Source organism: bacterium (assembly GCA_021372535.1).
Lineage (GTDB): Bacteria > Latescibacterota > Latescibacteria > Latescibacterales > Latescibacteraceae > JAFGMP01.
Genome location: JAJFUH010000165.1, coordinates 1 through 47239 on the forward strand (window position 1 = coordinate 1; position 47239 = coordinate 47239).

At 51.5% G+C, this 47239-nt stretch carries 30 protein-coding genes; 16 read left to right on the top strand and 14 right to left on the bottom strand.

What is annotated here, in order from left to right:
- The first annotated feature begins 257 nt into the window (after nucleotides 1-257).
- On the top strand, nucleotides 258-1121 hold the full coding sequence (locus LLG96_14535; GenBank protein MCE5251427.1) for a cupin domain-containing protein: 864 nt from the start codon (nucleotides 258-260) through the stop codon (nucleotides 1119-1121).
- 113 nt (nucleotides 1122-1234) lie between these two features.
- Here the strand turns inward: LLG96_14535 and LLG96_14540 are convergent, their stop codons facing one another.
- Nucleotides 1235-1888 carry a YdcF family protein gene (locus LLG96_14540; GenBank protein ID MCE5251428.1) on the bottom strand — a complete coding sequence of 218 codons (654 nt, stop codon included), beginning with the start codon at nucleotides 1886-1888 and terminating at the stop codon, nucleotides 1235-1237.
- A 373-nt stretch (nucleotides 1889-2261) separates the two neighbouring features.
- Between LLG96_14540 and LLG96_14545 the strand changes: the two genes are divergently transcribed.
- From LLG96_14545 to LLG96_14585, 9 genes are all read left to right on the top strand, one after another.
- Nucleotides 2262-4157 carry a heparinase II/III family protein gene (locus LLG96_14545; GenBank protein ID MCE5251429.1) on the top strand — a complete coding sequence of 632 codons (1896 nt, stop codon included), beginning with the start codon at nucleotides 2262-2264 and terminating at the stop codon, nucleotides 4155-4157.
- Between the two features lie 368 nt (nucleotides 4158-4525).
- Nucleotides 4526-5896: a Gfo/Idh/MocA family oxidoreductase gene (locus LLG96_14550; protein MCE5251430.1), complete on the top strand. Its 1371-nt coding sequence runs from the start codon at nucleotides 4526-4528 to the stop codon at nucleotides 5894-5896.
- A 119-nt stretch (nucleotides 5897-6015) separates the two neighbouring features.
- Nucleotides 6016-7041 carry a sugar phosphate isomerase/epimerase gene (locus tag LLG96_14555; protein MCE5251431.1) on the top strand — a complete coding sequence of 342 codons (1026 nt, stop codon included), beginning with the start codon at nucleotides 6016-6018 and terminating at the stop codon, nucleotides 7039-7041.
- Nucleotides 7042-7446: 405 nt separating this feature from the next.
- Nucleotides 7447-8418 carry an NAD-dependent epimerase/dehydratase family protein gene (locus LLG96_14560; protein MCE5251432.1) on the top strand — a complete coding sequence of 324 codons (972 nt, stop codon included), beginning with the start codon at nucleotides 7447-7449 and terminating at the stop codon, nucleotides 8416-8418.
- Between the two features lie 90 nt (nucleotides 8419-8508).
- Nucleotides 8509-9477 carry a glycosyltransferase gene (locus LLG96_14565; protein ID MCE5251433.1) on the top strand — a complete coding sequence of 323 codons (969 nt, stop codon included), beginning with the start codon at nucleotides 8509-8511 and terminating at the stop codon, nucleotides 9475-9477.
- A gap of 380 nt (nucleotides 9478-9857) precedes the next feature.
- A complete protein-coding gene (locus LLG96_14570) occupies nucleotides 9858-10829 on the top strand; it encodes a glycosyltransferase (protein ID MCE5251434.1) in 972 nt (323 codons plus the stop codon).
- A 68-nt stretch (nucleotides 10830-10897) separates the two neighbouring features.
- Nucleotides 10898-12286 (top strand): AGE family epimerase/isomerase, encoded by a 1389-nt coding sequence (locus LLG96_14575; GenBank protein MCE5251435.1) that lies wholly within the window; start codon nucleotides 10898-10900, stop codon nucleotides 12284-12286.
- Between the two features lie 502 nt (nucleotides 12287-12788).
- Nucleotides 12789-15107, top strand: a complete 2319-nt coding sequence (locus tag LLG96_14580) for a TonB-dependent receptor (protein ID MCE5251436.1) — start codon at nucleotides 12789-12791, stop codon at nucleotides 15105-15107.
- A gap of 12 nt (nucleotides 15108-15119) precedes the next feature.
- The gene (locus LLG96_14585) at nucleotides 15120-15956 is read left to right on the top strand and encodes a DUF4249 domain-containing protein (protein MCE5251437.1); all 837 of its coding nucleotides are present in this window, start codon (nucleotides 15120-15122) and stop codon (nucleotides 15954-15956) included.
- Nucleotides 15957-16113: 157 nt separating this feature from the next.
- Here LLG96_14585 and LLG96_14590 read toward each other — a convergent pair whose 3' ends face one another.
- From LLG96_14590 to LLG96_14610, 5 genes are all read right to left on the bottom strand, one after another.
- Nucleotides 16114-17427: a Gfo/Idh/MocA family oxidoreductase gene (locus LLG96_14590; GenBank protein ID MCE5251438.1), complete on the bottom strand. Its 1314-nt coding sequence runs from the start codon at nucleotides 17425-17427 to the stop codon at nucleotides 16114-16116.
- A gap of 185 nt (nucleotides 17428-17612) precedes the next feature.
- Complete coding sequence (locus LLG96_14595) at nucleotides 17613-18806, bottom strand: Gfo/Idh/MocA family oxidoreductase (GenBank protein ID MCE5251439.1); 1194 nt, start codon at nucleotides 18804-18806, stop codon at nucleotides 17613-17615.
- 296 nt (nucleotides 18807-19102) lie between these two features.
- Complete coding sequence (locus tag LLG96_14600) at nucleotides 19103-21328, bottom strand: hypothetical protein (protein MCE5251440.1); 2226 nt, start codon at nucleotides 21326-21328, stop codon at nucleotides 19103-19105.
- Between the two features lie 30 nt (nucleotides 21329-21358).
- On the bottom strand, nucleotides 21359-22315 hold the full coding sequence (locus LLG96_14605) for a nitrilase family protein (protein ID MCE5251441.1): 957 nt from the start codon (nucleotides 22313-22315) through the stop codon (nucleotides 21359-21361).
- 146 nt (nucleotides 22316-22461) lie between these two features.
- Nucleotides 22462-24321 (bottom strand): FAD-dependent oxidoreductase, encoded by a 1860-nt coding sequence (locus tag LLG96_14610; GenBank protein MCE5251442.1) that lies wholly within the window; start codon nucleotides 24319-24321, stop codon nucleotides 22462-22464.
- Nucleotides 24322-24878: 557 nt separating this feature from the next.
- On the opposite strand from LLG96_14610, the gene LLG96_14615 reads away from it, so the two are divergent.
- From LLG96_14615 to LLG96_14635, 5 genes are all read left to right on the top strand, one after another.
- Nucleotides 24879-26108: a VCBS repeat-containing protein gene (locus LLG96_14615; GenBank protein MCE5251443.1), complete on the top strand. Its 1230-nt coding sequence runs from the start codon at nucleotides 24879-24881 to the stop codon at nucleotides 26106-26108.
- 181 nt (nucleotides 26109-26289) lie between these two features.
- Nucleotides 26290-28386: a M28 family peptidase gene (locus LLG96_14620; GenBank protein MCE5251444.1), complete on the top strand. Its 2097-nt coding sequence runs from the start codon at nucleotides 26290-26292 to the stop codon at nucleotides 28384-28386.
- A 648-nt stretch (nucleotides 28387-29034) separates the two neighbouring features.
- A complete protein-coding gene (locus LLG96_14625; GenBank protein MCE5251445.1) occupies nucleotides 29035-30306 on the top strand; it encodes a T9SS type A sorting domain-containing protein in 1272 nt (423 codons plus the stop codon).
- Nucleotides 30307-30340: 34 nt separating this feature from the next.
- On the top strand, nucleotides 30341-32239 hold the full coding sequence (locus LLG96_14630) for a hypothetical protein (GenBank protein ID MCE5251446.1): 1899 nt from the start codon (nucleotides 30341-30343) through the stop codon (nucleotides 32237-32239).
- Between the two features lie 136 nt (nucleotides 32240-32375).
- Nucleotides 32376-34439: a T9SS type A sorting domain-containing protein gene (locus tag LLG96_14635; protein ID MCE5251447.1), complete on the top strand. Its 2064-nt coding sequence runs from the start codon at nucleotides 32376-32378 to the stop codon at nucleotides 34437-34439.
- A 376-nt stretch (nucleotides 34440-34815) separates the two neighbouring features.
- Here the strand turns inward: LLG96_14635 and LLG96_14640 are convergent, their stop codons facing one another.
- Nucleotides 34816-37404 carry a HEAT repeat domain-containing protein gene (locus LLG96_14640; GenBank protein ID MCE5251448.1) on the bottom strand — a complete coding sequence of 863 codons (2589 nt, stop codon included), beginning with the start codon at nucleotides 37402-37404 and terminating at the stop codon, nucleotides 34816-34818.
- A 266-nt stretch (nucleotides 37405-37670) separates the two neighbouring features.
- Here LLG96_14640 and LLG96_14645 point away from each other — a divergent pair, with 266 nt between their 5' ends.
- Nucleotides 37671-38987 (top strand): hypothetical protein, encoded by a 1317-nt coding sequence (locus LLG96_14645; protein ID MCE5251449.1) that lies wholly within the window; start codon nucleotides 37671-37673, stop codon nucleotides 38985-38987.
- A gap of 287 nt (nucleotides 38988-39274) precedes the next feature.
- On the opposite strand, the gene LLG96_14650 is transcribed toward LLG96_14645, so the two are convergent.
- The 7 genes from LLG96_14650 to LLG96_14680 form a co-directional block, all read right to left on the bottom strand.
- Nucleotides 39275-40681, bottom strand: coding sequence for an Nramp family divalent metal transporter (locus tag LLG96_14650; protein MCE5251450.1), 1407 nt, complete (start codon nucleotides 40679-40681; stop codon nucleotides 39275-39277).
- A 59-nt stretch (nucleotides 40682-40740) separates the two neighbouring features.
- Nucleotides 40741-42420 (bottom strand): amidase, encoded by a 1680-nt coding sequence (locus LLG96_14655; GenBank protein ID MCE5251451.1) that lies wholly within the window; start codon nucleotides 42418-42420, stop codon nucleotides 40741-40743.
- A 129-nt stretch (nucleotides 42421-42549) separates the two neighbouring features.
- Nucleotides 42550-42696, bottom strand: coding sequence for a hypothetical protein (locus tag LLG96_14660; protein MCE5251452.1), 147 nt, complete (start codon nucleotides 42694-42696; stop codon nucleotides 42550-42552).
- 27 nt (nucleotides 42697-42723) lie between these two features.
- The gene (mgrA, locus tag LLG96_14665) at nucleotides 42724-43719 is read right to left on the bottom strand and encodes an L-glyceraldehyde 3-phosphate reductase (protein MCE5251453.1); all 996 of its coding nucleotides are present in this window, start codon (nucleotides 43717-43719) and stop codon (nucleotides 42724-42726) included.
- A gap of 134 nt (nucleotides 43720-43853) precedes the next feature.
- Nucleotides 43854-44999 (bottom strand): Gfo/Idh/MocA family oxidoreductase, encoded by a 1146-nt coding sequence (locus tag LLG96_14670; GenBank protein MCE5251454.1) that lies wholly within the window; start codon nucleotides 44997-44999, stop codon nucleotides 43854-43856.
- Between the two features lie 491 nt (nucleotides 45000-45490).
- Nucleotides 45491-46174, bottom strand: coding sequence for a site-2 protease family protein (locus LLG96_14675; GenBank protein MCE5251455.1), 684 nt, complete (start codon nucleotides 46172-46174; stop codon nucleotides 45491-45493).
- 252 nt (nucleotides 46175-46426) lie between these two features.
- Nucleotides 46427-47239: hypothetical protein (locus LLG96_14680; GenBank protein ID MCE5251456.1), on the bottom strand; the 813-nt coding region annotated here is incomplete at its 5' end.

The window sequence follows — 47239 nt, forward strand, 5'->3', positions numbered from 1 at the left end:
TATTGCTCCGGCGAATAAAGAATGATACCGGAAGTAAAAAAACATGGATTCCCGCTTTCGCGGGAATGACGGCTTGGTGCGCAGTTACACAGATTGTATCGAATCACCTTTATAGGGCTCAATTTCCGAAATATATTTCACCGTTTAATCGCCGGAGCAATAATTAAAGGGCAGCTTGATTTTTCAGTACTGTATGTCTATGTTTAAGAGCCGGTAAAACTCCGGATGACAACAATCTTTCATGAGGAGTCACCACCATGGTTTATAAAACGCTCACGGCAGCTCTGATTTTTCTATTCACAGTTTCGGCGGCCGCATTCTGTCAGGAGCTCGACGGGAGTCCCTATGATCCCGCGAAGGACCCCGATATCGATCTGTTTATGGCAAGCTGGAAGGATTCCAATCCGAGGCATTCGCACGGCTCGCTCATCGAGCGCGATATCCTCACAAAGGGCAACCAGCTCAATCCTCCCCGTAAAGGCGCTGTTCTCGAATACATCAACCGTTTCGTCCACGCAACCCTTTACGCTCATACGACGACTGCGCCGACCATGCTGAAAGGCGAGCAGGAAGCATTTTATATCATTTCGGGGAAAGGTACCATCACCGGAGGCGGGAAAACCTACGATCTCTATGAAGGCATCTGTTTCCTCGTGCCGGAAAACCTCAAATTCATCATGACAAACACCGGCGACGAGCCGCTCACCATGTATCTTATCTGCGAACCAGTGCAGCCCGGCTTCACTCCCCGCAAAGATATCTTTGTGAAGAGCGAGGCGGAAACACCCTTCAACAGCGGTGTCGGTCACTGGAGCTACCAGGAAAAGGACCTTCTGGTGCACGCCAACGGATTTTCGACTCTCCATGCGGTCATCACGCTTACCCTCGATCCCATGACCATAGGCCATCCTCATGTCCATGTGAAGGGATGCGAAGAGGTCTGGACAACGGTTTACGGCGATAATATCGCATGGCTCGGGAAACAGATCCGTTTCCAGCCACCCGGAACGGCGTATATGATACCCCCGGACGGCAAGACCAACCATTCCAATATCAACCAGTCGAAGACAGACCAGGTGAAAATGCTCTACTTTTCGGTCAGGGATGATATACAGAAATAAGCTGGTCAAACCGGAACGGGACGGATACAAGCAAACAACATGCAGTTTTTCCTTCACTCACTGGGCCGTCTGTCCTTGCCTCTGAACCGGTTTCGAGGCTGTAAAACCATCCCCTACCATGTTCGTATCACAAAGAGCGCTTTACGGTAGTATGGTTCGGGCAGAACCGCGAAGGCGGTATATGCCAGCCATTCATGGTGTATCCAGCCCCTGAGGTACCGGTAATTCTTCAATGTCAGTGAACAGTCTGGCGACCAGGGCGAATAGAAAAGGTCGAGCGTTCCGTCACCGGTAAAGCGTGACAGCCGGTAAAGATGCAGCGGCGAGCTGACCAGTACAATCCTTTTCCATCCATGCGATACGATCATGGCATATGCCTCGTTCCAGTTCGAGAACGAATCATACGATACTGTGTCGTACAGAACACATTCCCCGGGCACACCGTTTTCAGTGAAGTAGTTTCTCATCATCTGCGCGCCCGATATCCCCCGTTTTTTCACGAGGTTCCCGCCTCCGACGCAGATAATGGCGCGGATGGATTCTTTTCTGTACAGTTCCAGCGCATGTTCCGCCCGTCTGAGCGTTTCCGGTCCCATATGGTACTCATGGTCGTTATCGCCGAAAAAAACGACCGCCGCATCCGATTCCCTGACTTCCCTGTTCATGAAAAAGCGATTGACTTTCCGGCAAAACAGTGCGCAGGCGGCATAATCCATACCCGACAAGACAAGCACGAGCAGCCAGAACACGGTCAAAATTCTTTTCATCGTCTTTCAAATACCTCTCGTGAATCCGGAACGAGATGTCCCGTTCATACATACAAAAATCTACCGGTAACCCTAAAATCATGGATAACGCCTGCACAGGCAAACAGAAAATTCTTGCCAAAAGAGATGGAAGTACGCAATATTCATTCGCGCACAGGATTTTCAATAGTTATGAATTTCTACAATGTAACCGAAATCCCTCGACGCTTGCGTCGGAGTATGAATTTAAAGGTACGTACTTCCCGAATACACGACACAATCAGGGATATGCCCCGACTGTATGAATGAATACGGCAAAGACATTATCGCAGTCAGCCGGTAATCAAGGCCGTTCGGTTTGTTCATTCAACACACTTTCGAAACGGGAGCCGCCATGAACCGTATGATGCTGCTGATACTTCCCGCATTCCTGCTCCTTGCTCCGGTTGTCCAGGGGCAGACTGCCGCAGGTGATGACGAAACCGCCCGCCGTCTCCGCGAATTTGCTGCCATGCTCGAAGAAAAGCCTCATGGTTTCGGTCACCCCATTGGCGATCGCGCCGCGTGGGAACGGGTCGCGGCAATACCAGCGTTCGGCACGGTAGTCTCCGAGGCCGAAAAAAACGCAAGCCTCCCCGTCCCGGAGCTTCCTGACAGCCTTTTTCTGGAGTTCTCGCGGAACGGGAACCGTACCAATTATCAGGCGCCTCAAAGTTTGCGCCGGTCGAGGCTCACCCTTTTCACCATCGCCGAGTGCATCGATAACCGGGGAAGGTTCCTGCCCGTTCTCGAGCGATACATCCGGGCGGTCTGCTCTGAAAGGACATGGGTACTTCCGGCTCACGACCGCGATCTCGACAATTTTTACGGCAGGAAGGTGGAAATCGACCTTGGACAGGCAACAACCTCCCTGACTCTGGCTACCGTCCTCTCTATTCTCGGTGACCGCCTCAGCCCCGATGTCCGCCGTCTCATGGGAGCGGAAGTCCGGCGCAGAGTGTTCGTCCCGTTTCTCACCATGGTGCAGACTGGTAAAGACCTCACGTGGTGGATGACCACGACGAACAACTGGAACAGCGTCTGCCTCTGCGGCACAGCGGGCGCCGCGCTGGCCATGATCGAATCCCGTGAGGAGCGGGCATGGTTCCTTCTGGGTGTGGAGCGGTACATCCCCAATTACCTCTCGGGTTTCACGGACGACGGTTACTGCTCGGAGGGTCTCGGCTACTGGAATTACGGATTTGGCCACTATATCATGCTCTCCGGGGTGATCAAACAGGCGACCGGCGGCTCATGGGACCTCCTCGAAAACGATAAGGTACGCCGTATCGCTCAATTCCCCGCAAATCTCGAAATCACCACAGGAGTCTATCCGGCGTTCGCGGACTGCGCGATCGATGCATTCCCCAACCCCCGGTTCATGCGTTTTCTCAACCGCCGGTACGGTTTTAGCGATAACAAGTGGGAAAGTGTTGCACGTTCCGCGGGTGGAACGTTGTACGAGCTCGCGCTTTTCGAGGTATCGGATCCATTGTCCGATAAATCGTCGGTTTCGTCCGCAGCGCAGCCGCGCGAGAGGCGGCACTGGTTCGAACAGGCCGGTGTGCTGATCGGACGGCCTCCCGTGGAGACCGGCAGCCTCGCGGTTGCCCTCAAAGGCGGACACAACAACGAACACCACAACCACAACGATGTGGGATCGTATGTGGTGGTACTCGATGGAAAGACGCTCCTGCTCGATCCCGGCTCCGAGATATATACATCGCGGACATTCAGTCCCAATCGGTATGAAAGCACCGTACTCAATTCCTTCGGTCACCCGGTTCCGCGTATCGGCGGTATGCTCCAGAAAACCGGTGAGGATGCCCGCGCCCGTGTGGTCTCGAAGCGTTTCACCGATGATGAGGACACCCTTGTATTCGATCTTTCCTCTGCCTATGAGGTTCCCGGGCTCGAAACCCTCGAGCGGACATTCGTCTACTCGCGGGAACTCCGGGGATACCTCACGGTCACCGACCGGATGGAATGTTCCACGCCGCAGGCGTTCGAGACCGCTCTCGTCACTTTCGACGAATGGCATCAGCAGCCGGACGGTTCCCTGCTTGTCCGGAACGGCGATACTGCGGTGACTGTCTCCATCGATACCGGCGGCCGGAAATATACCGTTCAAGCCGGGCAGCTGCGGGAAGACCTGCCATCGAAGCGGTTCCCGACGAGAATCGGAATTGTTCTTTCGGAACCAGTGTCTGCGTCAACAGTGACGCTGACGATACGACCGGCAGTGAAGTAAATGATTATCCCCAATAATTCCTTTAGGGTATGAAAAATTAAAAAAAACCGCGCTTTTCAAAACGTCACGTCTTTTTACGTCATTTCCGCTCCGTTGCGAAAGAGCGACAGTATGAAGAGCGAAACAAAGACGAGCGAGCGTGGCGTGGTGAGTTATGACACCGTCACCGCTCCGGGGGAAGGTAACTGCCGGAGCTGCAACAAATTCCTTTATCTCCTTTTCAGGGAAAAGGGATTGAGGATAGCGGGTTTATGCATAAACCGGAATAATTTTTCAAAAATCCTGCATGATAATGAGAAGTACCATATATTTTCATATATTACAGAGAAAACAAAACCAGTCATATATAATAACCGGGAGAAAAAACCATGAGTAAAACATCGCTGAAAGTGGCACAGGTCGGATTCGGGATGTTCGGGGCGCACGAGGTTGGCCGGAGCGTGGAGAGTATAGTCAGGTACGGTGTTTCTCCGTTTCTGGGAAGAATCGGCTATGCGAAGCATGCGCGGGAGCTCGCCGATGTAACATTCACCATGACGGCTTTGGGAACCCGGAGCAGGCAGTCGGCAGATCGGGCATCGGATCAGTTCGAGAAATCCACGGGTTCCCGGCCAAAAAGTTACTACGGCGAAAAATGCTGGATACCGATCATCGAGGAAGAGCATCCCGACATACTCGTGGTGGCAACGCCCGACAACCTTCACTATGAGCCTGCACGATTCGCGCTCGCTCACGGCGTCCACGTTATTGTGGAAAAACCCCTCTCTCTCCGTGTCTCCGAGGTGATGGAGCTTGTAGCGACCGCCGAAACGAACGGCCTGCTCCTCGGCAGCGACAACCATAAGGAATACGATCCCGACCACATATTCATAGCCCGCAGGCTGCTTCCCCTGATCGGTCCCATCAATTACGGCCGGGCGTATCTCGAAGAACCCCTCGAGGTTTCGACATCCACTTTCAAATGGATCGCCGAGGAGGGCAAACATCAGCCTGTGCGCGAAACGCCCTTCGGATATGTCGGTATTCACTGGGTCTCGCTGTTCCAGAACATGTACGGGCGCACCGGGGAAGGCGACTACACGTTCCGTCCCGTTCACGTATCGGGGCACGGACAGAAAAACCTTCTCCTGCCGTCGTACGGCATAGATGTTCTCGACTCCACCGTGATCGATGTCACTTATGACAGCGGCGCCAGGGTTACCTATGAGAACAACTGGATCACCCCTCCCGAGTTCTGCGGTGTCACGGTCAATCAGGGGCATGAAATAGTCGGCGCAAACGGAAAGGTCGAAAGCGACCAGCAGAACCGGGGGCTCGTGTACTGGGTCGGCAAGCACGGCCCTCAGGGTCCACCGGACGCACTGTCTCAGCGAACATCGAACACGCACTTTTTCCGCGAGGTCTATTCGCTCCATGACGGCGCAATCGACAGCTATTGCGGCTACGGAATGGATGCCATCACCGCCTTTTTCACTGCCGTTGCGCGGGTAATGATGAAGGGAGAAAAACACGAGGCGGTAAAGGGCACATTCATCGACGGCTCTTCCCAGATACTGCCCTGCGCGGTCATAGAAGCGGGGAACGCTTCGATCTGGAAAAACCGTGAACTCCTCGAAGGCTCCCTGCCGCCGACCGCTGGCTGCGTCATTTCTCATGAAAAGGGTATCAGGCTCGACTATACCGGGGAACGCGGGGAACCGATATCGGAACCTCTCTATACGGGTAAACTCAGCCGGTGAATCGATCGGAATTCATGAACATTTCCCGGCATTGAACAGAACACGGATTTCTTAAAATGCGGCATGTCAATCACCACTGCAGATAGAGTTGTCATTCACGTATTACAGGAGGTACTACCATGGTTTCCGGAATGACACGGAGAAAAGCCATCGGCGCAGGAGCAGCGGCGGCAGGCGTTATACTTTCACCGACGGGTATTCGCCCGTCGCATGCATGGCCACCGGGCCCGGATGAAAATCTCAAGCGCAATCTGACACCCGGCAAGACCCCGGTTCGTCTGGCCTGTTCCGATCTGAGGATTCACTACCCTCAGAACCAGAGCATGACCGAAATGGTGAAACATATCCGCGAGAGCGGCTATACCTCGGCTTCAACCGCCACAAACAAGGATGCGAGAAATCCCCTGCTCGACGCGACCGATGCAGAAATTACAGAGCTCAGAGCGGCCTGCAAAAAATACGATGTGACCATTTTCGATGTGATGACCTGGTCGAATCAGCTTCATCCCGACCCGGAAATCCGTAAAAAAGCCATCAGATATGTCACCGAAAGCATCGAGGTCGCCGAACGTATCGGGTGCCTCATGGTCACATCGGTTACCGGAAGTTGCCATCCTGATAGCTTCATCGGTATTCACCCCGGTAACTGGACCGCGGAAACGTGGAAACTCACAGTGAAAACATACAGTCAGATTCTCCGCGACACGGCAGGTATGAAGGCGTCCCTCGGCATGGAAGCAGTTGTGACAACGAATCTCGACGGGGTCAAGGCTCATCTCAGGCTCATCGAGGATGTGGGCGATCCGCGGTGCGCGGTATGCCTCGATCCGACCAACATGGTGTCCCTTGCAAATTACTATCATACCACCGAACTCCTCGACGAGTGTTTCGACAAGCTCGGCGAGAAGATTCTCGGCTGTCATGCGAAGGACCCCTATATTCTCCCTGACAAGATGCTCGTGTATGTGACCGAGGTCGCCCCCGGAAAAGGCGTCATGGATTACGAGACCTATCTGGTCCGCCTGAGCCGGATGGCATGGCCGCGCACACTGTTTCTCGAACACCTGCCATCGGAGGAATATCCCGGCGTAAAAGCCTTTATCGAGGGCACTGCGTCAAAGGTCGGCGTGAAGATATACGGCTGAAAAAACCTGCTCGTCAGCCGTAAAGAAGACGGTTCGGGGCTTGCCGTCATGTGATATATCGAAACTGCAGAACATGTGCATAAAAAACACATCGGGAATATTATGGCCTCCGGAGAAAAGAAAATGCTTGGAAATTACCGGTGAGCGACTATATTTTTCATTACGTTCAACGGAATGATAAGGTCAATGATAATAATAACGTTGAATGTCTGCATGATGACAGTATTCAATGCGTAATTACCTGTTCAATGAGAAGCTCGCGGGAAACACCGTTTTCGGGAAAACAAGCTGTCAATGGTCGGTACGAAGTGCCGATTTACATGCCCTTGACAGCGAACAGACAATACATTTTGTTATCGGGGGCGTGAAAAAGATGCTTTTTCACTGCCCACTAAGGGGAATTACATGAAACAGGCGCTTGTCTGCGGAGCGGGCGGTTTTATCGGAAGTCACCTTGTGAAACGGTTAAAACGTGAAGGATTCCGGGTTCGGGGTATCGACCTCAAATACCCGGAATTCGGCGAAACGGAAGCGGACGATTTTATCATTGGCGATCTCCGTGATCCGCATGTGTGCGAAAATGCTGTCGATTGCCGGTTTGATGAGGTTTACCAGCTTGCCGCGGACATGGGCGGAGCCGGATATGTTTTCACCGGCGAGAACGATGCCGATATCATGCACAATTCGGCTCTTATCAATCTGAATATACTCGATATATGCTCGAAAAGAGATGTCGGAAGGATATTCTATTCTTCATCGGCGTGTATTTATCCAAAGTTCAATCAGGTAGACCCCCTCAACCCCAACTGCGCGGAAGATTCCGCCTACCCGGCCTATCCGGACAGCGAATACGGCTGGGAAAAACTGTTCAGCGAACACATTTATCTTTCATTTCACCGCAATTACGGCATGGATGTCCGTATTTCCCGCTTCCATAACGTTTTCGGTCCCGAGGGAACATGGACCGGGGGCCGTGAAAAAGCCCCGGCCGCCCTGTGCAGGAAAATTGCCATGGCGCCGGACGGCGGTGAGATCGAAATCTGGGGTGACGGCGAACAGACACGGTCATTCCTGTATATCGACGAATGTCTCGATGGTGTTTCACTGCTCATGAACTCCGGCTGGACAGGGCCGGTCAATATCGGTTCGGAGGAGATGGTTTCCATCAACCGGCTCGCCGACATGATCATGGACATCGCCGGAAAAAAGCTGACCAAAAAACATATTACAGGACCTCTCGGAGTCCGCGGCAGGAAGTCGGATAACAGGCTCATATACGAAAAACTCGGGTGGAAACCGACCCGGCCTTTACGAATGGGCCTCGAAAAAACGTACGAATGGATAGAGCAGCAAGTGAATAAGGCGCAGAAGGGATAAATTCCCGTTCCGGTAAAATTCTGCCTTAACCTCTGTTTTTACTCCCTACCCGTTTCACGCAAAAACTGAACATGTATTTCGGGAGATTGTATGTCGGACAGTGAATCCGGAGCCATTTTCAACCTGCCGCTCGTGTCTGTCGTCATCCCCTGTCTCAACAGGGCACATTACCTGGTGCCTACCATAGAAAGCGTCCTCCGTCAGGATTATCCCCGCATAGAGTGCATCGTTGTGGACGGCGGCTCGAAGGACGGCACAACCGGTATTCTCGAAGGCTACGGCGACCGTATCCGGTGGATTTCCGAGCCCGATGGCGGTCATGCCGATGCCATCAACAAGGGCTGGCGCATGAGCACGGGCGACATTCTTGCGTGGCTCAATGCGGATGATCTCTACGTACTGCCCGGCGCTGTGGGCGGAGCTGCCGAATTCATGCGTGCCAACCCCGGTGTCGATGTGGTATATGGCGATTACATGACCATCGGCGACGATGGTAACGTCATTTCCGATATTATCAAACCCCCTCGGTGGGACCTGGTTTACGCCGTCAAACACTGCGTTCCGATGATTACCCAGCCCGCTTCGTTCATCCGGCGTTCGATTCTCGAAAAGGTTGGATGGCTCGATCCGGAATTCCGCAACGGGAAAGATCATGAACTCTGGCTGAGAATCGGCCGTGCCGGAACAATACGGTATGCTCCCCTGCTCTTCGCACAGGTTCGCAGGTGTAAAGGCCTCAGCCAGCAATCCGACATGGGCGAGGCCAAGATTGCGATTACGGAGAAGTTCTTCAGTCAGCCCGATCTGCCATATCCCTTCAACTCGCCGCGATTCAGGCGCCGGGCTGTGAGCAATACGTATCTTATCAGCGGTGTTTATACATGGGTCAGCACACGAAGCCTCCGATTATCGATGCGTCATGTCAAAAAGGCAATTGCCGCTGATCCGTTCAATACCTTTTATATTATTGCCGTGTTCAAGCTCTGGGTGCTGTTTTACATGCTCCCGGTCCGGTGGCAGGAAAAAATCCGTAAAATCCGCGGACTGCTGAAAAATTAACCGTCGAACGCTGATCCGGTCTATTCATAATTTAAATAGAACGTGGATTTTCGCTGATCGGACGGATTTTCGCTGATTTGTTTTTTTATTATATCTTTTGAGGTATTGACATATAATAGTTACTAAAGATAGTATAAATAATAGATTATATATATTTGTGCCCTTGTGTCTTCGTGGTTATTGCTCCGGCGGATAAATAATGATACCAATAGCAGGAATAGATGCCGAAACAAGTTCGGCATGACGTCATCCGATATCACTGTTTAATCGCCGAAGCAATAATATTTTCACATATAATCCGGGCTGACTGGTGCTCATGGTACCGTGACAGGATATTTTGCCGTGTTCAGAGAGCCGTCAGTTCGTACAAGGCCCAAACAATGACACGTGACCCGAATCCCCTCGTTTCGGTCGTGATTCCCTGCCTGAACAGGGCGCATTACCTCGTTCCCACCATCGAGAGCGTGCTCGGTCAGGACTATCCACACATCGAATGTATTGTCGTGGACGGCGGCTCGACGGACAACACGGCTGAAATCCTCGGCGGCTACGGCGACAGCATCCGATGGATTTCCGAGCCGGACGAGGGACATGCCGATGCCATCAACAAGGGCTGGCGCATGAGCACCGGCGATATTCTTGCATGGCTCAATGCCGATGATGTGTATGTTGTTCCCGATGCGGTCGGTAAAGCGGTAGAGTTTCTCGGAGAGAATCCCGAAGTCGATGTTGTGTACGGCGATTATACGGCGATCTCGGAGGAGGGGCGGGCTGTATCCGGAATCATCAAGCCCCGGCGGTGGGATTTCGTTTATGCCGTGAAAAAGTGCGATCATATCATCTGCCAGCCCTCATCGTTCATGAGACGGTCGATTCTGGAAAAGGTCGGATGGCTCGATCAGGAGTTCCGCAACGGAAAAGATCATGAGCTGTGGCTGAGGATTGGTCTTGCCGACGGCGTGATACGGTATGCGCCCCTGCACCTCGCCTTCTGCCGTCTGAGCCCGGGCCTGACCCGTCAGATCGACATGGGTGAAGCGAAAGTCGCGGTAAACAGGAAATTCTTCAGCCTGCCGGACCTGCCTTATCCTTTTACATCGCCCCGTTTCCGTAAAAGAGCGATGAGCAACGCCTGCCTTGTCGGGGCGCGATACATACTTGCCGGAACGGGACGGATCAGGCCATCGCTCCCTTTAATATCACAGGCCTTTGAAACCGACCCGCTGAACGCTCTTTGGGGTGCGGGAATTCATATGCTCTATTATCTTTATCTCCTGCTGCCGGACAGCATCCAGGGAATACTGAGGACAATACGGACGTCAGTCAGAAACAGAAGGCGCTCGAACGGGTGATTATTTCCGATTCATGTGGTTATTGGCACATAACACTATTATTTCCCTCTTTCATGCAAAGGTGAAGTATGGACAGACGAGCATTTCTGAGTGTATCCGCCGGAACGGGCGCGGCGGCGGCCGGGCTTTCCTGCGGTAAGGAGCCGGTGCATGTTGTGCCCGCTGCCGATGTCATCGGGGACATTGACGGTATGAGTCTTGAGGACCTCCGGAGCCAGTTCAGGTCCGAGCTCTTCGATGTTTTTCTCCCCGCAATGGATAAAATGGTTATCGACCACGAGTTGGGCGGTTTCATGTGCAATGCCACACCGGACGGCACCCACACGAACGTCAACAAACGGACATGGTACGAGGGCCGCGGCATCTGGGTGTACTCGTTCCTCTATAACCATGTCGATAAAAAACCGGAGTATCTCGAAGTCGCCCGCAAGGCTGTCGAGTTCATTCTCAAGACCAGACCGCCGGACGATTCCCTCTGGAATTCATGGTTCACCCGCGAGGGAAAGCCTGTCGGAGGACCCGATACCGTGATCTACAGCGATCTGTTCGTTGCCACGGGGCTTCAGGAATACTCTCAGGCTTCGGGCGATGAACGGTACTGGGACATTGCCAAGGAACTGCTCCTGAAAATGATGCATATCTATGATTCGAGACCCGGGTTCGGCGCAATTCCGCCGGGACAGGATGTTCCGGGCGGCTCACAGGGCGGGTATGACCCAAATTCGTTCGGCTCCGCCGGGACGAATGTGAACAAGCCGGGTGTTCCCCGGACGAGAATCCTCGGTCACTGGATGCTTGTGCTCAGGCTCACCACCCAGATGCTCCGGAAACGTGCGGACGCCGAAGTGAAAGCCATCGCCGACCGTTGCCAGGATGCAATCATGAATTATCACTTTAATCCCGACTACCGGCTGTTCAACGAGTACCTGAACTATGATCTCACCCGTATCGACAACGATCACGGGCAGGTGGTTCTCGGGCATGGACAGGAAGGAATGTGGATGGTCATGGAACGGGCGCTCGACAACAAGGACCGTCAGCTCTTCGACACCTGTGCCGAGCGGCTGAAACGTCAGATAGAGGTGTTCTGGGACGATGTGTACGGCGGCGAGCTGCTCGAACTCCTCCATGTCGACAAAAACATCTGGAATACGACCAAGGCGCTGTGGCTCCATGACGAGGTCCTTATCGGCACCATGATGGTCATCGAACATACCGGAGCCGAATGGGCTAAACGGTGGTTTACGCAGACGAACCGGTATATCGGGGAAAAGCTCGATCAGCGGCAGTACGGTTTTCCGCTCTGGATGTGCTACACCGACCGTAAAGCGACATTCAACCCCAAGTACGACCGTATCGAGAATTTCCACCATCCGCGTCATCTCATGCTCAACCTGCTTGCCCTCGACCGCATGATCGAACGGGGCGGGAAAGTGTCGCATCATTTTGATGCGTGAAGAGGAAAAAAACTTACGGGAATACGAGGACACACATAATCCCGTGTAAAAAAATTTTCAATAGCAACGAGGATTAAAGGAGATTACTCGGATTTATTTTTATTGAACTATCCCGCCCCAAGGGTTGTGCCTCGCCGATTATTCCGCACCGCTTCTCCTCCCTCTCTACAGGGTAGAGAGGGAGGCTGGAAGGGTGAGTTTGGGCCGGGTGATACACGCCTTTGAATTCATACTCCGACGCAAGCTTAACGAAATCTCCATCCGATAACTCCACATGAAAGCATTAAAACACAGGGCAAAAACACCGCCATATTGTACGCTAATATAATATTTATATAAATATTGTTTATTTTATAACAAAATTCTTGACATATTGGAAAATCTCGTTATATTTGTTTCTATGTGAACATTCTTCAGGCATCCGATTCCTGAAAAGATATTTTTACATGGCACTTTATAACCATTCGTATCATTATTATATCACATGGGAGATTCGCTAAAGATGAAGATGTATCTGCTGCTCACGGCTTTGCTTTTTTTCCCCGGAATTACCCGCGCCCAGTCGACATTCACTGTCAGCGGGCATATTCGTGATGCCGCCACGGGAGAGGAGCTTGTCGCCGCCAGTTTTTATGCCGTAGAGGTTAAAAAAGGGGGAATCGCAAACGATTACGGATTCTATTCCCTGACAATTCCATCGGGAACCTATACCATGCGGTACAGTTATGTTGGATACAAAACAAAGGAAGTCAAGCTCACGGTCAAAAAAAATATCAAGCTCGATGTCGAGCTTTCGGAAGAAACCATTGTCATGGAAGGTATTGTCGTCAAGGGAGAGACTGAAGAATCCACTGTCACCTCGACCGAGATGGGAACGACGCAGATGAATCCCAAGGAAGCGGAAACGATGCCGATTCTGTTCGGCGAGCAGGACATCGTGAAAACCTTCCAGCTTATGCCCGGAGTCCACGAGGCGAGCGAGGGCAACAGCGGATTCTTCGTACGCGGCGGAGATGCCGACCAGAACCTCGTGCTCCTCGATGAGGCGCCCGTGTACAATCCTTCTCATCTTATGGGATTCTTCTCGGTCTTCAATTCCGATGCGCTCAAGGACGTAAAAATGATCAAGGGAGCCCTGCCTGCGGAATACGGCGGCAGGTTGTCCTCGGTGCTCGACATTAAAATGAAAGAGGGCAATTCAAAGAATATATCCGCATCGGGGGGCATTGGTCTTATTGCTTCGCGCCTGACGCTCGAAGGACCGCTCGCAGGCGGAAAAGGGTCTTTCATTCTGTCGGGGAGAAGAACCTACGCCGATCTGCTGTGGAAACTATCTTCCAAGGAAAATTTACGGAGAACACAGCTCTATTTCTACGACCTGAATATGAAGGCGAATTACCTGCTCGGGGACAACGACCACCTCTTTGTTTCCGGGTATTTCGGAAGAGATGTGCTTTCGGAGCGTGACCAATTCGGTTTTAACTGGGGTAATATTACCGGGACCGTCCGGTGGAATCACCTGTTCAACGACCGGCTGTTTCTGAACTCCTCCCTCATTCTCAGCACATTCGATTACCAGATCAGCGCCCAAAGCAGCGGCTCCATGATCGATATCACATCAGCCATCAAGGATATCAATCTCAAGGAGGATTTCGAATACTACATCAGATCCGGACATACCATGAAATTCGGATTCAATGTAATCCGTCACCGGTTTCTGCCCGGGGAATTTTCCGCGAGCAGCACCAGCGAGTACAACAACCTGAAACTCGAAGAAAAACATGCATACGAAACGGCGGCATATGCATCCCATGAATACGATGTGAATGATCGCCTCAAGGTGAATTATGGCCTGCGGTGTTCAATGTTCACCGTATTGGGTCCCGGAACGGTATTTACCTATGATGAATACGGTGATGTTTTCGATTCGAGGAAATACAGCCGAGGAAAGGTGATCAAGAATTACTGGGGACCCGAACCCCGTCTTGCCGCAAATTACATGATCGATCAGTCGCAGTCCGTGAAACTGTCGTATTCAAGGAACATGCAGTATATACACCTTCTGTCGAATTTTACTTCCAGCACGCCGCTCGATATCTGGCACCCGAGTACGAGCATCATCAAACCCGGCACAGCCGATCAGGTATCGGCGGGTTGGTTTCGGAATCTTGCCGGAAACAAATACGAAATGTCTGTGGAAGCTTATTATAAGGATATGAAGAAACTCGTCGATTATAAAACCGGCGCCGAGATTATCCTGAACGAACACGTCGAAGCCGAGCTCGTATTCGGCAAGGGACGGGCATATGGCACCGAATATTTCCTGAAAAAGAAAACCGGTAAGTTTACCGGCTGGCTCGGATATACACTTGCAAGAACCGAACGTAAATTCCCGGCAATCGACAACGGGAAACCGTTCCCCGCACGTCATGACAGGACTCACGATGTTGCCGGTGTCGGTACTTATGTGCTCAACGACAAATGGACGATTTCCGCATCATGGGTGTTCCATACCGGGGACGCCGTAACCTTCCCGAGCGGGAAATATATAATCGAGGATAATACGGTGAGCCTCTACACGGAGCGAAACGGTTACCGTATGCCCACTTACCAACGTCTCGATCTCGGACTCACATACACGAAGAAAAAAACGAAGCGGTATGAATCGAGCTGGAATTTCTCGCTGTACAATGCCTATGGCCGTAAAAATGCGTTTTTTATATATTTCCGTGACAATGAAAAACACCCCGAATATACCGAAGCGGTCAAGGTGACGCTGTTCACCTTTTTCCCGTCAGTTACCTATAATTTCAAATATTGAGGATATATGTTCATGAAAAACAGAACGATAATCCCGATGTGCATGACCGGACTGCCGAAAGGCATTATGATTGTTCCGGTTCTCTTCCTGGTCCTATTTGCATGTTCCTGTTCCGAGGATGTCATTAAAGTCAAACTGAAAAACACCAAACCGCGTATCGTCATAGAAGGAACGGTAACCGACCGTGATCCGGCCATGGTGAGAATATCCAAAACGGTCGATTTCTTCAAACCGACCACTCTGCCGGCCGTATCGGGTGCTCTCGTCACCATATCCGACAGTGAGAGTAACGTATATACGCTGAAAGAAATCGTTTCCGGCATCTATATTGCTGAAAAACTCCGCGGAATCGAGGGACAAACCTACACGATGAACGTATTTGCCGAGGGTGTCGAGTACACGGCGGTTTCGACCATGCAGCATGCCGTGGTGATCGATTCTCTGTCGCAGGATTACGATGAAGAAGACGAGCTCGAAATCCACTGTTATCTGACCGATCCCGAAGGTATCGATAATTTCTATCGCATACGGCTTTTCCGGAACGGCACAGCTCCGGGCGGTATAACTCCGGACAGCAATTACTGGTTCTCCGACAAGGTGACGGACGGTAAAAAAATCGACTATTATTTCTTCGATACCGAGGATTTCGAGATTGATGATGTAATAACGGTCGAGCTGCTCACCATTGACGAAGGAATATACGATTTTTTCATGACGCTCGACAGTGCCCTGGGCGACAACAGCTCGTTCGGTACACTGCCCGGCAATCCCATTTCGAACATCAGCAACGGTGCGCTGGGCTATTTCGGGGCATTCACCATCCGCTCGGCGGAGCTTACGGTCAAATAACGATTCGATTCACCGCAGAAATCACCACCATTTCTCCCCCGTATATATAAAATGAGCCCGAATCGGAAATATGAATAATTCGGGCTCACTATTTAAATATGGTATAATGCTCTGATTAAATGGAAAATTATCCGGCCCCGGTATGTGTCATAATCATTTATGCTTTTACCCCGAAAGTCGGCTTTTTCGTCTTCCACCTGCCCCCCGTGAAATCGGGACACTTGACCGGTTTGCTGCCGCTTGCGATGGACTGCTCGGACAGCGGGACGATACAGCTCATGATAACCGAATCGTACACATCGATTGGCGTCTGCGTTTTATTCCGCACAGCGGTGAGGAACAGGAGAAGCTCGAGATAGTCGGTGCCGCCGTGCCCTTTTTCGAGCCCCGCCGTCCATTCCTTGTCCGAATACCAGAAATGGTTGTACCGCTCCATGTAGGGCGGAAACGGCTCCCACTGATGGTATTCCGGGCTTTTGTCGGTTATATAGAGGGAATTTCGCTGCTCGTTGTAGATGCCGAGCGTTCCCTGGAGCATCCAGCGGTTGTCGTATGGGCGGGGGAGCTGCATGTCGTAGTTGATGACTATCGATTTCCCCTTGATCGTCCGGACAACCGAAGTGACGATATCGCCCTGCTTGTATTTTCGTTTCGCGTTGGGATGATCGGCCCCGAATTTCCGTATGAAATAAGCGTTGATTCCCTTGGAATCCGATGCGGTCGAGGTTATGTAATCAAAATAGTCGCCGCAGTTGATATCGAGCCAGCTTATGACAGGGCCGAGGCTGTGAGTCGGATACTGGTCGCAGTTACGGTTGATGAGGAATTCCCCACCCCAGCGGATATTCCCCTGGGGATCGAAAAACCAGTGGTCTATGCAGTCGTGGGAGTGTGCGCAGTGACAGTGGACAATCTCGCCGAACAGCCCCTGCCGCACCATGTTGAGCACCGAAAGGTTGTCGCTCCTGAAGCTCCAGTTCTCGAGCATCATGCAGGGGACGCCGGTCTGTTCATGCGTTTTCACGAGATCCCAGCTCTGGTCGAGAGTGATCGCGCAGGGCACTTCGACGCCGACATACTTGCCGTGCTTCATGCCGTAAACCGCCATCGGGGTATGGAGCTGCCATGGTGTCGCGATTATAACCGCATCGATGTCGTCACGTTCCATGAGTTTTTCATAGATGTGATCGTTCTGAGAGTACCCCTCGGGTTTCGGACGGCCGGTTTTTGTCACGATATCCTGAGCCATTGTCAGATTCTCGACATTGATGTCACAGAGGGCCGGAAACTCGACTCCCTCCATGTCCGCCATGACACCGAGCAGCGACCGTCCGCGATTGCCGGTGCCGACCACGCCGACTCGCACGTTCTTCCCTTGGGCAAAGGTCTTCTTTGAAGATGCCAGCGCCATTCCTACCGTCGAAGCAGTTCCCGCCTTGATGAATTTCCTGCGATTGAGATGAGCAGCCATAATACATACCCCGGAATAATTGTTCTTACCACAGAGAACACTGAATTCTCCGATTTTATGCTGGTATTATATTATTATCAGGCGTAGATAACTAATATATAATCAAAATATCATATTTCCACTGGTATTGACAACAGTAAAAAACGTGGTTTTCACAGGAAATAATATATCTGGGTAAGTGATTGTTATTCTTTTATGTTCTGTACGATTGCACCGGTCTTTTTATTCTTGAGGATCAGCTTCGTACGGCCATCGGGCATTGTCTCTTCCTTGATGAGGAAAAACTGACTGTCATACTCGACCGCGGCTTTAGTATCCGCGGCTTTCTCCGGGCCGCGCCAGATTTCTAGCCCGACCGGCTCCCATTTTTTCGACTGCACCGAGCGGTAACAGGCATCCATGATCGCATTGACAATATACCCGTCGTAGAAGGTCTCCCCGGGCGTGGTGTCGTTATCGAGCGCATCGAGCATATCGGCGAACATATCGACATAACCGAGCTCGTGCACCTCGTCTCCGACCGGGAAGAGCCAGCCGGTTTCGCTCTCTGCTTTCTCGGCCACATACCCGCCTTTACCGACCGATGTGTACATCTCGAAACCCGTGCGGAGAAAATGGTCGAGCCAGATGGTTCCCTCAGTCCCGGAGACTTCGTCGCGGAGATCCATCCCGCCGCGGAATGTCCAGCTTACCTCGAACTGACCGATTGCGCCGTTTTCGTACTTCACGAGCCCTATGGCATGATCCTCCGCTTCGATAGGATGCACTTGTGTGGCAGCCCAGCACATGACCTCGACCGGCCTGATGTCTTTCCCGATAAAATTCCTGCCGATCTCGATACAGTGGCAGCCCATGTCGATGATTGCCCCACCACCGGCCTGCCCGATATCCAAAAACCAGGCGCTGTGCGGGCCGGGATGCGTCTCGCGCGACCGTGTCCACAACACTTTTCCGAGAGCGCCTTTCCGTACGGAATCTATCGATTTGAGTGTTTTGGGAGTGTAGACGAGGTCTTCGAGATAGCCATGGAACACGCCCGCCTGCTCGACCGCATCGAGCATCTCACGGGCTTCCTCAGCATTGCAGGCAAGCGGTTTGGTGCAGAGAACCGCTTTCCCGGCTTCGGCGGCCATGAGCGCGGCCTCCCTGTGGAGGTTGTTGGGCAAGCCGATAACAACGACATCCGTCTCGGGATCGTGAATCGCTTCTCCCATATCGGTTGTCCACCGGGGAATGCCCCAGTCTTCCGCAAACTTCCGCGCCCGTTCGGGAGAGCGTGAATAAACCGTATGAACCCTGTCACTGCGCCGTTTTCCGTGAAGTGTCATGGTGTAGAACATTCCGATAAGACCGGTGCCGAGCATCGTTATGGAGCGCATCGTTTCATCTCCTTTTCGGGCTTTTTATTTCTTAACCCGGAATACTCATGAAAATATTCAGCCACGAAGACACAAAATGATATAACATATTATTTATACTATCTTTAAAAATTACCAGCCGTTAACATACGAAAAACACAAAATACAAATCCGTCAAAATCCGCGTTCTATTCAATTTTTATGAATAGATCGGGTCAAACGAAATCTCATGTTTTACCTGTGGCCAGATGATAACAATGGCACAGGGAAACCATCGAACAGCATATACGATGGAAAAACCGTAACCGGTACACTGATTATTTCTCCTTCGGGATCGTTATCAGAACGTCACCGGGGATCATGATCGTCCGCAAACGGTCGAAATTTCTGCCGATTTTGCTTGAACCGGACAGTTCCCAGAGCGAGGTCTTCAACCGCCGGAGGGCCAAAACGGAGGTTATCCAGCCCTGCGTCCAGCCTGTCTCCGTGCTCCAGACTCCCCAGCCCGCATCGGAATTGCTCCCCCAGTGCTCCCACCGCTCGAAATCGAACGCCCTGAACCATGCGCCGTCGAGCTCAGGATGAGCTTCGCTCCTCACCTGTATGCGGCAGAGAAAATCCGCCAGCCGGTTCTCCGTTTCACGGTATAGGGTATCCCCGGTTGCCTCGGCCGCCTCGTGCAGCCCGAGGAAGGCAAAATTTGTCGTGTACAGCATATCCGCCAGCGGATCGCCGTTCTGCTGTATCAGGGAGGCCTCGCCCTTGCCGTAATCGGCATTCGATGCGGGAGGACCGTACTGTCCTTTCCCGGAGCCGATTTCTTCGCGTATGGCCCCGCACGGCGCCTGGTACTTCAGGAGTTCCCCTGTCATAATTTTGAGCCATTGACGGTGCTCCGGCGTATCATCCACGCGCACGAGCCATGCGAGCGGCAGGATCATCCGCGCCCGCTCCTGCTGGATGCCGTTCGTCCATACCCACGAATCGGGATAGGCTTTCATGGTCATGGCAATGGCCGTTTTCGCCCGGTTCAGGAAAAGTTCATATCCCGTGTGGCGGTATGCCCAGAGATAGCAGGCCCAGAGGTATGCCTGATAATGGGGAGAGTAACTTATGGTCTGATCGGCGAAATAGCTTTGCCAGCCGTTTTTGACAAGTTCGTCTTCATCGATCCGGTTTTTACGGAAACCCAGTGTTCCCGTAGTTCGCAGATTCGCCATCAGGCATCTCGTGACAGCTTCGTCCCAGCGGTCGGTTTTGAGCACCGCCGAAGCGGCGATAATTCCGAGCAGCGACCGTGCGTTGTCGTCACCGTAATAGACGCCGTAACCGTCAAGGTCCCGCCAGTAGTTTTCGACATCGTTCCAGCCGAACAGCCCGTACGAAGGATTCCCGGAGTCGGCGCGGCTGCCCTGAGACATGATTGATTTCAGGCACAGCCAGTCACAGATATGTTCCGCCGTTCCGCGGTAACGGGATTCGTCCAGAGCCAGACCAGCCAAAGCCATTGCGCCGGCCGTTTCTGCGTTGCAGTCGTTGCGGCGCCACCAGCGAACGGGCTGGGTGCCGTCACGCCAAATGCTCGAACAGAATCCCTCGAGAACCCCGAGGCTGCCGTCCCCGACCGGCCGTTCCGCTCCGGGCATCGGCCCGATGCGGTCACTCCATGTCCGCGCATCGACGGTATAGAGATTCTCCCAGGACGGATGGATCAGCAGCCGCGCGTTGAAAAACCAGTCGATACCGCGGCGGAGCGCCTGAACCTCGATTTCTGCGGGAAGCCGTGATTCTCCGGTAAATGACGGCCGGACGGCCGGTGTCCACTCTACCGGAGGTATAGAATTTTCAGGTCGTAGCCATCGGAGTATCCATGTCCAGATCGTCTCCCATTTTTCCGATGGCGCATAACGAGCGGTGATACAGGCGCTCAGCTTTGTTGTGGACACGAGCACGTTTTTTCCGGGAAGTTCGAACAGCACGGGATAAACCGTCGTTCCTTCGAGGCCGAATACCGCGCGGTCGAATCCCGCCACCTTCGCGATAACGATGAGCGGATGTGGAGCCTCCATTTCGAGAAAACGGCAGCCATGGAGGTAGAGGATATCCATTGCCGATACTCCGGCGCCGAATGCCCCGGCTGTCACCACACCGCGTTCGAGCGAGGTATCCCGCGGTTTCCCCACAGCGATGCCCGGGAGCGAGGAGGGATATTCGACATACAGCCGGAGATTCTTTTTCGCCGCCGTTTCATAAACTTCCTGCCCGACAGGGGTCGGCTCGTCCGGATATCCGTCCGCAAGAATGAGCACACCGGAGCCTGCAGGCGCCGACCGCACCGCATCGAGAGCGGTATCATACCGCGCTGTTTCTTTCATGCGTCCGGCAACGACATGGTACAGATCGTTATCCTCGCGGCAGACAAAAACAAGCGACGGACCGCGGCGAACTGTCTGTACGGTTTCTCCGTAGATGATCGTCTGAAACACGATAAACGCCGATATGACACCGACTGCAACACACATAAAACGAATTCCGTTTCTCACTGTTCGACTCCGGATTTATTGTGCGTTTCTCTATTTCTCGAACCTGACCTTTCGGGTATCCTGCTCGATTCCGGTCGGACGGGTCAAAGGCTCGTACAACTCCGGGCGGCGGGTGCGAATCCACCGTCTCCCGGTCGATTTCTCCTGAAGGGAAGCATCGAGATCGGCAACCACCATATCGTCCCCGGCTTTCCATGTCTCGGTGATGATACGGCCGTAGGGATCGAGAACCATCGCATTTCCGGTGCGGATTTCATCATCGTCCACTCCGACTCCGTTGCTGAAAACGAGGAACAGCCCGTTGTCGTGGGCGCGGGCAGGGAGCCAGCGCATGAGCCAGCCCCGTCCCTTGTCGCCGCGGAGCTCGTCCTCGATCGCACGGGGGTCGCTGTGACGGTTGTGCCAGAGCGCGGGATCGACAAGCCCCATGGCATAAGGACTCGCAGTCTTGCAGCCGCCGGTCTGGTGCGGAGCGAGGAGGATTTCGGCACCCATGAGCGCTGTTACACGGACGTTTTCGCCGATGTTGTTGTCGTAGCAGATCAGCACACCCACGCGGCATCCGTGCGGGGTATCGAATACCGTGTATTCCGAACCGGACGACATGTGTTCGCTGATAAAACAGTGAATCTTGCGGTGACGGCGGCATTGACCGTCCGGCATGGCCACAACATAGGTGTTGTAGAGCTTTCCGTCGTCAGCGATTTCAACGAGTCCTGCACCGATGGTCATCCGGTAAAAACGGGCAAGAGAAAGCAGCTCCTGCGAGGAAGGCCCCTCGAATATCGGCTCCGCCAGAGCCGCAAGCTCATCTTTCGTCAGTTTTCTGAGAAACCAGTAGCCTGTTATGCAGCATTCGGGGAATACGATGATCTCCGCCTCACGGCGCGACGCTTCCTCGGTGAAGTGACGGATTTTCCGGAAATTTTCCTGCTTGTCTCCCGAAGTATGTTCGAACTGCACCGAAGCGACACGAATATTTTTCATGAACGCACCTTTCGACGACAATTACCTTATGGTCTCATATCACCGGAGAGCTGTCCGGTCAAAACAGAAGATAGAAGAACTCTTTCTTTTTTTCCCTTGTTACTTGTGCCTTATGCCTTGTGCCTTATGCCTTCTTAATGCCCGCTTTACCCAACATCGCACGCGAATATGTGCGCCCGGTCGGCACCCCATGTATCTTCAAGGACGAGCCGCACAGTTTTTGCTCTCGCATCGAGGGGCAGCCTGACGAGGCGCTGATAATTGTTATCCGCCTTAGCAATGGTTTTCCATGCTCCGCCGTCACCGCGCACATCGACGCGGAACACATGGGCCATCGCTTCCGGTACCGTGCGATTTTTCATGTTCAGAGGATAATTCGAGGGCATCAGGTACTTGTTGTTCAGGTCGCTGTCGAAGACAAGCCGCATGGACTGTATCTGAACCGTGCTCTTGAACGTGAACTCGATCCACCCACCACGGGGAAGCCACAGGCCGTTGTCGGCGTTCCCGACCGGCCGGTCGATGCCGTTGACGAGCACCGACGTATCGCCGCCGGACGAACTCAGCTTCGCCGTTTTCGAGAGCCCGGGAACCTCCCGCACGTTCCAGGGAAGATAGCAGTCGTCGTCCATGAGAGTCTGCTTGAGAAGAGTAGTTTTTCGTTCATAAACACCCCGCGGGGAAAGCCCATCCTTCACGGCGATTGCAGCGGCGACACCGACCGCCTGACCGAGTGTGGCGCAAGTCGCCATGACGCGGGTGGCGCTCATTGCGGCGTGGGTCGCGCTGATATTACGTCCCGCGAAGAACAGATTGTCGATATTCCGCGAGTAGAGGCTCCGGTACGGGATGCCGAAGGGCGAAGGGGCCGGGTGAAAGATATTCGGTTCACCGGGATGCCGGAAACCCGCCGTATTGTGGTCGTCCATCGTCCAGCCGCCGTATGCGGCGAGATCGTCGAATTTCCCTTCGGCGCGGACATCGTTCTGGGTCAGGATGTGATCCCCGACGTAGCGTCTGCTCTCGCGTTTTCCGGGGAGGAAGCCCACCCAGTCGAGCGTCCAGTTTTCGGCGCCGTGGTCACCGCGATTCTTGATGTGGTCCCACACGCCGAAAGCGATCTTGAGGAGCTCGTCACGGAGACGCTCGGTGTCGTGGATGGAATCGTCCTCGCCGCCGAGCTCCATCCACCAGAAATTGGTTGTGCGTACATCGTGCTCACGGTACGGCAGATCATCGTCACTCTTAAACACGGAGGCCCAGGCAGGCGGAATGAACGGCTGCGGACTCGCCGTTTCGCGGGCCTGAAAAAGACAGCTCATGCCCATCGTCCTGCGGTCGGCTTCCAGCGGCTCGATGTCTTCGCCGAACTCGTCACGGCTCTCCCGTCCGATGCGAAACTCAGCGCCGGAAAGCGGGGCAAGAATCGAGTCACCCGAACAATCGGCGAAATAACCTGCTTCGATATGGTGCCAGGTCTCGGTTGTGAGCTGCCAGGCTTTGACAGCCCGTATCCGCGTTCCGTCCATTTCGATGTCGTTGCAGGTGCAGTTGAGAAAGAGCTCGATATTCGGCTCGAACCGCACTTTTTCGTACAGCACGCTGTCCCATAGCGAGTAGTTCGAGGTCGGGTTGCGGTAACAGTTCTCCATCTGTATTTCGTCGATGATACCGGTCTCACGGTTGTTTTCGCCATGGGCTCCGCAGACATGCATGCGGATTTCGCTCGATGCGTTCCCGCCGAGCACGGGGCGATCCTGCACGAGGGCCACCTTTGCGCCGTGACGGGCAGCGGCGATAGCGGCGCACATTCCCGCGATTCCGCCGCCGACCACGCAGAAGTCCACGCGGTGGTCTTCACGTTTCAATGCGGCAGCACCGGACGGTTTCCCCGTAGATCGTATGAGTCCCGAAGGTGATGACGGACGCACGAACGCCAGCGACGATGCGGCGGCAATTCCGGTTTTGAAGACGGTCCGGCGGTTCATACCGGTGGATTTTCTCATTGCTCGTTCCCTCATTGGTATATGTGACCTGCTTCCGAATAATCGTGCTCATTTCCATTATGAATATAATCCGGTATATCATACCGGGCAACCTATTCCGTAAAGCGATGCAGACATATGTATGGGTAGGCTGTTTGGAATCAGTTCACAAGCATGCTTACTCCATTATCGTGCATATAAAGAAACCTTTGAATAACGAAAAGATCATACCCGTATTGGTCATTCGTTCCATTTTCCCCCGCATGAGAGAAGGGTCAGGGATAAGGGCAATTACCGTATTTCATAGAATTATTACCCTCACCCTCGGTCCCTCTCCCGTAAACAGGAGAAGGAAGAAAAACATTATATCAGGCATTCGAACATGTTTTAAATAATTACTTCAAAGGTTTCGACGTGAATGAACCATTCGGTCTGAAAAAGGATGCTTGATTCATCATGAGATTTTACAGATACTATTATCACAGAAGAACTGAAAAATGAACAATGCTTTCACAAAAACAGGGAATGTTTATAGAGCACTGCATTGCCGTAAACACGCCTTTGCAGGGAGTCAGAGTATGAGAAGTTATATACTGGTCGGGGGAATGTTCTTTGTTTTGATAACTTTATGGACTTTCCCCGTTTTTTCGCAGCAGCCGTCCCGAATTACATGGAAGCACCTTTCAAGCGCTAACGGCGACATTCCCGCTCCGAATCCAGGCAATCAGCAGACTGCAACAGCCGTGTTCGATGTCGACAAGGACGGAGTCAACGACTTTCTCATAACCGAGCGTACACAAGCACCCTCCGTGGTCTGGTATCGCAGGAGCGTCAATGGCTGGACACGGTATGTCATCGATGACACTCCGCTCCATATAGAGGCGGGATCGGATTCTTACGATATCGACGGCGACGGTGACCTCGATGTGGTTTTCGGCGGCGACGCCCGGAGCAACGGAGTCTGGTGGTGGGAAAATCCCTTTCCCGACTATAATCCCGCTGTGCCGTGGAACCGTCACGAAATCAAGAGCTCCGGCGGAAACAAGCACCATGACTGCATGTTTATCGACTGCAACGGCGACGGGAAAACGGAGCTCGTGTTCTGGAATCAGAGTGCCCGCACGCTCTGGTGCGCTTCTCTGCCCGACAATCCCGGAACGGCCCGCTCGTGGGAATGCACGGCGATCTACACATACGGCGGCGACAGCGAAATGGAACAGCGCGGCACTTATCCGGGCTGGAAATCGATCAACGAGCACGAGGGGCTTTCAAAGACCGATATCGACGGCGACGGTGTGCCTGATATTGTCGGCGGCGGACGGTGGTTCAAAAATACTTCCGGATCGGCATATGTACCGAACATAATCGATGCTGGGTATTCATTCTCGCGCTCGGCGGCCGGACAGCTTGTCAGGGGCGGCCGTCCAGAGGTTGTGCTCGTTGTCGGCGACGGGCTCGCCCCCATGATGATGTACGAATGGAAAAAGGGAACATGGGTCGGGAAAGTGCTCGTTGACGAGGTAGACAACGGACATTCGCTCGCGATAGTGGATTTCGATGGTGATGGGAACCTCGACATCTTTAACGCCGAGATGCGCCTGGGCGGCGGCAATCCGGATGCAAAAATCCGCATCCTGCTCGGTGACGGGCTCGGGAATTTTACCGAAACCGTTGTCGATACCGGTTACGGCCTTCATGAATCGAGGATTGCAGACCTCGACGGGGACGGCGATTATGACATCCTTGGAAAACCCTATACATGGGAAGCTCCACGCCTCGATATCTGGATCAACGAGGGCGGGAAATGATGGGGATATCAAGAAGCAGAGAGACTGAGAGACAGAGGGGCAAAGGGAACGAGAAACATATGCTGTGGTTTTTACCGTTGGGGAACTCAACGGGAAAGTTGTGAAAGAATTTACGAAACCTAACACTATACCGGATACCGGAATCCGCTGACAATAATTGATACAGGGAAAGGAGCTTGTAATGTTCAGAAAGGTTATTGCAGGGTGCATGACAATTGTCGTTATATCGATGTTCCCCGCACATATTCATGGGGCCGATTTCGACCGGATTTTTCAGGCGATTCAGAGCGAAGTCTCCGGCAACAGAGCGCGCGACTATGTGATGAGGCTGTGGCAGCACGACAAGTGGACGAACCTTCCCGAATGGAAAAAAGCGATACAGGAAGCGCAGACCATCATGAAAGAACGCGGTTACGATGAAGCAGTGATATATGGGACGCCTGCTGACGGCCGCACCATGTCGGGCGCATGGACAAATCCCATCGGCTGGGAAGCGAAACAGGCGACTCTCGAGGTCATCGAACCCGCGAACCTGCCCGACGAGTTCCGGTATCTCTGCAACTACCGTGATAACCCGACATCGCTCAATGCATGGAGCGCCCCAACGCCTCCCGGGGGCATCGAGACCGAGATTGTGCTCATGGAGACCTCCGATCCCGCCGAGCTGAGCAGGCTCAATGCACGAGGGAAGATCGTGCTGACATCGGCGGGGACACGGGCTCTCAAACGGTATCTCGACCCGAATGGCATTCTCGGGTTCGTGGGGGATACCATCGAAAGCCCCAACGAGGATTTCGTAAACGCAAACCAGTGGCTCAACGGCTGGTCGGACATCCCCGGAGGCTGGTGGATGACCGATTACGACAGCAAGAACAACTTCGGCTTTTCCATATCGCAGAAAAAAGCCAACTACCTCCGTGACCTCCTCCGCGGGGGTCGAAAGGTCAAAGTACGCGCGATCATCGACAGCAGGTACTATACCGATGATTCACTGCCCTATGTCGTGGGCCTCATAAAAGGAACGGATGCGGATGGCGAAGAGATTCTGATTACATCGCACATGAATGAATGGGGTGCGAACGATGATTCGGCGGGTTCTTCGGCGATTCTTGAGATTGTCGGAACACTCAACGATCTGATTCGTTCGGGAAAACTCCCTCGTCCAAAACGGTCGATACGGGTACTGCTCGGCGCGGAATGTTACGGGTCGCTGCCCTATGTGCAGAAATTCCTCGACAGATTACAGACCAAAACGATAGCCGCTATCAACCTCGATACAGGTGCTTCCGATTACAATCTCCATACAACGTCCATTACGATACATACAAATCCGAATGTATGCCCGACCTTCACCGATGCAGTTTTCCCTGAAATAGTCAGGATGTATTATGAACGGTATGCTCCTACAAGACACTGGAAAACGGGGCCCTATTCCATGGGTACCGACACCTACTTCTGTGAGCCGATGATCGGTGTTCCCACGAACTGGGTCTATATGAGCGAAGGTACTCATTTCCATCATAACTCGATGGATACCATCGATAAAATCGATCCCCGTTCACTCCGTGAACTGAGTTTCATTGTCGCAGCATATCTCTACTATATGGCAAATGCGGGAACCGAAGAGGTTCCATGGATCGCGAACCTCACCTTCGAACGTGGCATCGGAATTGTCGCGGAAAAAGCGGCGGAGGCAGATGCGACTCTCATGAAGGCAGGTGACGGCGCCGCGCTCGGTACGGCGCTTGCGGACGGCATCGAGCGGATACAGTACTACACCGACCTCCAGAAAAAGGCGCTCGACAGCATCGGACGCATCGTTCCCGCCGACAAAAAGAACGAGACCCACGATGCGACGGTGTACTATGCCCGTTCTCTCGATGAATTCAGCGTTTCTTTGACCAGACAGCTCCGTGATATGGCGTCATCGAAAGCCAAAACCGCATCGGTCAAGATTGTCATGCCGCAAAAGCAGGAAGGACAGTGGGAGAAGGAAGCCGCGACCATCATTCCTAAACGGAACTACTTCGCCACCCTGTTCCTTGCGGAAATCCCCGTCGACCAGTGGCAGGAAGTAAAATCATCTCCGCACTGGTGGTCGGCGACAAACTGGGCATCGGCATCATACTGGTGGTGCGACGGCAAGCGGAATCTCAACGATATAAAGAAACTGGTCGAGCTCGAAGCGGGAGTACCGGTCAGGAATTTCGACCTGATTAACTACTACAAGTTCCTGCGGCAGCACAAATATGTCGATTTTGTCAGCCCGTCGAAATGATGAATCCGTCCGATAACCCGATCTGTTCATGAATTGCAATGGAACGCGGATTTGCGCGGATCGGGCGGATTTACGCGGATTTGTTTTTTTATAGAGCTTTTTTATATCGATGACTGATTATCACTCAAGACAGGAAGATAGTATAAATAATCTATTATTATATATCGCATTGTGGTGATGCATTTTAACAAATAATTCCGACTTGATTGCAGGGGTAATTCATGAATTGCCCCTGCAGGACTTTCTAATCCTGATAATTCGCAGAAAAGATCCAAAAACACCCCATTTTTTCTGCATTGAATCCCCCTGCAAACTCTTTTCATCCCCGACTGCAACATAACAAGTCAAAACGTGGAATGCATTTATATCCGTGAATTAATCAGACTTTAAAAAATATCAGCAAATATATTCTCATTATTTTCAAATTTTGTGATCTGCATCACATTTTATTTCATTATCCACCCATATATTAGTACTAATATTAATATTGTTCGTAATAATAGTAATACAAGGGCTTTATTATCATTATTATAGATAATATGCGCCTATTACCTGTACTAACATATCATGTATTCCCGCTAAAACTGATGTATACGACGGAAAATATCCGTCATATATGTAAAAATCATCAAAAATGGGGGTAAAATCATGAAAAAACGATTATTCTGTGCAATGCTTATCATGGCATGCCTGTACGCCGCAACGGCAGCCGGAGACGGAAGCTGGAGACAGTTTACCACGGCGGACGGTCTTCCGGCCAACGAAGTACGGGCGATTGCCGAGGACGCGAACGGTGTGCTGTGGTTCGGCACCGACGGCGGCGGAGTGGCGCGGTATGACGGCGAGAGTTGGACCGTGTATGGTGAAAAGGACGGGCTGGTTAATAACGAGGCGCGGGAACTAGCTTTCGATAAGGATGGGGTTCTCTGGGTCGGAACACCAAGAGGTGTGTCGAGCTTCGACGGTGTGAAGTGGAATATATACACGACAGAAAATAGCGGACTGGTGAGCAATTATGTGATAGCGCTTGCAGTGGACAAAAACAATGTCAAGTGGTTCGGGACGATCGATCAGGGAGTGTCTATCTTTGATGGCACATCATGGAAAACGTTGACCGAAAAGGACGGCCTTCCTGGCAATAAGATTACCGCAATTGCATTCAGTGAAAATGGTAATGTATGGATTGGCTCCGACAGAGGCGCCACGTGCTTCGATGGCGTAACATGGAAAACATACAATACTGAAAACAGTGGAATATCCCACAACCTTGTGTTGGCGATCAAAGAAGACGGCAACCACACCATGTGGTTCGGGACGAGGCGTGGTGTATCGAGTTTTAACGGCAGCTCATGGACTGTATATTCTGCCAGGACAAAACACAACATTCTCGATACCAGATGTATTTACACGATTGACATCGACAAGGATGGAACATTGTGGTTTGGATCAACGATGGGTATGTGGAGTTATGACGGTAATAATTGGGTGAGCTATACCCGGTTTGAAAGTAATCTTAAAAATGATGTATATGTTCGGGCAATTCATACGGATACAGTGGGTAAAAAATGGGTAGGTGCCCGTGATGCCATGACGACAAGGTTATCCGATCAACCGCAAATCATGAAAAAATCATCACAGCCGACCCAGATGAAAATTGTCGGTAACTATCCCAATCCCTTCAATCCGGAGACCACAATCGAGTTTGTCATTGCGGAAAGCGGCTATGTAAGCCTCGATGTGTACAATATCGCCGGTCAGAAAATCCGTACTCTTGTTACCGAAAACATGATGCCGGGTATTCATACGGCGGTATGGAACGGACAGAACGATGCAGGAACACCCGTGGCATCGGGTGTTTATTTTTTCCGGCTTAAAATGGGCGAAACAGTATTACACCATCGTATTATGCTTACAAGATAAAATATATTTCAGTCATTCTTGATGGAGGAATACAATGAAAAATATATTAAGAATCGCTCTTATAACTATCGCGCTGTTCTCAATAAACGGTATCGTATGGTGTACAACTTATTATGTCGATCCTGTCAATGGTTATGATGTCCCCGACCCCAGTTGGGGCCAAAGCACAGGTCAGGCGTACAGGACTATCAAATATGCGATATCAAAATGCAGCACCAATGATATTGTCAAATTAATGGATGGCGATTTTGTTGAAGTAAAATTTAATACACCGGGAGGTGGTGGAGAAATATGGGATGGAGTCCGCCATGTTCAAATATTTGTAGATAAACAAATAACGATAGAGAGAGAAGACGGCGATCCAACAATAATCGGGTTTAATTACGACTACCCAGCAGAAGGTGGCAACGATCTTGATGATATAATGCTCATCGACCAGACGGATGTGGAGATAAATGACATCACTTTTGATGGGTATTACTACGCAACAGGCGACACCGTTAAAACAAATAATGTAATATATATAACACCCGATGCAGATGGCACCCAGGTACTTTACTGTAATTTCACCAATTTCGGAAGCGATGCTTTCTATGGAGGTGGTTACGATTTTTACTCGATAGTCGGGGGTGGATGGCCGAAAACTGAGTCATCCAACAGGCTCTATAATGTAAAGATTAACTATAATAATTTTTACGGTAATCCTTTTGCAAGCGTGGGTGCCCATGAAATTTACCTGAATTATGCATCAGACGCGGAAATTAAATATAACAATATAACAAATAACGGGAAAGGGATTCCGCTAAAACTAAAAGATGGATGTATCAGTACTGATATTATCGGAAACACCGTTCATGGTGCAAATACCGGTTTCATTTATGATGAATATGTTACCTATTACAGTTCGGAAACGATAGTTACTGATAACACATTTGACGATAGTTATGGTGTCATAAATGAAAATGAATATCTGGGCCCCTTTCGGCCAACCGCAAACCATATAAAATTATTTGAGGATAATACCATTTACGAATTCTCCACTGCCGATACAAAGCACATACAAGGTCTTGCTTATAAGTCATCGGCTAATGATCTTTATGCGGCGCAAAAGAACAGCAGTCATACTGAAGCTATTATATTGCCAAACCCAAACGCTCCTAGTCCAGATAATGGATATGGATTTTCAGCGGATAATTACTATTGTCAGGGTGATATGTGCACAACTTCTGCTTATGTGGTTTTCTGTACGCAATATTCGGGCACACAACGTGTGTATAAAGACTATATTGATGGTGATTTTGATAATGGAGCAAATCCGTCAGATTACTTGTCTGTTGGTCAATACGAAACAGTGACTGCCCTTTCATCCTATGACGATAATTCTTTTCTAACCGCTATTCGTGATACCGGTAATTCAGAAGTCAGAATATATCAGAGTACTACATCTGACTTGACATATTCATTGAAATTATATAAATCATTTACATTTGCTGATTCCATTACTGCTATAGCATGTAATGGAACTGATATTGTTTTTGCAACGTATAAGAATGGTACATCAAAGATATATAACGGTACTCTCAATGATTTAAATAATGCAACAAAACAAGGGAATGATATCTCAGGTTATGTATCGTCCATGTGTTTTGCACGGGGAAACCTTGTAACTGCCGTTTATGATAACAATTCACAGTTGTCTAAACTGTATTACGGTTCTTCGAGTAATCCAACAAATTATTATACTGGCAACTACGCATATATAATATTTCTGGCGCTTGCCGGGGATTATGGCACTGGAAATGAAAACTATATGTATTCTCTTGTCCATGATACATCCGGTGGTAACAATTGTAAAAAAATATATTTCACCAAGGATGTGACTGATTATGACGATCAGTTGTATTTTTACTCGCAATGGTACCGTGATTTTTAATGAATAGTACAACATACTGCATCAACCCAGCCTTCATTATGAGGCTGGGTTGACTGCTTACCAATTTTGATCAAGGAATATCATGAAAATAACCTGTATAGCGATTTTAATGTTACTTATATCTGTTTTTTCCACCATGGCAGATGAATTATGGACGACTTTCCGTTCGCCGCCTCCTGCTTCAGGATGTCTCGCGGTCGATGGCAAGTACATCTGGTGCGGAACTGATTATGGCGCCTTTCGGTATGATTCCGTAACGGGTGATATGAGCCATTACACCGTCGACGATGGTTTAATCGACAATACGGTCAATGCAATTGCCCCAGGACCTGACGGCGTTATATGGTTTGCAACGAACATCGGTATTTCCAGATTTGACGGTTCATCATGGAAATCGTTCACACGGAACGATATTATATCCGCCATATTTTACGATATAACGGTTGATTCCGATAATACGGTATGGGTGGCTTCTTCCGGCGGTATTGTAACTTTTAATGGTGAGGAATGGCGCTTGATAGAGAAGGGGGCTTTTAGCTGTATAAACGCAGGAAGCAATGGTGTCGTGTGGGCAGGGAGCAGTCGCGCAAAATTGAGTAATTATCTTCTCCGCATAGAAGGTTCCGATGTCATCAGAATCGGTGATAACATACCGGAAATAAATGCGGATAAATTTAAAGATATAGCAGTTGCCCCCGGAGACAGTCTGGTATGGTTCCCCTCTGATTCAACCATTGTATCATATAACGATATGGGGAAAACAGTATTCGAATACCCAGACAGTCTTGGTTCCTTTGATGTTATAGATGTAGATAAAAACGGGACGGTTTGGTTTGCAGATCAGTCTCGGCTTGTATCTTATCATAATGGGAAAACAGAACAGTATAAGGATATAAAGGGATCATTTGATGGAATAGTAAAAGATCTCGTATGCGGGAAAAACGGTGTTGTCTGGATCAGCACTGAATATAGTTTACTCAGTTTTGACGGTAAAGAGTTCCGTTCTCACACGAAATTTTATTCGGCAGGACCCGTTTATAACATAATAACGGATATTGCTATCGATCGGAACAACGTAAAGTGGGTTAACCAATTTGAAAGCAGCAGTCCATATGGAACAGTATCGACATATGACGATACTATGTGGCGGGAAATACCCGAATTAAGCGGCATTGATTATATAATTATTGCCATCGATCCTGAAAATGTAGTCTGGTTAGCATCGGGCGGCACACTTTTCAGTTTTAAAGATGATAAAAGAACAACATTTTTTGCAGCAGGAATGGATTATATCAACGATTTACTGTTTGATGATGGCTTAATGTGGATTGCAGATGGAGGTGATTTCAATTATCCTCCTGATGTTATAACATATGATGGAGTAAATTTCAATTTTATTATTAAATCTCTCCAGATCAGAAAGTTAGCCATGGATTCACATCATGATATCTGGATGGCTGGTCATGGCCTGTATAGATATGACGGATCTGTCCTGCATGAGTACACATCATATGATGGCACCTATCATGGATATGGCAATATTGCCGTCGATTATGATGATGTTATCTGGTTAAGTGTATATTCAAATGATGGAGGCTATAATTTTGCTTCTTATAATAATGGTGATTGGACGTTGTATACGCCGGAAAATTCAGGTCTTGCCAGCAATAAAATTTGGGGGGACATCGTTGTCGACCGTAACAACGTCAAATGGATCAGTACTAAAGATGCCGGCGTCTGCCGCTTCGACTGCGAAACATGGACGACATTCAACACAAGTAACAGCGGCCTCTGTGATAATAAAGTCAATACCATTGCTGTCGAGAAAAACAACACCATCTGGTTCGGAACCGATAATGGAGTGTCACGATACACCGGTGAAATGATAACAACATCGGTGGATGAAAACGAAACGAAACCTGAAACGCTCCCCGTCATCCGTTCCTACCCCAACCCCTTCAACCCCTCGACGACCATCGAGTTCACCCTGCCGGAAGCCGGTTCATCGACTCTCTCTATCTACAACATCGCCGGGCAGAAAGTCCGCGGGCTCGTATCGGAGAATATGACCGCCGGTCATCACACCGCCGTGTGGGACGGCAGGGACGACAGCGGCAGCTCAGTCTCGGCGGGACTCTATTTCGCACGGTTGACCAGCGGCGGGCGGACGGTTACGGGGAAGATGGTGATGGTGAAGTGACATGGCGTTATCTTGAGCAATAAAACTTTAACATATTGTGGCGCCCGTTGTATTACCGGCGTCGGTAACCCTTTGAAAAGTCCCCGGTGAGCAAGCATTTTTCGGAAAAGAAGCGCAGCATGTCCGAGCAAAGCGAGTTCTGCGCTTCCCGAAAAATACGAAGCGAACGGGGGAAGAGACTTTTCACAGGGCGTCCTTTCTTTTCGTCCTTTTCTTCGGACGAGCAAAGAAAAGGACATGAAATATGATTGTAATAAGGTTCATGGATAATCGTTTCGTATCGAATCATGAAAAATCCCCCGGAACCTTGGTATAAAAAGAAAAGTGTTTAATAAAATAATCCGCGCACATCCGCGTTCCATGATGTTTCTCTTTTTTATTCATTTTTACGGTTATCATTATTTTCCCCACGGGCATCGAGGCGTTTCTTTATATCCTCCAGGTCTTTTTTCATGGTCTCGTTCTCTTTACGGATCTCGTCCACCGTCTCGCGAAGAGAAATGATCTCTGCGGGAGCCACCTTTTTCTGTTCACGGAGTTTTTTGAGGGACTCTTTCGCCGCGCTCTGGATGGTATCCTCGGTATCATCGCCGGTGAACGTTTCGACTATCGATACGGCTTTCGGGTCGCCGAGTGTTCCCAGAGCGCCTATAGCACGCTGCCGTATGTTGCGTTTGGGATGGTTGACATACCCGGCAATGAACTCACGCACTTCAGTCCGGTCGTCCTCGTTTCGTGCTATGAACGCAAGGGTGTCGAGCGCCAGGCCGAAACTGCGCGAGGTGAACTCGCGCTCGCTTCCCTTGAGGGTTTTCATGAGCGGCGGGATGTACGAAGGATCGTCGAGCGTGCGGATCGCATCGACAGCGCCATCGGCGAGTCTGTTACGGTACGATTTCGAGTTGAGATATGCCACGAGGATTTTCTGGGTATCCTTGTGATGGTACCTGCCGAGGTTGCATATCGCCTCGTAGAGGATATCGGGATTGTGCTCATTCTTGAGAATCCGTTTTGTGGCTTCGAGGCTTTCGGGACGGTAGAAGCCGCCGATGTCGGTAACGACCTGGAGGCGGACACGCGCATCCGTCTGATCGAGTGATCCGGCAAGCGCATCGAACGCCTCGTTCGTATGGATATTCCGAAGCGCATCCGACGCTTTCACCCGGACGGCCCAGAACGGATCGCCCGTAAGCGCATCCTTCAGCTTCGACACCGTATTCTGATCGTTCTTTTTCCTGAGCGCTTCGATGGCAAGCAGACGGCCTATGACATCCGAGGTGTCGGCAAGCTGGGCATAGAGCATATTCTCCGGCTTGTCGAAGGTGATATCCGCCAAAATGCCATACTCGGGATCGAAACGGACGATGGCTGGCTCATTTTCAAGCGAGAAATAGAAATCGTGCCCGGCGCTGTCGATTGTGATGACCCGATCAATAGGCTTACCGTCAACCACGAATCGTACCTTCGTGCGGAAATGAAAGAGCATGACGTTGTCATCCACTTTCTGGGTCTGCCTGACCGTCACTTTCGCGAGCTTTTCTTTTTCTGACCAGCTGTAGGTTACGGTGAGGTCGGGATGACGGGCATGGTAAACCCACTGGTCGAAAAACCGGTCGTACGAGCGGCCGGTCACTTCCTCGACAACCGCGCTGAGGTCCTCGGTTACAACACTGGTCAGGGCATAGCGTTCCGCATATGTCCTGATGCATTTCCGGTACAGGTCTTCGCCCAGCTCGGTCCTGAGCATATGGAGCACCCAGCTTCCCTTCGGGTAAGTCCGGTAATCGAACTGCTCCTCGGCGTAGGCATATTCACGGTATACAATCGGCTTGTGTACGGGACGGTCGGCGAGCACATTCCGGGCGTCATCGTAGAGGCCGTACAGCATTGAATCATGACCGTTCTTGTAGTTATCGTACAAAAGGGCGTAGTATGTCGCGAAACCCTCGTTGAGCCAGGTATGGCTCCAGTCCTTGCAGGTGATGTAATCCCCGAACCACTGGTGAACCATCTCGTGCACGACAAGTTCCTGGCTCGACCGGATATTCTCCGTCTCGTCAGTGAAAAGGGTACGGTCGGTCAGCACGGTGAGGGTGGTGTTTTCCATGCCGCCCCAGGTGAAGTCGTCCACAACCACCTGATAGTACTTGTCCCAGGGATACGGTATCCCGATCTCTTTTTCAAGGAATCCCATCATGTCGGCGGTATTCCTGAACGAATTCGGCGCCTGCCCGATCTGGGACGAGGGTGTATAGAACGCGAGGGGAATGTCACGGTAGTTCGATTCGATCTTTTTGAACTTGCCCGCAACGAGGGCTATGAGGTAGTTGACCTGCGGTTTATCCTGCAGCCAGCGGACAGCCTTGAGTCCGGTCGCGGGGTCGGTCTGCTCCGAGACAAGCCTTCCGTTTGACAGGACGACCATGTCACCGGGAACATGGCAGATAACCTCCGTAGTGAACCGTTCGTTCGGGTAATCGTAGTTGGGAAACCAGTACGGCGCCTCGTGCATTTCACCCTGAGACCACAGATGGGCGTCCTCGGGACGATATCCCATCTCGGGCGTGCGGAAGTACAGCCCTTTTTTCGGCTCCGCTTCGTGGGAAACCGTAATCGAGGCTTCCGTTCCGGGCTGGACAGGCGGATCGAAGGTGATGGTGAGCAGCTTGTCATCGGCCGTATACCCCTCGATTTTTGCTGTCGAGGTCACCGATGTAACAGTGAGATCGATCGCATTCAGGCTCAGCTCGACAAGCGGTTTTGCGATGGGCACGAACCTGATCGTGGTTGTACCCGCAATGGTGCGGGACTTGAAATCCGGTGTGACATCGATGGTGACATGGATGATGTCGACCTTCCGGTCCGGGGCATATTGACGTTCGGCCGATTCCGACAGAGATACAACTGTCATGGAAATCAACGAAACAACGGATAGAAAAACGAGTATGCGTCTATACCTGAACATTCGCTACCTCCGACGTTGAGAAATGAATCCTTTTATTGGTTGAAAAACGGATGATCGAACAGTATGCGTGAACAGACAATAACTTACAATGTGTATTATGACAAGGTGTTTATAAGTATAATGATATTTATCATCCGGATAAAGTGAAATATCTTGACTTTACGAATTCGATATGGGAATATAATGCAAGGCGGGCGATACATCTCATAGAAAAAGCTACAATGAAATTCTAGCATGTACATTACAATAACCAGGAGGGACAACACATGAAATCCACAGCATTGATACCGCTTATTACGGCCTTTTTCTGCATCCAGTCGTCGCCAGGCGCTCAGGAAAAGGTTCTGAATCCTGTAAACAGTGAGGAGTTACCAATAAGAATCGAGGCGTGGGTGCCGGTTCACCCGATTACGCAGGGACCGAAATACCACTGGTTTGGGTACTATGACAAGCTTCAGTTCGATCCCTCCGGCCGCTATGTACTCGGCATGGAAGTGGATTTCGAGGACCGTTCGCCCGAACCGGAGGATGTAATCAAGATCGGTATGATCGATCTGAGGGACAATGACCGGTGGATCGAGCTCGGCGAGAGCAGGGCATGGAACTGGCAGCAGGGCTGCATGCTCCAGTGGCGGCCCGGATCGGCTTCGGAAATCGTCTGGAACGACCGTGATGGCGACCGTTTTGTCTGTCATATTCTCGACGTTTTCACCGGGAAAAAGAGGACTCTTCCTTTCCCGATCTATACGCTGAGCCCCGATGGCCATACAGCGGTGACTGTTGATTTTCAGAGGATAAACGATATGCGACCCGGATACGGATATGCCGGAATACCCGACAAAAACAAAGACGTTCTCGCACCGAAAGACGCCGGGATTTACCGCGCCAACCTCGAAACGGGCGAACTCAAACTTATTATTTCTGTCGCCGATATGCTCAAAATCCCCTATCCGAAAGGCGACATTTCGGACAAGAAGCACTATTTCAACCATCTCCTGTTCAATAAGGATGGCTCACGGTTCATCTTTCTGAACCGCTGGCGGATCGGGGAATACCGTGCTTCCAACCCGTCGACGCCGTTCGACACCCGAATGCTGACCGCCAGACCGGACGGCTCCGATATACGGGTGGTGGATGATTCCGGCTACACCTCCCATTTTATCTGGCGGGATACCACACACATTCTTGCATGGACAAAGCTCCCCTCGCACGGAGACCGCTTTTACCTGTTCAGCGACGACGGCTCGAAAAAGGGTGAAGCGGTGGGCCCGGATGTCATGACCGTCAACGGACACTGCACCTATCTCCCGGGCGGTGAGTGGATCCTCAACGACACATATCCCGGCGCAGACCGTCTCCAGCATGTTTATCTCTATCACATCGCCACGGGGATACGGGTTCCGGTTGCCAATGTGTTCATGCACAAGAAATACCAGTTCGACAAGGAATTCCGTGTCGATACGCATCCCCGTTTCAGCCCGGACGGCATGAGTGTTGTCATCGATTCTCCGCACGACGGCGCTGGCAGGCAGATGTATCTGCTCGATATCAGCGGAATTGCAGGCGGGAAGAAGCTCTATTAACGATTATGAAACGGGATACCCGAAGACATGGTGCTTGATGACACATAATATTGCAGTTCCGGACCGGCGATAACCACACGAGCAGGCCCCATCTGCCGCGGAATGAAAACAAGTTGTAATCGAACAGGTAACATAGTTGACCGTAGTGATTCCAAAAGATGCTGAAACCAGTTCAGCATGACGGCGCTCATGTCACCCTGATTTTATTTCAGGGTCTATTACATGCTTTATTATTTCAATGAACGCAATTTTATATAAACATATCCTGTTTGTTCCGGGCTTTTTTATCAGAAATATGCCGGTATTTTGTAGAAGAAGAAATACCCGAACACTATTGAAGCAGCCGCGAGACCCGCAATCAGTATCCAGTGCGGCCGGAGGATTTTCCCCGCTTCAGACGATACGAGGCGGGGTAGTATCCAGAGGAGGCCGATCAGAACCGCCACCGCCTGGAACGGTGTCAGAAGGAGGCCTTCGAGTACGGCGCTCATTTTGATGATGAATACCGGTTGTATACCGAGCGAATAGACAATCACCATGTTCGTCACAAAAAAGAAGACGATAAACAGCCTGAACTGGGTTTTCCAGCCCAGACGACCGAATCCGGGGATGCAGATTCTGCACGAATCAGATAAAAGCCGCGGCCAGCCGCCGAACTGACCGATCAGAGTACTTGCAAGTGCAGCGCACCCGGCGATCAGAAACATTACCGAGCCGATTTTACCCCACAGTTTTCCAAAAACCTCCGACAGCTCGAACGCTACAGAGGCGCCATCGGGCGCGATATGTTCGGGATGGAGAATTCCCGCGCCGGACAGCATGAATCCGCAGGTCACGACAATCCCGATTATGGTGGCTACAGTCGCGTCGGTATAGACCACTCTGCACCAGCCCCGTACTTTAAGGGCGGTTTCGGCACTCATCTGTTTCAACGCTCCGGTATCGCACGGCTGACCGTAGGGCCTGTCTTTCGCCATGCCGTAACCCGCGCCGAGCACCCAGTATGTATACCAGACCTGGCTCGCAAAACCTCCGGCGGCCCAGCCGATGAGGGGAAGAATCTCGTTCCATGTATTCGCGGATATATTCTCGAGGTTACTGGCCCAGTCGGGAATTGCAGGGACATGAAACCCGAATACGCCGTCCGCGACAGTTCCGAATCCGGGGAATGTATGCACCGTAACGTACAGTACGCCGACAACAATAATAAAGACAAATACGCTCATGACATACTTGATGATGTCAAAGGTGCCCGACCACACGACAACAATGGCAAATACCGTGACAATCCAGCCCCAGATGTACGGTTTGAGGGGTATGAGCGTATGGGCGAACACACCCGCAGCCGATGCTATCCCGCCAATGGAGATCGCTCCCGCACAGACCTGCCCGATAAGCACGATCCAGACAGCCCAGTTCCCCCTTCCCGGCATACGGCTGAACATGTCGATCATACCTTCGCCGGTACAGACCGTATAGTGCGCTCCGCCCGCGCCGATGAACGCCTTAAGCATGATTCCGAAAATCGGTGCCCAGAGAACCGCATATCCAAAAATCGCGCCCATCCTCGTGGACAGAATCACCTCGCCCGAACCGATATATTCGGCGCACCACACAAAAGCCGGTCCCACGACCGCAAAAACCGCCAGCCCCGTCGGGGCCGAAGCAATCAATTTTCTGCCGTTATGCTCCATGAGTCACTTTCTGTTAATTATCCGTTACAGCCCGTATATGATATTTTATCGTCATCGTATTACAGAGATGGGTGTTTGAGATGAAATCCGGTGGCATTCTGGTACGTCCGGGCGAGCGCAAGCAGGGTTGCCTCATCGTAAAGCCTGCCGACAAATGATATGCTCACCGGACATCCCCGTTCGTTGAAACCATGCGGAACGATCACTTCGGGATGACCGGTAATGTTGGTAAGCCAGTTGGTCGGCCCCACAAACGTGGGAGTAACATAGGCATCTATGTCCGCCATAACTGCCTCCATAGCCTTCATGGCGTGGGTTCGGGCACGGTTTGCCTGAATATAGTCCACCGCAGGTACAAGGTGGTACGCCGGGTATCTTTTAAGACGCTCCCCCGACGATTCAACCATATCGCTCATTCCCGGATTGGTGAAGTCGAAGGCTGCGGCGCCCTCGGTAAAGAGGATAAGATACACCATATCTGCCGGACACTCAGGGAGTTCCATGGGAACCAGCTTGACACCGAGCGAGCGGAGAACATCGAGAGTATCGTTGTTGAATTTCATATTCGTTCGAGCCCGATTTTCGACACTTTCAACCGTCCCCTCGAATTCCGCCCTGACATACCCGACACGGAGGCTGCTGGCATCGAGCGATGAATTCCAGTTGAACGGCAGATCGACTACATCGTGGTCAAAACCATCGGGGCCGTAGAGCGCATTGAACACAACCGCGCAGTCCTCGGCTGTTCTGCAGAGCGGTCCGACCTTGTCCATGCTCCAGCTCAGCGCCATCGCACCGTACCTGCTGATACGGCCGAATGTGGGCCGCAGCCCGGTAACTCCGCACCGTTCGGAGGGGCCGGCAATCGAGCCGCGCGTTTCGGTTCCGACAGCGAATCCGACAAGTCCTGCGGCAGTCGCGGAACCGGGCCCAGCCGACGAGCCGCTCGAACCCTCGTCGGGTTTCCACGGGTTACGGGTCTTCCCGCCAAACCAGTTTTCCCCGCTCGCGAACGCGCCTGTGGCAAGCTTCGCGATGAGCACCGCACCGGCTTCGGTCAGACGGGTAACGACGGTTGCATCCATGTCAATGATACGGTCTTTGAAAGCTTCCGAACCCCATGTTGTCCGGTAGCCGCGGACAGCGAACAGGTCCTTGATACCATAGGGGATGCCGTGGAGAATTCCTCGGTATTTCCCCGCAGCAATCTCCTCGTCAGCCTTTTTCGCCTGACGGAGGGCGAGTTCCTCGGTGAGAGTAACCACGCAGTGCAGGATAGGATCGTACTTTTTGAGGCGGCTCAGGTACATGTTCGTAAGGTCGGTGGAGGTCACCTGACGGGTTTCGATCAGCTTCGCGAGGTGTGTAACCGGGTAGTAGGCGGCATCCTCGATTCTGGCGGGTTTTTTGACGGTGACAGGGCTCATGTGAAACGGCTTCCGTTCAGCCGGAAACTTCATACCGGGAAGCGCGGGATTGAAGACGAGCGCGGGCGGGACGCTGTTACCAAGCTCGATGGTACGGATGTAATCGTATGTTTTCCCGAGGCTGTCGAGGATTTTAACCATCGATTCCCTCTCCGCTTCGGTAAACACCAGCCCGGCAATCTTTTCGGCAGAAGCGATCATGTCAACCGTGATTTCCTGCCTGTCATGTGCGACAGCGGTCAGGGCTTCGGGAAAAAGCGTACCCGCAAGCCCGGCAGAAGCGCAGTAAACGGCAAAACGTCTCCGGTTCATCTGCAATCCTATAGAATCAGCATGATGGCGGGGTAATCGATTCATCACAATGTCCCTTTCAACGCATACAACAAATCATCCTGACCGTTTTATCCACGGAAAAATACGGAAATATTCTGCGGTATCACATCACATGAAAAAACGAGTGAGCCACTGCCCTCCGGGAAGTTGACGGAGTATCCCCCGTATGATCTCACGGTGCAGCCTGCTCCTGTTGGCGGCATACCAGTACCCGATCTGCCTGCCGAACCTGAAGTAGATACTTTCATTGCCCACGATACGGTTGACCTTTCTCAGGGTAAATTATTCCTGCTTCAGGATCGCTTCGATGCGGGCAAGTTCTTCATCGGCAAATTTCAGGTTGTTCAGAGCGGCGACATTCTGCTCGATCTGCTCCACCCTGCTTGCGCCAATGAGAACCGTGGTAATCCGGGGGTCTTTCAACAGCCACACGAGCGCCATCTGGCTCAGGCCCTGCCCTCTGTCCGATGCCACCCGGTTGAGAGCCTGAATTTTCCTGAGCACGTTTTCCGTAATCTGCTCGCGTTTCAGAAAACCGTGAGGTTTGGCTGCTCGTGAATCATCGGGAATGCCGCTCAGGTAACGATCGGTGAGGAGCCCCTGTGCAAGCGGCGAGAAAGGTATGCAGCCGATGCCTTCATCCTCAAGAACATCGAGGAGTCCGTCCTCGACCCAACGGTTGAACATCGAATATTTCGGCTGGTGAATAAGACAGGGAGTTCCCAGTCCCCTGAGAACAGCAGCAGCGCGTTTTGTCTGTTCGGCTGTGTAATTCGAGATTCCCGCATAAAGCGCCTTTCCCTGGCGAACCACGAGATCGAGCGCGGCCATTGTTTCCTCTAACGGCGTGTCGGGATCGGGCCTGTGCGAGTAAAAGATATCGACATAGTCGATACCGAGACGTTTGAGGCTCTGGTCGAGGCTGGCGACGAGATACTTTTTCGAGCCCCAGTCGCCGTACGGCCCGGGCCACATGAGGTAGCCGGCTTTCGAGGAAATAATGAGCTCGTCACGGTATCCCGCGAGATCGGTCTTGAGGATTTTCCCGAATGTTTCCTCGGCGGAGCCCGGCGGGGGACCATAGTTGTTGGCAAGATCGAAATGGGTTATTCCCAGATCGAACGCCCTCCGCACCATGGCACGGCAGGTTTCCATCCTGTCGACTTCACCGAAGTTGTGCCACAGTCCGAGCGAAACCGCAGGCAGCTGAATTCCGCTTTTCCCGCAGCGGTTGTACTTCATCAGGTCATAACGGTTTTTATCGGGCATATACTCCATGGTCTATCCTTTCACATTGATATTATGTATGATTTTGTTGAAAATTGTGTACCGGTGCAGCGTCATGCTTAATCTGTTTCGGCATCGGTTTCAATCAAATTCCCGGGTCACATCACGGTCGTCATCGATAATCCCTATGCCAGTCTGATAATGGCGTTCTCATCAGCCGCCTGACGGGCGAGGAGCGAAACACGGGTCATTTCGAACGGTTCTTCGGGCGCAATCACATGCTTCCCCTGTCCGCGGAGCTCCGCAATGAAATCAGCGAAAAATGATTTCCGCTCCGGCAGAGGAATATCGTACGGTTTCTGCGATGTTGTGATGAGTTCCACCCTCGTGGCCAAGTCCTTGATTTCAACGACACCCTCGGAGCCGATCACCCTGAGACGGTCGTCTCCGTGCGTAGGAGCGGTTTCAGGCCGCAGATAATCCATGTTGATCATCGCGGTCCCGCCGTTCCTCATCCCGAGGAGCACACCCGCATAATCCTCGCAGCCGGGATAATCCGGGTGATCCTTGTTGCCCTGGAATGCAGCGACCCGCGTATAGTTCATTTGAGTCGTATAGTGAATGTAATCAATCGCATGTATTCCTACCCACGGTATCGTTCCGCCGTACAATATACCGTCCTTATAGAAATCGGGACGGCTTTCACCGAATTTATACGATTTTTGAGCCGTCGCAAGGATCGGCTCGCCGATTTTCCCCTCGGCAATGGCATCATGGACAGCCCGGAACTGCGGCTCCATCCTCATGCTGAGGAGCGCTGTGAGGCGAACCTTGTGCTTTATCACCGCGCCGAGAAGTTCATCCAGGTCCCCGATGGTTGTCGCCACCGGCTTTTCCGACATGATATGAATCCCCTTTTTTGCGGCGGCGATCGATGCCCGGGCATTCTGATGGTACGGCAGGCATATACCGACAATATCGAGCTGCTCCTTTTCGAGCATTTCCTCGTACGTATCATATATTCTGGTACCCGCCGGAATTTTCAGACCGGGATTATCGTACACGGCGTACGCGGCAAGCTCGGTTCCGGGAACCTGCGGGATATCGTCGATGATTGTCGCGGTATGGCCGGTCGTACCGATCATGCCGATTTTTATGACCTCTCCGGAGCGATATGTCCTGAAGGAGTAATCGAACCGGGCGGGCAGGACCGGCCCTGTCACGGCATGTGCCTGATCGTTCGACAAGGCGAACGCTCCCAGTCCCGCTATTCCGGCAGTTCCCAGGTATTTCCTCCGGCTGAACGTATGGTTTGTGAAACAATCGCTCATACTGCCCTCCCGCCCGATGGTTCTTCGGGCGTTTCAATCCCGGAATTACGACATGTATGCTCTTGCACTTTTTTAAATTCCCTCTGTTGACGGTTCAGATAAGGTACGAAAATCCATTTATGAATGCATCGTTTTTTCCACCACGATTATGGCCCGAACACGTCATGACTCATGTAATCCAGATTATTCGTGAAAATATCATAACAAATTTTACCACGGAGACACGGAGAACACGGAGAAAAATAATTCATGTAATAATTAGTTTTATCTGAAAATACGTTTTCATCCTTCGTTGTGACTATCTATAGTCATGGAGGTTATTCGTGAAAATATTTAACCACAAAGGCACAAACAGTCATAACGGATTATCATACATGACGAAATAATTGTTCGCGATTTTTTATTGCAGGGGCGATCCTCCGTCGTTGCTGTAGGGGCAACCCTCCGTGGTTGCCCACTGTTAAAATAGATAGATAAAAAAACTCTGCGAGTCATGAACCGAATACGGCGATCCGAACCAGATGAAGACCATTGAAAACAAGCCCGAACGGCAGCCCTGCCTTCTCCGCGATATATCCGATAAAATGCCAGTAGGCGTTCCCCACCGGCTTGACGTAAAACATCACGATGATGAGCGCTAAAAAAATTACCTGCGACCGTTTATAGAGGTACAATCGTACCTTCCGGTGCATGAAAGACGCCAGTGCGCCGAACCCGTCGAGCGGAGGTATGGGCAGAAGGTTGAATAACACCGCGGTGAGCTGGCAGTAGCAGAGAAAGGCATACGCCGACCAGAAGACGGGATGCAGCCCGGGCCCGGCAATTCCGTACCGGAACGGAATCATCATGGCGCAGAAAAGCAGGGCGCTCGAAAACGGCCCGGCAAGCGAGACAGCGCTCTCCCAGATCCTGTTCCGGAGAGCGTTACGGTTGATATAGACCGCGCCACCGGGAAGTCCGATTCCGCCTAAAAGCAGGAAAACGAGCGGATATACGATGCTGGTGGAGATATGAGTATACCGGAGCGGGTTGAAGGTCAGGTAACCGCTTTCCCTGACCGAGCGGTCACCGCCGAGGTATGCGATGAGCGCATGAGAGAACTCGTGCACACATACGCTGAATATCCATCCGCAGAGAACGAGCGCGAGCGCTGGTATATTTACATTACCGTGCATTCAGTTCATGCTCTCCGGCCGTATCGATGAGCTCCGATCGACGATCACCATAATCCATGTTATTCATGAAAATATTTTTACCACCAGGACATAAAATTACAAGGAGATATGAACGATTATTTATACTATCATGAGTAGTTATTAATCGTTCACATCTAAAAAGATATATTAAAAAAACAAATCCGTGTAAATCCGCCCGATCCGCGTAAATCCGCGTTCTATTGTATTTTGCACATAGATCGGGATAAAGGATCACCCGAACTTTTTCTTGAACAGGTCAGGGGTTGTATCGTCGGGATGATTGGGCAGCTTCACCGGAGACTCCCAGTTATCTGCTATCTCGTCGAGCCGCACCGGATTGCCGTCCCGTTCGAGCACCGATTTCCATCCGGCCAGGAAAACCGCGGTCTTGTGGACAATCTGGTCGAATGTCTGGGGCATTTCCCCGTTGTACGCCATGTTCTGAAACGCCCAGATCGTGGGAGCCCATATCTCTGTCTTGTTGAACGGGTATCCCGTGCCGGTATAGATATTGAAATCCTCGCCGCCGTAAGCTTCGGGCGTATGTATCTGCACCGTACCCCATGACCCGCTCACCTCGTTGAGTGTCCCGTAGAAGAGTCGGCCGTCCTTGTCCGCATGCTCATAGGTGAGAATCCCGGGAGGACTGTACCAGCTCTTGGTGCGGTACGAGACAGAGACAACCGGATTACCGGCTTCGGCAATCGCTTTGCAGACCAGATAGACACCGTGAACGCCGTGTGTCGGGTAATCGTCGAAGGAGTTCGTGGCGCTGTAGCAGATGATGTTCTTCCCGGTCGTCCAGGCCTTGGCGCGGGCGATGGATTCGTTGTGCTCGTGGCTCGATGGACAGAGGATGGTCGCGTTGTACTGTTTCGCCATATCGACCATCTTTTTCGCTTTCGCGAGCGAATTGGCGAACGGCCGGTTGATGAGATTGGGCAGCCCGGCTTTCAGGTAGGGTTCGTGGAGAATGTGGTTCCATGGATGATTGTAGTATCCACCGTTGATGATGCCGTCCACCTTCCCGAGCATGTCATCGAA

What these genes read in the sequence shown, in the direction of transcription:
- mgrA (MCE5251453.1), bottom strand. Translation starts at nt 43,719, where the DNA reads ATGGAGTATATGCCCGATAAAAACCGTTATGACCTGATGAAGTACAAC.
- LLG96_14610 (MCE5251442.1), bottom strand. Translation starts at nt 24,321, where the DNA reads ATGAGAAAATCCACCGGTATGAACCGCCGGACCGTCTTCAAAACCGGA.
- LLG96_14625 (MCE5251445.1), top strand. Translation starts at nt 29,035, where the DNA reads ATGAAAAAACGATTATTCTGTGCAATGCTTATCATGGCATGCCTGTAC.
- LLG96_14655 (MCE5251451.1), bottom strand. Translation starts at nt 42,420, where the DNA reads ATGAACCGGAGACGTTTTGCCGTTTACTGCGCTTCTGCCGGGCTTGCG.
- LLG96_14565 (MCE5251433.1), top strand. Translation starts at nt 8,509, where the DNA reads ATGTCGGACAGTGAATCCGGAGCCATTTTCAACCTGCCGCTCGTGTCT.
- LLG96_14650 (MCE5251450.1), bottom strand. Translation starts at nt 40,681, where the DNA reads ATGGAGCATAACGGCAGAAAATTGATTGCTTCGGCCCCGACGGGGCTG.
- LLG96_14605 (MCE5251441.1), bottom strand. Translation starts at nt 22,315, where the DNA reads ATGAAAAATATTCGTGTCGCTTCGGTGCAGTTCGAACATACTTCGGGA.
- LLG96_14580 (MCE5251436.1), top strand. Translation starts at nt 12,789, where the DNA reads ATGAAGATGTATCTGCTGCTCACGGCTTTGCTTTTTTTCCCCGGAATT.
- LLG96_14535 (MCE5251427.1), top strand. Translation starts at nt 258, where the DNA reads ATGGTTTATAAAACGCTCACGGCAGCTCTGATTTTTCTATTCACAGTT.
- LLG96_14555 (MCE5251431.1), top strand. Translation starts at nt 6,016, where the DNA reads ATGGTTTCCGGAATGACACGGAGAAAAGCCATCGGCGCAGGAGCAGCG.
- LLG96_14585 (MCE5251437.1), top strand. Translation starts at nt 15,120, where the DNA reads ATGAAAAACAGAACGATAATCCCGATGTGCATGACCGGACTGCCGAAA.
- LLG96_14640 (MCE5251448.1), bottom strand. Translation starts at nt 37,404, where the DNA reads ATGTTCAGGTATAGACGCATACTCGTTTTTCTATCCGTTGTTTCGTTG.
- LLG96_14670 (MCE5251454.1), bottom strand. Translation starts at nt 44,999, where the DNA reads ATGAGCGATTGTTTCACAAACCATACGTTCAGCCGGAGGAAATACCTG.
- LLG96_14570 (MCE5251434.1), top strand. Translation starts at nt 9,858, where the DNA reads ATGACACGTGACCCGAATCCCCTCGTTTCGGTCGTGATTCCCTGCCTG.
- LLG96_14620 (MCE5251444.1), top strand. Translation starts at nt 26,290, where the DNA reads ATGTTCAGAAAGGTTATTGCAGGGTGCATGACAATTGTCGTTATATCG.
- LLG96_14540 (MCE5251428.1), bottom strand. Translation starts at nt 1,888, where the DNA reads ATGAAAAGAATTTTGACCGTGTTCTGGCTGCTCGTGCTTGTCTTGTCG.
- LLG96_14615 (MCE5251443.1), top strand. Translation starts at nt 24,879, where the DNA reads ATGAGAAGTTATATACTGGTCGGGGGAATGTTCTTTGTTTTGATAACT.
- LLG96_14595 (MCE5251439.1), bottom strand. Translation starts at nt 18,806, where the DNA reads ATGCGCTCCATAACGATGCTCGGCACCGGTCTTATCGGAATGTTCTAC.
- LLG96_14675 (MCE5251455.1), bottom strand. Translation starts at nt 46,174, where the DNA reads ATGCACGGTAATGTAAATATACCAGCGCTCGCGCTCGTTCTCTGCGGA.
- LLG96_14575 (MCE5251435.1), top strand. Translation starts at nt 10,898, where the DNA reads ATGGACAGACGAGCATTTCTGAGTGTATCCGCCGGAACGGGCGCGGCG.
- LLG96_14635 (MCE5251447.1), top strand. Translation starts at nt 32,376, where the DNA reads ATGGCAGATGAATTATGGACGACTTTCCGTTCGCCGCCTCCTGCTTCA.
- LLG96_14560 (MCE5251432.1), top strand. Translation starts at nt 7,447, where the DNA reads ATGAAACAGGCGCTTGTCTGCGGAGCGGGCGGTTTTATCGGAAGTCAC.
- LLG96_14630 (MCE5251446.1), top strand. Translation starts at nt 30,341, where the DNA reads ATGAAAAATATATTAAGAATCGCTCTTATAACTATCGCGCTGTTCTCA.
- LLG96_14550 (MCE5251430.1), top strand. Translation starts at nt 4,526, where the DNA reads ATGAGTAAAACATCGCTGAAAGTGGCACAGGTCGGATTCGGGATGTTC.
- LLG96_14645 (MCE5251449.1), top strand. Translation starts at nt 37,671, where the DNA reads ATGAAATCCACAGCATTGATACCGCTTATTACGGCCTTTTTCTGCATC.
- LLG96_14590 (MCE5251438.1), bottom strand. Translation starts at nt 17,427, where the DNA reads ATGGCTGCTCATCTCAATCGCAGGAAATTCATCAAGGCGGGAACTGCT.
- LLG96_14545 (MCE5251429.1), top strand. Translation starts at nt 2,262, where the DNA reads ATGAACCGTATGATGCTGCTGATACTTCCCGCATTCCTGCTCCTTGCT.